General features: G+C 66.1%; 50 protein-coding genes and 1 pseudogene (1 of these 51 cut by a window edge). 28 read left to right on the top strand and 23 right to left on the bottom strand.

Annotated elements, in window-relative coordinates; translation table 11 throughout:
- From QW863_RS23215 to QW863_RS23225, 3 genes and pseudogenes are all read left to right on the top strand, one after another.
- Positions 1–665: pseudogene (locus tag QW863_RS23215) on the top strand (hypothetical protein); the annotation flags it as partial.
- A 150-nt stretch (positions 666–815) separates the two neighbouring features.
- Positions 816–1,973 (top strand): glycosyltransferase family 4 protein, encoded by a 1,158-nt coding sequence (locus tag QW863_RS23220; RefSeq protein WP_315768705.1) that lies wholly within the window; start codon positions 816–818, stop codon positions 1,971–1,973.
- Positions 1,970–2,971, top strand: coding sequence for a glycosyl transferase (locus QW863_RS23225; RefSeq protein WP_315768707.1), 1,002 nt, complete (start codon positions 1,970–1,972; stop codon positions 2,969–2,971). Before QW863_RS23220 ends, QW863_RS23225 begins: the two co-directional genes overlap by 4 nt.
- A 4-nt stretch (positions 2,972–2,975) precedes the next feature.
- Here the strand turns inward: QW863_RS23225 and QW863_RS23230 are convergent, their stop codons facing one another.
- From QW863_RS23230 to rfaD, 4 genes are read right to left on the bottom strand one after another with little or no spacing between them, the layout of a single operon-like run.
- Entirely contained in the window at positions 2,976–4,889 is a 1,914-nt protein-coding gene (locus QW863_RS23230; protein ID WP_315753268.1) for a nucleoside-diphosphate sugar epimerase/dehydratase, read from the bottom strand.
- A complete protein-coding gene (locus QW863_RS23235) occupies positions 4,886–6,169 on the bottom strand; it encodes an O-antigen ligase family protein (RefSeq protein ID WP_315768709.1) in 1,284 nt (427 codons plus the stop codon). The genes QW863_RS23230 and QW863_RS23235 overlap by 4 nt, the downstream gene beginning before the upstream one ends.
- Positions 6,166–7,638: a D-glycero-beta-D-manno-heptose-7-phosphate kinase gene (gene rfaE1, locus QW863_RS23240; protein ID WP_315768711.1), complete on the bottom strand. Its 1,473-nt coding sequence runs from the start codon at positions 7,636–7,638 to the stop codon at positions 6,166–6,168. The genes QW863_RS23235 and rfaE1 overlap by 4 nt, the downstream gene beginning before the upstream one ends.
- Positions 7,639–7,676: 38 nt before the next feature.
- Positions 7,677–8,657, bottom strand: a complete 981-nt coding sequence (gene rfaD / locus QW863_RS23245) for an ADP-glyceromanno-heptose 6-epimerase (RefSeq protein WP_315768713.1) — start codon at positions 8,655–8,657, stop codon at positions 7,677–7,679.
- Positions 8,658–8,805: 148 nt separating this feature from the next.
- On the opposite strand from rfaD, the gene waaF reads away from it, so the two are divergent.
- From waaF to QW863_RS23260, 3 genes are read left to right on the top strand one after another with little or no spacing between them, the layout of a single operon-like run.
- On the top strand, positions 8,806–9,870 hold the full coding sequence (waaF, locus tag QW863_RS23250) for a lipopolysaccharide heptosyltransferase II (protein ID WP_315768715.1): 1,065 nt from the start codon (positions 8,806–8,808) through the stop codon (positions 9,868–9,870).
- A 56-nt stretch (positions 9,871–9,926) separates the two neighbouring features.
- Complete coding sequence (locus QW863_RS23255) at positions 9,927–10,520, top strand: D-sedoheptulose 7-phosphate isomerase (protein WP_315768717.1); 594 nt, start codon at positions 9,927–9,929, stop codon at positions 10,518–10,520.
- Complete coding sequence (locus QW863_RS23260; RefSeq protein ID WP_315768719.1) at positions 10,521–11,048, top strand: HAD family hydrolase; 528 nt, start codon at positions 10,521–10,523, stop codon at positions 11,046–11,048.
- On the opposite strand, the gene QW863_RS23265 is transcribed toward QW863_RS23260, so the two are convergent.
- The gene (locus tag QW863_RS23265; protein ID WP_315768721.1) at positions 11,030–12,076 is read right to left on the bottom strand and encodes a glycosyltransferase family 4 protein; all 1,047 of its coding nucleotides are present in this window, start codon (positions 12,074–12,076) and stop codon (positions 11,030–11,032) included. The two genes, QW863_RS23260 and QW863_RS23265, sit on opposite strands and share 19 nt — an antisense overlap.
- 129 nt (positions 12,077–12,205) lie before the next feature.
- On the opposite strand from QW863_RS23265, the gene galE reads away from it, so the two are divergent.
- The 4 genes from galE (at position 12,206) to QW863_RS23285 (ending at position 17,269) form a co-directional block, all read left to right on the top strand.
- The gene (gene galE, locus QW863_RS23270; RefSeq protein ID WP_315768723.1) at positions 12,206–13,219 is read left to right on the top strand and encodes a UDP-glucose 4-epimerase GalE; all 1,014 of its coding nucleotides are present in this window, start codon (positions 12,206–12,208) and stop codon (positions 13,217–13,219) included.
- A 102-nt stretch (positions 13,220–13,321) separates the two neighbouring features.
- Positions 13,322–15,127, top strand: coding sequence for an ABC transporter ATP-binding protein (locus QW863_RS23275; protein WP_315768724.1), 1,806 nt, complete (start codon positions 13,322–13,324; stop codon positions 15,125–15,127).
- Between the two features lie 33 nt (positions 15,128–15,160).
- Entirely contained in the window at positions 15,161–15,862 is a 702-nt protein-coding gene (locus QW863_RS23280; RefSeq protein WP_315768726.1) for a fumarylacetoacetate hydrolase family protein, read from the top strand.
- A 1,137-nt stretch (positions 15,863–16,999) separates the two neighbouring features.
- Positions 17,000–17,269 carry a hypothetical protein gene (locus QW863_RS23285; RefSeq protein WP_315768728.1) on the top strand — a complete coding sequence of 90 codons (270 nt, stop codon included), beginning with the start codon at positions 17,000–17,002 and terminating at the stop codon, positions 17,267–17,269.
- A 142-nt stretch (positions 17,270–17,411) separates the two neighbouring features.
- On the opposite strand, the gene QW863_RS23290 is transcribed toward QW863_RS23285, so the two are convergent.
- The 3 genes from QW863_RS23290 to QW863_RS23300 form a co-directional block, all read right to left on the bottom strand.
- Positions 17,412–18,341 (bottom strand): aspartyl/asparaginyl beta-hydroxylase domain-containing protein, encoded by a 930-nt coding sequence (locus QW863_RS23290; protein WP_315768730.1) that lies wholly within the window; start codon positions 18,339–18,341, stop codon positions 17,412–17,414.
- A 220-nt stretch (positions 18,342–18,561) separates the two neighbouring features.
- On the bottom strand, positions 18,562–18,717 hold the full coding sequence (locus QW863_RS23295) for a hypothetical protein (protein WP_315712861.1): 156 nt from the start codon (positions 18,715–18,717) through the stop codon (positions 18,562–18,564).
- A gap of 176 nt (positions 18,718–18,893) precedes the next feature.
- A complete protein-coding gene (locus tag QW863_RS23300; RefSeq protein ID WP_315768732.1) occupies positions 18,894–19,586 on the bottom strand; it encodes a PilZ domain-containing protein in 693 nt (230 codons plus the stop codon).
- 672 nt (positions 19,587–20,258) lie between these two features.
- Here QW863_RS23300 and cpaB point away from each other — a divergent pair.
- Genes cpaB through QW863_RS23320 form a run of 4 tightly spaced genes read left to right on the top strand, consistent with a single transcriptional unit; the run spans position 20,259 to position 24,597 of the window.
- Positions 20,259–21,074, top strand: a complete 816-nt coding sequence (cpaB, locus tag QW863_RS23305) for a Flp pilus assembly protein CpaB (protein WP_315712864.1) — start codon at positions 20,259–20,261, stop codon at positions 21,072–21,074.
- Positions 21,075–21,091: 17 nt separating this feature from the next.
- Positions 21,092–22,561: a type II and III secretion system protein family protein gene (locus QW863_RS23310; RefSeq protein WP_315712866.1), complete on the top strand. Its 1,470-nt coding sequence runs from the start codon at positions 21,092–21,094 to the stop codon at positions 22,559–22,561.
- 33 nt (positions 22,562–22,594) lie between these two features.
- Positions 22,595–23,332: a CpaD family pilus assembly protein gene (locus QW863_RS23315; RefSeq protein ID WP_315768734.1), complete on the top strand. Its 738-nt coding sequence runs from the start codon at positions 22,595–22,597 to the stop codon at positions 23,330–23,332.
- Positions 23,329–24,597, top strand: coding sequence for a CpaE family protein (locus QW863_RS23320; protein WP_315712868.1), 1,269 nt, complete (start codon positions 23,329–23,331; stop codon positions 24,595–24,597). The genes QW863_RS23315 and QW863_RS23320 overlap by 4 nt, the downstream gene beginning before the upstream one ends.
- Before the next feature lie 131 nt (positions 24,598–24,728).
- On the opposite strand, the gene QW863_RS23325 is transcribed toward QW863_RS23320, so the two are convergent.
- The 3 genes from QW863_RS23325 to QW863_RS23335 form a co-directional block, all read right to left on the bottom strand.
- The gene (locus tag QW863_RS23325; RefSeq protein WP_315712870.1) at positions 24,729–25,598 is read right to left on the bottom strand and encodes a tetratricopeptide repeat protein; all 870 of its coding nucleotides are present in this window, start codon (positions 25,596–25,598) and stop codon (positions 24,729–24,731) included.
- A gap of 84 nt (positions 25,599–25,682) precedes the next feature.
- A complete protein-coding gene (locus QW863_RS23330) occupies positions 25,683–25,928 on the bottom strand; it encodes a PilZ domain-containing protein (RefSeq protein WP_315712872.1) in 246 nt (81 codons plus the stop codon).
- Positions 25,929–26,064: 136 nt separating this feature from the next.
- Positions 26,065–27,987, bottom strand: a complete 1,923-nt coding sequence (locus QW863_RS23335; protein WP_315768736.1) for an FAD-binding monooxygenase — start codon at positions 27,985–27,987, stop codon at positions 26,065–26,067.
- 100 nt (positions 27,988–28,087) lie between these two features.
- Between QW863_RS23335 and QW863_RS23340 the strand changes: the two genes are divergently transcribed.
- A complete protein-coding gene (locus tag QW863_RS23340; RefSeq protein WP_315768935.1) occupies positions 28,088–28,540 on the top strand; it encodes a MarR family winged helix-turn-helix transcriptional regulator in 453 nt (150 codons plus the stop codon).
- A gap of 174 nt (positions 28,541–28,714) precedes the next feature.
- On the opposite strand, the gene QW863_RS23345 is transcribed toward QW863_RS23340, so the two are convergent.
- A complete protein-coding gene (locus QW863_RS23345; RefSeq protein ID WP_409998350.1) occupies positions 28,715–30,265 on the bottom strand; it encodes a flavin-containing monooxygenase in 1,551 nt (516 codons plus the stop codon).
- A gap of 60 nt (positions 30,266–30,325) precedes the next feature.
- On the opposite strand from QW863_RS23345, the gene QW863_RS23350 reads away from it, so the two are divergent.
- Both QW863_RS23350 and QW863_RS23355 read left to right on the top strand, forming a co-directional pair.
- Positions 30,326–31,051 (top strand): hypothetical protein, encoded by a 726-nt coding sequence (locus QW863_RS23350; protein ID WP_315768738.1) that lies wholly within the window; start codon positions 30,326–30,328, stop codon positions 31,049–31,051.
- A 175-nt stretch (positions 31,052–31,226) separates the two neighbouring features.
- Positions 31,227–31,958: an alanyl-tRNA editing protein gene (locus tag QW863_RS23355; protein WP_315768740.1), complete on the top strand. Its 732-nt coding sequence runs from the start codon at positions 31,227–31,229 to the stop codon at positions 31,956–31,958.
- A gap of 118 nt (positions 31,959–32,076) precedes the next feature.
- Here QW863_RS23355 and QW863_RS23360 read toward each other — a convergent pair whose 3' ends face one another.
- The gene (locus QW863_RS23360; protein WP_315768741.1) at positions 32,077–33,045 is read right to left on the bottom strand and encodes an AraC family transcriptional regulator; all 969 of its coding nucleotides are present in this window, start codon (positions 33,043–33,045) and stop codon (positions 32,077–32,079) included.
- A 494-nt stretch (positions 33,046–33,539) separates the two neighbouring features.
- Here QW863_RS23360 and QW863_RS23365 point away from each other — a divergent pair, with 494 nt between their 5' ends.
- Together QW863_RS23365 and QW863_RS23370 are read left to right on the top strand one after the other, a co-directional pair.
- Positions 33,540–35,225 (top strand): PAS domain-containing methyl-accepting chemotaxis protein, encoded by a 1,686-nt coding sequence (locus QW863_RS23365; protein ID WP_315768744.1) that lies wholly within the window; start codon positions 33,540–33,542, stop codon positions 35,223–35,225.
- 92 nt (positions 35,226–35,317) lie between these two features.
- A complete protein-coding gene (locus QW863_RS23370) occupies positions 35,318–35,572 on the top strand; it encodes a hypothetical protein (RefSeq protein WP_315712878.1) in 255 nt (84 codons plus the stop codon).
- A 112-nt stretch (positions 35,573–35,684) separates the two neighbouring features.
- Here QW863_RS23370 and QW863_RS23375 read toward each other — a convergent pair whose 3' ends face one another.
- Positions 35,685–36,176, bottom strand: a complete 492-nt coding sequence (locus tag QW863_RS23375; RefSeq protein WP_315768746.1) for an ATP-binding protein — start codon at positions 36,174–36,176, stop codon at positions 35,685–35,687.
- Positions 36,177–36,642: 466 nt separating this feature from the next.
- Between QW863_RS23375 and QW863_RS23380 the strand changes: the two genes are divergently transcribed.
- The 5 genes from QW863_RS23380 to QW863_RS23400 all read left to right on the top strand — a co-directional run bounded on the left by QW863_RS23380 (position 36,643) and on the right by QW863_RS23400 (position 42,112).
- Positions 36,643–37,023: a hypothetical protein gene (locus tag QW863_RS23380; protein WP_315768748.1), complete on the top strand. Its 381-nt coding sequence runs from the start codon at positions 36,643–36,645 to the stop codon at positions 37,021–37,023.
- Positions 37,024–37,297: 274 nt separating this feature from the next.
- On the top strand, positions 37,298–39,703 hold the full coding sequence (locus QW863_RS23385) for a TonB-dependent receptor (RefSeq protein WP_315768750.1): 2,406 nt from the start codon (positions 37,298–37,300) through the stop codon (positions 39,701–39,703).
- A gap of 261 nt (positions 39,704–39,964) precedes the next feature.
- Positions 39,965–40,243, top strand: a complete 279-nt coding sequence (locus QW863_RS23390; protein ID WP_315768752.1) for a PepSY domain-containing protein — start codon at positions 39,965–39,967, stop codon at positions 40,241–40,243.
- Between the two features lie 47 nt (positions 40,244–40,290).
- A complete protein-coding gene (locus tag QW863_RS23395) occupies positions 40,291–40,899 on the top strand; it encodes a cytochrome b/b6 domain-containing protein (RefSeq protein WP_315768754.1) in 609 nt (202 codons plus the stop codon).
- 172 nt (positions 40,900–41,071) lie between these two features.
- On the top strand, positions 41,072–42,112 hold the full coding sequence (locus QW863_RS23400; RefSeq protein WP_315768756.1) for a hypothetical protein: 1,041 nt from the start codon (positions 41,072–41,074) through the stop codon (positions 42,110–42,112).
- 281 nt (positions 42,113–42,393) lie between these two features.
- On the opposite strand, the gene ahcY is transcribed toward QW863_RS23400, so the two are convergent.
- The 3 genes from ahcY to QW863_RS23415 form a co-directional block, all read right to left on the bottom strand.
- Positions 42,394–43,815 (bottom strand): adenosylhomocysteinase, encoded by a 1,422-nt coding sequence (gene ahcY, locus QW863_RS23405; RefSeq protein ID WP_315712889.1) that lies wholly within the window; start codon positions 43,813–43,815, stop codon positions 42,394–42,396.
- Between the two features lie 121 nt (positions 43,816–43,936).
- A complete protein-coding gene (gene metK / locus QW863_RS23410) occupies positions 43,937–45,133 on the bottom strand; it encodes a methionine adenosyltransferase (protein WP_315768758.1) in 1,197 nt (398 codons plus the stop codon).
- A 57-nt stretch (positions 45,134–45,190) separates the two neighbouring features.
- Positions 45,191–46,540 (bottom strand): hypothetical protein, encoded by a 1,350-nt coding sequence (locus QW863_RS23415; RefSeq protein ID WP_172112675.1) that lies wholly within the window; start codon positions 46,538–46,540, stop codon positions 45,191–45,193.
- A 155-nt stretch (positions 46,541–46,695) separates the two neighbouring features.
- Here QW863_RS23415 and QW863_RS23420 point away from each other — a divergent pair, with 155 nt between their 5' ends.
- From QW863_RS23420 to QW863_RS23435, 4 genes are all read left to right on the top strand, one after another.
- The gene (locus tag QW863_RS23420) at positions 46,696–48,363 is read left to right on the top strand and encodes a caspase family protein (protein WP_315768760.1); all 1,668 of its coding nucleotides are present in this window, start codon (positions 46,696–46,698) and stop codon (positions 48,361–48,363) included.
- Between the two features lie 183 nt (positions 48,364–48,546).
- Positions 48,547–48,924 carry a DUF2147 domain-containing protein gene (locus QW863_RS23425; protein WP_315753596.1) on the top strand — a complete coding sequence of 126 codons (378 nt, stop codon included), beginning with the start codon at positions 48,547–48,549 and terminating at the stop codon, positions 48,922–48,924.
- Positions 48,925–48,981: 57 nt separating this feature from the next.
- Complete coding sequence (locus tag QW863_RS23430; RefSeq protein WP_315768762.1) at positions 48,982–49,674, top strand: SGNH/GDSL hydrolase family protein; 693 nt, start codon at positions 48,982–48,984, stop codon at positions 49,672–49,674.
- An 85-nt stretch (positions 49,675–49,759) separates the two neighbouring features.
- On the top strand, positions 49,760–50,890 hold the full coding sequence (locus QW863_RS23435; RefSeq protein WP_315768764.1) for an acyltransferase: 1,131 nt from the start codon (positions 49,760–49,762) through the stop codon (positions 50,888–50,890).
- A 42-nt stretch (positions 50,891–50,932) separates the two neighbouring features.
- Here QW863_RS23435 and QW863_RS23440 read toward each other — a convergent pair whose 3' ends face one another.
- The 6 genes from QW863_RS23440 to QW863_RS23465 all read right to left on the bottom strand — a co-directional run.
- On the bottom strand, positions 50,933–52,051 hold the full coding sequence (locus QW863_RS23440) for a cobalamin-independent methionine synthase II family protein (RefSeq protein WP_315712900.1): 1,119 nt from the start codon (positions 52,049–52,051) through the stop codon (positions 50,933–50,935).
- 448 nt (positions 52,052–52,499) lie between these two features.
- Positions 52,500–53,216, bottom strand: a complete 717-nt coding sequence (locus QW863_RS23445) for an ABC transporter ATP-binding protein (RefSeq protein ID WP_315712901.1) — start codon at positions 53,214–53,216, stop codon at positions 52,500–52,502.
- Positions 53,216–53,962 carry an ABC transporter ATP-binding protein gene (locus QW863_RS23450; protein WP_315768765.1) on the bottom strand — a complete coding sequence of 249 codons (747 nt, stop codon included), beginning with the start codon at positions 53,960–53,962 and terminating at the stop codon, positions 53,216–53,218. The genes QW863_RS23445 and QW863_RS23450 overlap by 1 nt, the downstream gene beginning before the upstream one ends.
- Positions 53,959–54,996, bottom strand: a complete 1,038-nt coding sequence (locus tag QW863_RS23455) for a branched-chain amino acid ABC transporter permease (RefSeq protein ID WP_315768766.1) — start codon at positions 54,994–54,996, stop codon at positions 53,959–53,961. The genes QW863_RS23450 and QW863_RS23455 overlap by 4 nt, the downstream gene beginning before the upstream one ends.
- 7 nt (positions 54,997–55,003) lie before the next feature.
- Positions 55,004–55,873, bottom strand: coding sequence for a branched-chain amino acid ABC transporter permease (locus tag QW863_RS23460; protein WP_315712905.1), 870 nt, complete (start codon positions 55,871–55,873; stop codon positions 55,004–55,006).
- A 238-nt stretch (positions 55,874–56,111) separates the two neighbouring features.
- Positions 56,112–57,235, bottom strand: the 3' portion of a protein-coding gene (locus tag QW863_RS23465) for an ABC transporter substrate-binding protein (protein ID WP_315768767.1). 55 nt of this gene lie beyond the right edge of the window; the window shows 1,124 of its 1,179 coding nt (coding positions 56–1,179); the start codon falls outside the window, past its right edge; it ends in the stop codon at positions 56,112–56,114.

The following is a 57,235-nucleotide window of genomic DNA, read 5'->3' on the forward strand; positions in this document are numbered from 1 at the left end:
CCACTGGCAACGACCCCGGACTTGAAGCCCTCGAGAGCAGCTTCCATCAGGACCTGAATGGCGACGGCACGATCGGGATCCCGACCGTCAGCTCGGTGACGGCGAGCGCAGAGACGGCCACGACGTCGGGTGCGACCGACCTGGTCCTCGCCGCGCCTTCCTTCAGCGGCAATCTCATCGGATTCGGTAGCACCGCCGCTCAGATCGATCTCAAGAGCATCGCATTCACATCGCTTCAGATGCATTTCGACGAGACGAGCGGAATGCTGTCGCTGGGCGACGGGTCCAACAGCGCGTCGCTGCACTTCGTCGGCCCATTGTCGCAGGACAGCTTTCACTTCGCAGCGGACGGCCAGGGCGGCACTCTGATCTCCGGGACCTCGATCTCCGGCGCGGCATCCTCATCGGTGTCGCTGCAGGGACACGACACCTTCGTGTTCGCCGAGCATTTCGGTCAGGTGAACATCGCCGACTTTGCGGTCGGCACCGACAAGATCGTGTTCAGCCAGAGCATCTTCGCGGACCCGTCCACGCTGCAGGCCGCCATCCATGACGACGCCGCGGGCAACGCCGTCATCACCGATCCGGCACTCGACACCATCACGATTCAGCACGTGTCGACGGCCGAGCTGCTGTCTCATCTGTCGAGCTTCCATCTGGTCTGAGACCGGCGGCATTCGAGGCGTCGTCTCCGCCATTCGGCGGGCGAAGGGTGCCCGGCGGGCGGTTTCCGCCCGCCGCAGGACAGATAACGGCTCGCGCGAGGGCCGCTCTTGCCCTATACGGCGCTTCGACCATCCTACACCGTGAGTTTGATGCCCCCGCCCCGCTCCGCTTCGCCGCGCCGCCTGCTCTACGTGGCCAACGAGGATTATGCCTTCCTGATGCATCGCCTGCCGATGGCGCGCGCGGCGCGCGAGGCCGGCTACGAGGTGCATGTCGCCACCAACGTCAATGCCGGCGCCGCCGCGATCGCCGCCGAGCGGTTCGTGCTGCATCCGATCCCATTCCAACGCGGCGGGCTGTCGCCGTCATCAGCCCTGCCCACGATCCGCGCGATCCGCGCCGTCGAGGCTGCGATCAGCCCCGACGTGGTGCATCATTCCGGATTGCAGTCGAGCGTGCTCGGCTCGCTCGCCGCGCTTGGACGCACCACTCCGGTCGTCAACGCCATGACCGGCCTCGGCTATGTGTTCACATCGGCGAGCTGGCGCTCGCGTCTGCTCAAGCAGGGCCTGCTGTGGCTGCTGCCGCAGCTCATGAACCGGACACCGAGCTGCGTGCTGGTCCAGAATCCCGACGATCGCGAGGCGCTTCAAGCCATGGGCGTCCGGGGCGACAAGATCACGCTGATCCCGGGCTCGGGCGTCGACACCGACCGCTTCCAGCCGCTGCCAGAACCGGACGGGCCGATCACCTTCGGCTTCGCAGGACGGCTGCTGACCGACAAGGGCGTCCGCGCCCTGGTCGCTGCGCACCGCATGCTGCGCCAGCAGGGCCGCGACGACCAGTTGCTGATCGCCGGCTCGCCTGATCCGGCCAATCCCGCCTCGGTCTCGGCCGAGGAGGTCGAGGCCTGGCGGAAGGAACCCGGCATCACCCTGCTCGGCCAGATCAAGGACATCACCGAGCTCTGGCGCCGCTGCCACGTGGCCGTGCTGCCGTCGCATCGCGAAGGACTTCCGGTCAGCCTGCTGGAGGCCGCCGCCTGCGCCCGGCCGCTGATCTCCACCAATGCACCCGGCTGCCGCGAGATTGCGATCCACGACCAGACCGGACTCGCCGTGCCGGTCGAGGATGCGGCGGCGCTCGCGCAGGCGATGGCGCAGCTGGCGGCGTCGCCCGAGATGCGCGCACGTTATGGCGCGGCGGCCCGTCAACTGGTCGAGGACAAGCTCTCGGCCAGGATCATTGGCCGTTCGGTGGTGGCGCTCTATGATCGCCTCATCTCGGCCGCAGAGGTCCGCGGATGATCGCCGATCCCACCGCGGTCCTTGCCGCCATCGCCGTGCTCGCGGCCGCGATGTGCGCCATCCTGATCGTGCTGTTGCGTCCAGTGCTCCAACGCTACGCGCTGGCGCGGCCGAATGCGCGCTCGTCGCACAAGATCCCGACGCCGCAGGGGGCCGGCATTGCCGTGATCGGCGCCACGATCGTTGTCGGCGGCGCGTTCGCCTCCGTGGCCGGTTTCGCGCCGCTGCTGATGCTGTTCATCGCCGTGCCGATGCTGGCGCTGGTCGGCCTGATCGACGACATCAGGCCGATCCCGGTGCTGCCGCGCCTGGTCCTGCAGGGATTGGCCGTCGGCCTCGTCGTTTTCACCGCGCCTGACGATCTCAGGCTGTTTCCGATCCCGCTGGCGGCCGAGCGCACGCTGCTGCTGATCGCCGGCCTGTGGTTCGTCAACCTCGTCAACTTCATGGACGGGCTCGATTTGATGACCGTGGCCGAGGCGGTGCCGATCACGGCGGCGCTCGTCCTGTTTGGCCTCTCCGGTGAACTGCCCTGGCCGGCGACTGCCATCACTGCGGCGCTGGGTGGCGCCATGCTCGGCTTTGCGCCCTTCAACCGTCCCGTCGCAAAGGTCTTTCTCGGTGATGTCGGCAGCCTGCCGATCGGGCTGCTGCTCGGCTGGGGCCTGCTCCATCTTGCCTGGCAGGGCGACGTCGCAGCGGCGCTGCTGCTGCCGCTGTATTATCTGATCGACGCCACTTTCACCCTGTTGCGGCGGATGGCGCAGCGCGAGCCATTCTGGGCGGCGCACCGCACGCATTTCTATCAACAGGCCACCGACAACGGCTTCACCGTCTCGCGCGTCGTCAGCGAGGTGTTCATTCTCAATATCGTGCTTGCGACGCTCGCAGCCATCTCGGTCGCGCAGCGTTCCATGACGGCCGACGCCATCCTGCTCGTCTTCGGTCTCGGCGCCGTCACCTGGGTGCTGAGCCGCTTCTCGCGGCGGCGCCATTGAAGACTCAGGCCGCGCTCGAGCCGAATTCCGGCACCGCATCCTTCAGCACCGACTTGATCGTCACTGGATCATTGCGCGCGATCGCCTGATCGAGCGCCGCGATCCAGGCCTTCAGCGTCGGCATCGGCGGCTCGTTCGGGTTGGCGGCCATGATGCCGGCGACACCGATCTCGACCGGCGGCTCCTCGCTCGCAAACAGGATTTCGTTGAGGCGCTCGCCGGGCCGGATGCCCGTGAACACGATCTCGACGTCGTAGCCCGGCTGCAGGCCGGACAGGCGAATCATGCGCTCGGCCAGTTCGACGATGCGGACCGGCTGGCCCATGTTCAGCACATAGACCGAGACATCCGGGCGCTGCGGCGCCAGCGCATGCGAGGCCGCGGTGATCACGAGATCGCAGGCCTCGCGGATGGTCATGAAATAGCGCACCATGTCCGGGTGCGTCACCGTGACAGGACCGCCCGCCTCGATCTGGGCCTTGAACTTCGGCACCACCGAGCCGTTCGACGCCAAAACGTTGCCGAAGCGCACCGAGATCAGCCGCATCGGCGGCCGTCCCGTCGGCCGGTCGGCGAGCTGGCGATCGAGCGCCTGGCAGTACATCTCGGCGAAGCGCTTGGTGAGGCCGAGCATCGACACCGGCTCGATCGCCTTGTCGGTCGAGATCATCACCATGGCCTCGGCCCCTGAGGCCACCGCGGCATCGGCCACGTTGATCGAGCCGAAGATGTTGGTCTTGACGCCCTCGCTCCAGTCGCGCTCGAGGATCGGCACATGCTTCAAGGCGGCGGCATGGAAGACCAGATCCGGCTTGAACTCGCCGATCAGCGCGAACACCCGGTCGCGATCGCGGATGTCGGCGATGCGCCCCTCGACGGCGACGGCAGCCTCGGGATCGGCCGCGAGCACCTCGGTGATCGCGTAGAGCGCCGGCTCGGAATTCTCCAGAATGAGCAGCCGCGCCGCGCCGAATGCCACGACGCGCTGGCAGATCTCGGCCCCGATCGAGCCGCCGCCGCCGGTGACGACCACCGCCTTGCCACGCACCAGCGCTTCGAGACGTCCGTAATCGATCTTCTCGCTCGGCCGCAGCAGGAGGTCCTCGACCGCGACCGGCGCGAGCCTCGGCGCATCGCCGCTCTCCAGCGACGGCAGGCGGCTCACGATCAGGCGCAACCGGCGCGCCCGCATCAGGAAGGTCTCCGGATGACAGTCCGGATCGAACGCCGTCGGCATCATCAGGGCGCGCGCGATCGGCCGGTCGCGGCGGGCGAAGTCGGCCGCGACATCCTCGACATCGTCGATGCCGCCCAGCACCGGCACGCCGCGGATCAACTGCCCCCGGTCGGCGGCCGATGGCGAGAGAATGCCGATCGGCCAGATCCGCTTGACCGCGCCGCTCTCGATGCCGCGCAGCACGACCTCGGCGTCGGCAGCACGGCCGATCAGGAGCGCGGGGGCAGCGTCCTCGGACCGAGCGTGCCGTCGCACCCGCGTGTAGCGGAAGTAGCGATAGGCGAAACGCAGCGCGCTCAACGCAAAGATCTCCAGGAACCAGTAGAGAATGATCGTGAGCTTGCCGAAGAAGAAGGTGCCGCGGACGTTCGGCGCGACGATGATGTAGTCGAGAACCAGCAGCGCCAGCGTCAGCACGGTCGCGACGCGGACGATGTTCAGCGCGTCCGGCAGCGAGATGAACCGCCACTTCGTCGTCAGAAGGCTCGAGAAGTAGAAGACGACGAAGCTGAAGGCGATGAAGTACGGCAGGATCTGTAAGAGCAGCGGCACCCGCTCCCAGAAGGTGCTGGCGCCTTCGAAGCGGATATAGAACGCCGCGAACAGCGCGACGACGCTGACCAGGAGGTCATGCGCGGCAATCAGCATATTCCGGTAGGTCAGTTGAGACGGACGCGTCATGGTTCGAGCGTCCCCTGCCTAGCATCAGGCGGCGTCCGCGATCGCCACACCATTCCGCCGGCCACGCCGACGCCGATCACGTACATCCACCCCTCGTGGAAATCGAAGATGTGGGAATTGAACAGCGATGTGAAGATGTTCTGCACGACGACGAGCAGCCCGATCCAGGGCACCAGCCCGTCGCCGCGGAACAACAGAAGGTGCGCGGCCCACATCGCGTAGAGAATCACGATCCCGAGCGCCCCCCATTGGACCGCCACGTAGAGCGTCTGATTGTGCGGATTGCTGACGACCTGGCTCGAGGAGAGGTCGCGCGACCCGCTCGCGGCCAGCTCGAACAGATGACGCGTCGAGCCCGAGCCGTGTCCGATCAGCGGCGCGTCGGCCAGGAACCGCAACGACTTGCGCCAGAACTCGAGCCGCTCGCCGATCGACGTCACCGCGCGATCGTTCCTGTAGTCCTGATATTGGCTCGTGAACGTCGCCACCTTGCCCTGCAATTGCGGGGACACAGTCCATGCCGCGAGGCCCAGCGCAAGGGCAACGGCCGCGATCAGCAGGTTGGCACGCCATTTCAAGTGGATCAGCCCGAACACCGCAAGCAGGATCGGGATCGTCACCAGCGCGGTACGCGAGACAACGATGAAGATCATGTTGGCGAGGAACGCGATCATGATCGCAGTGAGCAGGCCGGCCGGAAGGAAGCGGCGGGCGCGCAGCAACTGGGCGATCGGATAGGCCAGCGCCACGGCGCAGAGCGAGAACTCCTGGCCCTGGTCGATGTAGTTCTTCACGAAGATGCCGCGATCGGCATTGGCCTTGAGCGCGAGCGCAGGATTGAACGCGACCGCGGTCGACACCACGACCATCAGCACGCAGGAGGCGAGAAACGCGGTGAAAACCCACAGGCCGCGCTCCGACCGTTGGAAATGGTAGAGCAGCGCGGGCAGCACCAGAAGCTTGGCCGCAGGTCCCACCGCGTAGAACCGCGCGCCCCATGCCACGTCCGACCACAGCGTTCCCACCAGCGCCAGCAGGAACAGCGCGATCGGCGCCAGCGCGATCGGCCGCTTCAGGACCTGCAGCAGACGCTCGACATCGAGAAACGGCACCATCGTGATCAGCATGACGACGCCGAGGATCGACACCAGCGAGGTCGACCACGGCAGCGAGGCCGCCAGCAGAATCGCCACAACATCGACCGTCGTCCGCCACGCCGCCGGATCGCGCCAGCGGCGCGCCAGCAGCGCCGGGCCGGGATGACCTGCCAGCGCGCTCATCGCGCCTCGCTCCGGGCGCGATCGACCAGCGCGGTCGTGCTGTGCCCTTTCAGGATGTCGATCAGGATCACCTCGCCGCCGCCGGCCTCGACGACCTCATGTCCCACCACCTGCTCGCGCGTATAGTCGCCGCCCTTGACCAGGACGCTCGGCCGGACCAGCTCGATCAAGCGGAGCGGCGTGTCCTCGGCGAAGATGGCGACGAGGTCCACCGCCTCGAGCGCGGCCAGGACCTCGGCGCGCGCGCGCTCGTCCTGCACGGGCCGGCTTTCGCCCTTCAGCCGCTTGACGGAGGCATCGCTGTTCAGCCCGACCACGAGCCGGTCGCAGGCGGCGCGCGCCGCGGTCAGTACCTTGACGTGGCCGGGATGCAGAATGTCGAAGCAGCCATTGGTAAAGCCCACGCGCAGGCCCTCTCCCCGCCAGACCTCGACGCGGGCGGCGAGCTCGTCATCGCTCTCGATGATCTTCTCCTCAGCGGCACGATAGGCATGCGGCAGGATCTTTCGGCGCAGCTCGGCCGATGTCACGCTGGCGGTGCCGTGCTTGCTGACGGCCACCGCCGCCGCGGCGCTCGCCATCCGCAACGCATCCGCCCAGGCGGCGCCGGCCGCGAGCGTCGCGGCAAGCACGGCAACAACCGTGTCGCCGGCGCCGGAGACGTCGCGCACCTTAACGGGATAGGCCGGCACGTGAATCGGATCGCCCTCGCGCGGGACCAACGTCATGCCGCGCTCGCTCTGCGTCACCAGGATCGCCTCGCAGTCCGCGAGATAGATCGCGTCCTGCGCGGCCGCGGCGATCTCCTGTTCGGTCTCGGCGCGGCTGCGGGTCGCTTCCGAAAACTCCTTGCGGTTCGGCGTCAGCACGCTCGCGCCGCGATAGATCGCGAGATTCGCGCTCTTGGGATCGACGATGACGCGCTTGCCGGCCTTGCGCGTCGCGTCGATCACGTTGCGCAACACGCGCGCCGTGAGCACGCCCTTGGCGTAGTCCGACAGCAGCACGATATCGGCCCGCGCGATCAGTGGCAGGATGGCCTCGATCAGCTTCTGCTCGATCTCGCCGGCGGCCGGTGCGGCGCGCTCCCAGTCGGCGCGGAGCATGTGGGTGGAGAAATGCTCGGAGACGAAGCGCACCTTGCGCGTCGTCGGCCGCGAAGGATCACGGACAAGCACGCTCTCGATGCCGCCCTCCTTGGCGAGCTCGGCCGCCAGCTGGTCGCCGGCCGCATCCTGCCCGACGAGACCGACGAAGATGCAGCGGGCGCCGAGCGCGGCGATGTTGCGCGCGACGTTGCCGGCACCGCCGATATTGGTCTCGCTTCGCTGGACCGCGATGACCGGCGCCGGCGCCTCGGGGGAAATCCGCGACACCTCGCCATAGACGAACTCGTCCAGCATGAGGTCGCCGATGCACAGCACCGTCTGGCGGGCGATCGCTTGCGAGAGATCGTCAAAGTCGAACATCAGCGGCAGTCTCGGTGCAATGGTCGGAACCAGATCGTCTAGCGGAAGCGGTCGGCGGAATCGAGATAGTTCCGGATATAGCCAGCGACCGCATCCTCGAGCGACGTGAAGCCGCCGTTGTAGCCGGCCGCCAACAGCCGGTCGACCTTGCTCTGGGTGAAATACTGGTAGCTGCCGCGAATCGCTTCGGGCATGTCGATGTACTCGATCCGCGGCGTCGCACCGAGCGTAGCATAGGCCGCCAGCATCATGTCCTTGAAGCTGCGCGCCTGGCCCGTGCCGACGTTGAACAGGCCCGAGACGGAGGGAGAGGCCAACAGCCACAGCATCACGCGGACGACGTCGTCGACATGGATGAAGTCGCGGCGCTGGTCGCCATCGGCGATGCCTTCGCGGTGCGACTTGAACAGTTGCAGGGTGTGTCCGGCCTTGATGTCGTCGAAGCGGCGGGTCAGCACGCTCATCATCGATCCCTTGTGGTACTCGTTGGGACCGAACACGTTGAAGAACTTCAACCCGGCATATTGCGGCGGCAGCCTCTCGCCGCGCTCGGCGCGCGCAGCCACCGCCATGTCGAACAGATGCTTGCTCCAGCCATAGAGATTCATCGGCCGCAACGTCTTCAGCGCCGCCAGCGACGGCTCATCGACGAAGCCCTGCGCGCCATCGCCATAGGTCGCCGCCGACGAGGCGTAGATGAACGGCGTGGTGTTGGCCGTACACCAGTCGAGCAGGCGCAAGGAACTGCGGAAGTTGCGCTCCATCACGAGATCGCCGTCGACCACCGTGGTCGCGGAGATCGCGCCCATGTGCAGGACGGCCTCGAGCCGGCGACCCTTCAGCCAGACGTCCAGATCGGAAGGCGGCACGACGTCGGCCAGCTGCCGCTTGGCCAGGTTGCGCCACTTGCCCTCGCTGCCGAGCGTGTCACAGACCACGACATCGGTCCGGCCGGCGTCGTTCAGCGCCGCGACCAGATTCGATCCGATAAACCCGGCGCCGCCGGTCACCAGCAACATTCCGCAACCCGTCCTGATCCCGAAAACCCCGGCCCTCGCGTAGCGCATGCGGCGGCAAAGTGTAAGCGCTTTGGTGACGGCCCGCTCGGCCCACTTTACCTGCGGCGGCCGAGCGGCTACCAGCGCGCCTGAGCTAGGCAGACAAAGAATGAATTCGAATTCGGCCAAGGTCGAGGTGGACGCGGCGGACACCAGCCCGATCCTGATCATCCCCTATATGTGGATCGGCGATTTCGTGCGCGGCCACACCGTGGTGCGGGTGCTCAAGGAGCGCTGGCCGAATCGGCCGGTCGACCTGCTGGTGACGTCGCTGTGCGCGCCGCTGGTCGATTACATGCCCGGGGTCCGCTCCGGCATCGTCTGGGACCTGCCGCGCAGCCGGCTGGCGCTCGGCCGGCAATGGCAGCTCGCCGCGATGTTGCGCGAACGTCGCTATCGGACCGCCCTGGTGATGCCGCGGACCTGGAAATCGGCGCTGGCACCGGCGCTGGCCGGCATCCCCGAGCGGGTGGGCTTCGTCGGCGAGATCCGCTTCGGCCTGCTCAACCGCTGGCGCTGGGGCGAGAAGGCGCTGCCCCGCTTCATCGACAAGAATGCCGCGCTGGCGCTGCCCGACGGGGCGCCGCTGCCGCCGGAATGGCCGGTCCCGCAGCTGCGGGTGCCGCCGGAGGACGTCGCGCGCTGGCGCGAGGCCAATGGCCTGGGGAACCGCCCGGCCGTGGCGCTGGCACCGGGATCGGTGGGTGCCGCCAAGCGCTGGCCCTATTACGGCGAGGCGGCCCGGCTGCTGCGCGGGGCCGGCCTCGACGTCTGGGTGGTCGGCGGCCCCGGCGAGAAAGCGCTCGCCGCCGAGATCGTCGCCGCTGGCGGCCCGGACGTCCGCGACCTCACCGGAACCGACCTTCGCAACGGCATCCTGGCCATGGCGGCGGCCAGCGTCGCGATCTCCAATGATTCGGGGCTCATGCACATCGCCGCGGCGTTGGGGACGCCGACCATGGGCATCTTCGGTCCGACCAGCCCATACCATTGGGCGCCGCTGAACGGCCTCGCGGCGACGGTCCAGACCAGGACACAGGTCCCCTGCCAGCCCTGCCACCGGCCGGTCTGCCGGATGAACGACCACCGCTGCATGCGCGACATTCCGGCGACCGATGTCGCCGCCATCGCCCAGCAGGTCCTTGCCGACGCGGCAATACCGGTCGTGCACTAGCTTGCGAAGCGACACCGCGCCCCATACACCGGCCCTGACGTAACCTGAGCCGCCACGTGACCCGCGCCCTCGACCCGATCGCCAACCATCTCGCCCGCTCCCGCGCCGCCATGGAGCGCGCGGCCGACGATGCCGCGATGCTCACCAGTGCCGGGCGGATCGCAACGAAAATCATCTCTGCGCTGCGTGGCGGCCACAAGCTGCTGATCGTCGGCAATGGCGGCAGCGCGGCGGACGCGCAGCACATCGCCGCCGAGATCGTCGGCCGCTACAGGCAGGAGCGGCCCGCCTATGCCGCGATCGCGCTGACGACCGATACCTCGGCGCTGACCGCGATCGGCAACGACTACGGCTTCGATCACGTCTTCGCCCGCCAGGTCGAAGGGCTCGGTACACCGGGCGACGTGCTGCTGGCGATCTCGACCTCCGGCCGCTCGCCGAGCATCCTCAACGCGCTGCGCAAGGCGCGCGAGCGCGGACTGGTCACGGTCGGCTTCACCGGCGCCAAGGGCCTCCCGATGGGCGAATTGTGTGACGAACTGCTGGTGGCGCCGAGCGACGACACGCCGCTGATCCAGCAGATCCATCTCGCGACGGCGCATGGCATCTGCGAGATGATCGAGGCGGCGCTGATGCAGGACGAGGGCTAGATGACGACCGCTCAGCTCAAGCCGGCGGCGTTTCTCGACCGCGACGGCGTCATCAATCACGACGACAACTACATCGGCTCGCCGGAGCGCATCCGCTGGATGCCGAACGTGGCGCAGGCGATCCGGCGGCTCAACGACTCCGGCTATCACGTGTTCCTGTTCACCAACCAGTCCGGCGTGGCGCGCGGGCTGTTCTCGGAGGATGACGTCACGGGCCTGCACGACTGGATGCGGGCCGAGCTCGCGGCGCAGGGGGCTGTCATCGACGACGTCCGCTACTGCCCCTACCACACCGAAGGCTCGGTCGAGCGCTATCTGCGCGAGCATCCCTGGCGCAAGCCGGCGCCCGGCATGATCCTCGACCTGATGCAGCACTGGCCCATCAGGCGCGAGGGCAGCTTCGTGATCGGCGACCGCGCCTCCGACATCGCGGCGGCCGAAGCCGCCGGCCTGCCCGGCTTCCTGTTCGCCGGCGGCGATCTCGATGCGTTCGTCGCCGAAATCATCGCTCAGACCAGTTCGCGATAGACGGCTGCGATCTTGTCGGCCTCGGCCTCGAGGCTGAATTTCTCCACCACGCGCGTCCGAGCCCGCGCACCCATCGCTAGTGCGGCATCCGGATCCCGCATCAATGGCTCGAGCGCTGCGACCAGCGCATCGACGTCGCCGGGCGGGACCAGCACGCCTGTGACGCCATCCTCGACCACGATCTCCGCCGCCCCGGCACGCGCCGCGACCAGGGCGGCTCCTGCCGCCATTGCCTCGATCAGCGTGAGACCAAAGCCTTCGTTGCGCGAGGTGAAGGCGTAGATCGTGAGACGCTGGTACCAGCGCTGCACGTCGGCGATGTCGAGCTCGCCGGTGATGATGATGCGCTGCTCCAGGCCCGCGGCGGCGATCTGCTTCTTCAACTCGCTCGCGAACGGCATCTGCTCGGGCGTCACGGCGCCGACCAGCACCGCGGAAAAATCCGGAAAACGCGGCAGCAGCCGGCACATCGCCGCGACGAACACGTCGCTGCCCTTCTGCGCGCGGACGCGGCCGAAGCAGCCGATGGCATATTTGCCCGGCAGTCCGCTCTCGGCGAAGGCCGCGGCGCGATCCGCCGGCGGGGAATACACGTCGGTGTCGACGCCATGCGTCACCACCGTCGCTTCGCGCTTCAGATAGGACGCCGAGATGTCGCTGGTCGCGATGATCGCGTCCATGCGGCGGATCAGCCAGCGCGTGATCCAGCTGTGATGGCGCTGCGCGGCCGAGGTGAACACCAGCTTCAACGGCCAGCCGAGCGCCCGCATGATCACGCCGACGATCATCTCGTCGTTGCGGCGGGCATGCCAGATCAGCGGCCGCCGCCGGCCCCACAATTTGAACAGATCGCTCGCGCGCATCCGCGCGATCCCTTCGGGCGCGTAGGAGCCGAGCCACGCCGAGCGCACCAGCCTCGCCAGCTTCGGCGCCACCATCCGGTTGGTCGCGGTCACGCCGGAATAGCGCCGGTGCAGGTTGGGCACGATCACGTCGAGATCTGCGGCGGAAAACGGCTCGGCTTGCACACTCAACTCCAATTGCAGCGGTTCCCTATACGCAACATTAAGCATCGCCGCCAGTTCGCTATGCACGCAACAGGTCGTTCATTTCGCGGGCGTTAGTCTGCCGGAAACAAACAGGGATCGCGTCAAACAATGACCGTGCTCGTGACCGGCGGCGCCGGCTATATCGGCAGCCACATGGTGCTCGCGCTGGCGGAAGCCGGCGAAAGCGTCGTGGTGATCGACAACCTTTCGAGCGGCTTTTCCGCCTTCGTGCCCGACGGCGTGCCGCTGTTCATCGGCGATGCCGGCGATGAAAATCTCGTCGACGGCGTCATCGGCCAGCACGGCGTCGACAGCATCATCCATCTGGCGGGCTCGGTCGTGGTGCCGGAATCGGTGCGCGATCCGCTGCTCTACTATCGCAACAACACCATGACCACGCGCAGCCTGTTGAATGCGGCGGTCAAGCGCGGCGTCAGCCGCTTCGTGTTCTCCTCGACCGCCGCCGTCTACGGCAATCCGGACGAGGTGCCGGTGCCCGAGAGCGCGCCGACCCGTCCGACCTCGCCCTACGGCACCTCGAAGCTGATGGCCGAGATCATCCTGCACGACGTGGCCTCGGCACATGACCTCAACTACGTGGTGCTGCGCTACTTCAACGTCGCCGGCGCCGATCCGTTCGGACGAGCCGGGCTTGCGACCGTCGGCGCGACGCATCTGATGAAGATCGCCATGGAGGTCGCGACCGGCCAGCGCGCCAAGATCGACGTCTTCGGCACCGATTATCCGACCCCCGACGGCACCTGCATCCGCGATTTCATCCATGTCTGCGATCTCGCCCAGGTGCACCGCTCCGCGCTGGCCTATCTGCGCACCGGCGGCAGTTCGGTCACGCTGAATTGTGGATACGGCCGCGGCTATTCCGTGCTCGAGACCATCGAGGCCGTCCGGCGCGTCTCCGGCCGCGCCATTCCCGTCCAATACGCGCCGCGGCGCCCCGGCGACATCATGAGCATGGTCGCCGACACCAGCCGTCTGAAGGCGCTGCTCGACTGGACGCCGATCTATGACGATCTGGAAACGATCGCCGCCCATGCGCTGGCCTGGGAGGAGAAACTGTTCCTGGAACGCCACAGCGGCACGCTGCAGCGGGCCTCGGCCTAGAATCAACGACTTAGCCGGACGCCGGGGGGCTTGAAAAAGCCGCCCCGAGCGGGCAAGCACTGCTGTCCGCCCGGCGATTTGTCCCGGCGGCCAGGGACCAGAATGGCCGAATTTCCGAAGAAGATCACCGACGATCCCTATGGCGCCGCGATCCTGATCCGCCGCCTCGTGATGGAACAGGGTCTCGTCTACTGGCGCCGCTATCTCACCGCCTTTGCGCTGATGGCGGTCGCCGCCGGAGCGAGCGCCACGGCGACCTACGTGCTCGGCCAGGTCATCAACAAGGCCTATGTCGAGAAGAGCATCCCGGGCATCGTGCTGCTCTCCGGCGTCACCGTGCTGCTGCTGTTCGTCAAGGGCATCACCACCTACAGCTACGCCGTCATCCTGTCGAAGATCTCCAACGCCATCCTTGCCAACAATCAGCGGCAGCTATTCGCCAAGCTGATGAACGAGAGCGTCGGATTCTACTCCGAGCGCCATTCCTCCGAGTTCCTGGCGCGGCTGACCTCCGGCGCCAAGTCGATCACCGACATCCTGACCATGCTGATCAATGCCGTCGGGCGCGATCTCGTCACCTTGATCAGCATGATCGCCGTCATGGTGCTCCAGGATCCCTGGATGTCGCTGCTCGGCCTGCTCGTGGTGCCACCGGCGATGCTGGTGCTGCGCAAGCTGGTCAAGCGCATCAAGGGCCTCGCCTACAACCAGTTCACCGGCACCGCCGACATCCTCGAGACGATGCAGGAATCGCTGCAGGGCATCCGCACCGTCAAGGCGTTCACGCTGGAAGACACGATGCGCGCGCGCATCGACGAGAACATCGCCGTGGTCGAGCGCAACGCCAACAAGATGGCCCGCGTCTCCAACCGCTCCAACCCGCTGATGGAGATGCTCGGCGGCTTCGCCGTCGCCGGCTGCCTGATGTATGCCGGCTATTCCGTGGTCGCGCTGGATGCCACGCCCGGCCAGTTCTTCTCCTTCATGATCGCCTTCCTGATGGCGACCGAGCCGGCCAAGCGCCTCGCCCGGCTCAATATCGATCTCAACAGCCAGCTCGTCGGCGCCCGCATGCTGCTCGAAGTCGTCGACAGCCCCGCCAGCGAACAGCCCGACGACGACAAGCCGGCGCTGAAGCTGACGCAAGCCAAGATCGAGCTGCGCGACGTCTCCTTTGCCTATCGCGACAACGAGCCGGTGCTCAACCGCATGAGTTTTGTCGCCGAGCCCGGCAAGGTCACCGCTTTGGTCGGCCCATCCGGCGGCGGCAAGTCGACGGTGCTGGCGCTGCTGCTGCGGTTCTACGAGGCGACAGCGGGCGACATCCTGATCGACGGCCAGTCGATCGCGCAGGTGTCGCGGCGCTCCTTGCGCGAGCAGACCGCCTATGTCGGCCAGGACGTCTACCTGTTCCGCGATAGCATCCGCGCCAACATCGCCTTCGGCAAGCCCGGCGCGACCGAGGCCGAGATCATCGAGGCGGCGAAGGCGGCCTGCGCGCATGACTTCATCATGAGCTTCCCGCTCGGTTACGACACCCCGGTCGGCGAGCACGGCACCCAGCTCTCCGGCGGCCAGCGCCAGCGCATCGCGGTCGCCCGCGCGCTGATCCGCAACGCGCCGATCATCCTGCTCGACGAGGCCACCGCGGCGCTGGATTCCGAATCCGAGCGCCAGGTGCAGGAGGCGATCGAGCATCTCTGCCAGAACCGCACCACCATCGTCATCGCGCATCGCCTGCACACCATCATGAACGCCGACGCCATCCTGGTGGTCGAGGCCGGCGAGATCGTCGAGCGCGGCCGGCATGACGATCTGTTGCGCCGTGGCGGCCGCTATGCTTCGTTCTTCCGCCTGCAACAGCGCGACATGGGGCCGAACGTCATCCCCATGACCGCGACCTCCTGAACCGCTTATTTCACCGCACCCGAGATCCATTTCATGAGCGCCTCCACCGTCATCCCGGCCTTCCCGCAGCCTTCGCTTCCCGTCGTCGGCGAAGCCGGTGTCTTCCCGGTCCGCCGCATCTGGTGCGTCGGCCGCAACTATCTCGAGCACATCCGCGAGATGGGCAATGACGAGCGCGATCCGCCGTTCTTCTTCGCCAAGCATGCCGACATGCTGGCGCCCGAGGGCGCCGTGATCCCCTACCCGCCGCTGACCACGGACATGCATCACGAGGTCGAGTTGGTGGTCGCGCTGAAGAGCGGCGGCCTCAACATCCCCACCGACAAGGCGCTCGACCACGTCTACGGCTACGCCGTCGGCATCGACCTCACCCGCCGCGACCTGCAGCTCGCCTCCCGCAAGATGCAGCGCCCTTGGGAGGTCGGCAAGTCGTTCGACCATTCCGCGCCCTGCTCGGCGATCCAGCCCGCGGCCAAGATCGGCCACCCGTCGACGGGCAAGATCTGGCTGTCGGTCAACGGCACCGAGCGCCAGACGGGCGACCTCTCCGAGCTGATCTGGAACGTGCCGGAGATCATCTGGAAGCTGTCCCAGCAGGTCGAGCTCGCCGCCGGCGACATCATCATGACCGGCACCCCCGCCGGCGTCGCGGCGGTCGTTCCGGGCGACAAGATCGAATGCGGCGTCGACGGCGTGGGCACGCTGAAGGTCTCGATCGGGCCGGCGGCGGCGTAAGCGGCGCCCACGGTCCCTCGCAACACTTCCAAAAAGGCCGCGCTCTGCGCGGCTTTTTTCGGTCTGGCGCCCGATCGCAGCCAGGCACCGGGGTCACCCTCCCCTGGAGGGGGAGGGTCAGACCTGCTTTGCGACATCATCTGATCCACAATCTCAACAGCGTTCAGGCTGAGACGAACATCCACGCTCTCGCGACGCAGTCCGCGCCCTGAACGGCTTTCCTTCATTGAAGCCCAATCGCAGCCGAGGACTGGTTCACCCTCCCCTGGAGGGGGAGGGTCGCCTCACGAGGAGCGAAGCGACACGTGAGGCGGGGTGGGGTGATCTCTCCTCTGGCACCGGTGCGCGTGGAGAGATCACCCCACCCCGCTCGCCCGCTTCGCGCGCGAGCGACCCTCCCCCTCCCAGGGGAGGGTGGGCACCGGCCGAGCGGCAACACTGATCCACAATCTCAAACAGCATCAAGGAAGAGACGAGCACCCACCTTCTCGCGACGCATTCCGCGCCCGAGTGATGCTCCAATTCCCGCCCTCTCCAGATGGAGGGCGCAGGGAAGGCCGGGCGCTGGCCGCGCCCGTGGCCCGCCTGCAGAAAAAAAGCAGGCGGCAGTCACCACAGGTCTGGCCGAACACACCCGGCCTTCCCCGCGCGATGGTTCTAACGGGCTATAGCGCGCTCTTCCTGGTGCACCGGGCTTTCTGGCCACCATCCCCAGCACGACGCCGCTAGGCGTCGTCGCCAAGTTGATACTAGCGTCGGAGTATCAGAACCACGCGCCTTCACCGTCCGCGAGCCAAGCGCTCGTCCGTGCTCATCACACGCCGCCGCCCGCGTCCACCGCATCCCCTTGCCAACGTCCGTGACGACCGCGAACCGTCCCCTACCGTGCAACGGGATGGACGGGACTGTAATGCTGATTTGGGTAAGCGGGGAAGCGATTTATGTTTTTCGGAATATGTTGACAGGATTCCAGATGAGGGATGTGATTTGCCCGACGGGTTGGATTGCGCAGAGCTTGATAACGGAGCAGATTGAACCGGCGACAAATCACCGAAATCGCTTGAGACGAATGGCGCACCATGTTCGATGGCGTCATCATGAGTTCTCTATTCCACAACGATCACCGCGAGATTTAACTTGAAGAGCTATTTCCTCGAAGGTCTCCTGGACGAGGAAGAAGCTCGATCCGCACTATTGGAAGTGCTACCCGGCCAAACATATCCCTGGCTGCTCACTTCGGACACAGGCGATCCGATTGCATATTTCAACATTGACAAGAACGAAGATGGCGTGATTTGCGTCCAAGCGGACATTAGCGGCCGCCACTTCTCTGAGGGTGATCGAGTATTGAATGTGTTGCACACACTGCAACGTCGGCTCGGCGGCAGTGTTTTGGATGACAGCTAAAAGCGAATGACGAAGGAACCTTACAATCACGAATTCTGGATAGAGCAGGCGTAGGGCGGATTAGCCGAAGGCGTAATCCGCCGTCCCTCCGCGGAGAAGAAGCGGCGGATTACGCTCCGCTAATCCGCCCTACTCCCCAATCTCACCGAAACGCCGACACCACGATGGCGCCGACGATCGCCACCGTCAACGTGTACTTCGCCGCATAATACACCGTCCTGTTCCACGCCTTCACCTTCCGCGTGGCCAGATGAAGCTCATACAGCTTGCCGAACACCTTGTTCAGCACGCCGACGTGCTCGCCGTCGACGTTCTGCGTCGCCGAGGCCTTGACGATGTGGTGGCTGACCCAGCGGTTGATGGCGGCGATGAAGCCGAGCTTCATCGGGCGCTCGACGTCGCAGAACAGGATGATGCGGTTGACGTCGGTGGCGTTCTCGGCGCTGTGGATGAAGGTCTCGTCGAACATGAAGGCTTCGCCGTCGCGCCAGACGCAGGGCACGCCGTCGACCAGGATGCGGCACTTGTCGGAGTTCGGCGTGACGAGCCCCAGATGATAGCGCAGCGAGCCGGCGAAGGGATCGCGGTGGGCGCCGAGCTTGCCGCCGGGCGGCAGCATCGCGAACATCGCGCCATGCACGTTCGGGATGGAGTTCAAAAGCTCGACCGTCTTCGGACACAGCGTACGCGCCGACGGTAGGAAGTCGTCGTACCATTTCAGATAGAAGCGCTTCCAGCCGCTCTTGAAGAACGAGTAGAAGCCCCAGTCGTTGTTGGCGGCGGCGGCGCGGATGAAGCCCTCGTCGAACAGGCGTACCGCCTCCTCGCGGATGGTCTGCCAGTTATCGGTGAGCTTCTTCAACTCGGGAAACTGCTCCACCGGGATCACCGGCGTGTTGGGCACAGCCGAGCCGGCATACATCAGCACATTGTAGGGGGCGAGATAGGTGGAGTGGTCGCCGAGCTGGCGGGCGAAGCGCAGCCGCTGCTTGCCGCGGAAGTGGACGTAGATGGTGGCCCCGATCAGGATGTAGAGGCCGATGAGCTGTGGCGCGAAGAGCTGTCTGAGCATGTCCGGGACCCATGATCCGGCCGCTCAGAGCGTGTTGCGCAGATGTGTCGCCTTCTGGGCGAGATCGAAGGGGTGCTCTGATGCCGGCCAAGGGCCTCAATTTAGCCGCAAGCGCGACCGGCCGCATCCCTTCGCACGAGGGTTGTGAACGGGAATCGGGGTTGAAAGTTCTGCGGCGTGACCCGGCTGCAACAGCCGCCGGCCCCGGCTCGCGATCGCGCTAAGCCCGCGTCAGCTCCTGCAGGCCCTTGAAGGTCAGCCGCTTGGGGTCCCGGACGCCGGCCAGATACATGCGGCGGATGAAGGCGGCCACCGCGTCGCGGTCGCAGCCGGTGAGGACGACGATGGCATCCACCGCGGTCTTCTGGGCCTCCATGGGACTGGTCCTCCTGGCAATGCACCCGGCACGCGCAAGCTGTCACGATGCCGATTAACATCGCGTTAACCGTGCGGACGGCCGCCGGTTCCCATGCCGCGATTCCTGCCGCCGCTCCATACGCGAAACCGCGCAGGCCGGAGCGGCCGCCGTCGAGCGCCGCAGGAGCGCCGCCGTCACACCAGGAAGAAGTCCTCCGGCGCCCCGATCAGGCGGTCATCGCCGTGGACCACGAGCTTCCGCCGCATCGGGCGCACCGGCGGCGTGATGACCCGCCGTTCGAGCTCGTTGGCGCCTGGCAACTGGTCGACGAAGCGGACGGCGAAGCCGTCGGGGAAATGCCTGATGACACGGCCGATGCAACTGCCCACCGCCAGCGGCGTGCCGATCTCCGGCTGGATCTCCGCCGAGACCGCGGCGCCGGACATCGAGGCATCAATCACGAAGCACGGGATGCATCTGCCGTCGGCGAGCGTCAGCGCCGAATGCGGCGAGTTCGGCACGAAGCGCGCATCGCGGCGGGAATCGCGGATCGACGGATCCTTCTGCTTCTTCTCCAGCCAGACCAGCTTCTCGGCGAGCTTGGCGCGCTCGGCGCGCGTCATCTCCAGCTCGAGCAGAAAGCCGCCATGCACGGTGTCGCTGATCTCGCCTTCGAACTTGCCGAAGTCGCGGAAATACGAGGTCAGACGATCGCCGACCTTGCCGACCACGGGCACCTCGAGCAGCGCGCGAAACGGCGACACCCGCGTGGTGCGGCAGGCGAAGGATCGCAGCCGTCCTTCCGGGGAATACCAGTTCGGAAGCGTGTAGGACCCGACCGTCTGAATCCTGACCGCGCGCTGCTTCAGGAATCGAGCAACCGACATTGCACGTCTCCCCCCGACCCCATGCTGTCCCCGACGATGGCCCGGCCCACGCCGCGGCACGATATGCCTGTTACAATTTCTACGTGCATTTTCGGTCGAACTAAATCGAATTGGGCAAAGCCGCCATGCCCGGACCGTGCGCGCAAATTGTTGAGGAAATCTGAATCCGAGACGGAAATCCCGCTCAACGGAATCGTATGTCCAACCCGTTTCTGCTTTCTAAAAATGTCGGCCCGTCGGATTACGGTGCGGCGCGGCACTTGTTCGTCCGGGCACGAGCGGCTGATCGCATCAGCCGCGGCGCCATCGCGCCACGACGCACACCGTCTCACGATGAGCGTGCGTTCGCGTCCAACGCGATTAGTCAATGATTCACTCTGACGCGCGGCCACTGAGGCGCAGCTGCAACTCACAATTTCATTCAATCAGATGAGCAACTATCAGCGCGCGCAACCGCGCTGCCAGCAAACAGCTAACACGTTCGTGTCGTTTCGCTATTTGCTCGCTAACAACCTGTTCACCACTTGCGCAATCGGTCCACACGGCAGCGGCTGCCGCCTATGCTGTTCAATTTCGCATATACTATTGCCGCTTAGTCGTAAGTGAGGGGGACGGCTGTCAGTCGGCTCGCGCGTCGCCCCAGGCGTATGAGTAAGCAAAGTAGTCACGCGTATGATGACCGCACGCATCGTGGTGTTAACCATCGCTCTCGGCGCGGGCGGCGTTGCGGCCTATCTGGTCAGCAATTCCGACGGCCAGCGGCAGGCGCCCGTGGCGCCGGTCGTGCAGTTGCCGACGGTCGAGGTGCTGGTCGCCAAGACCGACATCGGGCTCGGACAGGCGATCAAGCCCGGCGACCTGATCTGGCAGACCTGGCCCGAGGCCGCGAGCAACATCTTCATCCGGCGCGGCGACCGTCCCGAGGCGGCCAATCAGCTGGTCGGCACCATCGCCCGCTCGCCGTTCGTGATCGGCGAGCCGATCCGCGAGCAGAAGCTGGTGAAGGCGGACGGCTCCGGCTTCATGGCGGCGATCCTGCCCGCGGGCATGCGCGCGATCTCCACCGAGATCTCGCCCGAGACCGGCGCCGGCGGCTTCATCCTGCCGAACGACCGCGTCGACGTCATCCTGTCGAAGCGCGACAAGAACCCTGACAAGCCCGGCGCCGCCGACTTCGTCAGCTCCGAGATCATTCTCTCCAACGTCCGCGTGCTCGCGATCGATCAGGCGCCGAAGGAGAAGGAAGGCCAGAACACCGTCGTCGGCAAGACGGTGACGCTCGAGCTCAGGCCCGAGCAGGCCGAGACCCTGGCGCGCGCGCGACAGGCCGGCTCGCTGGCGCTGGCGCTGCGCAGCATCGCCGACGTGAACGCCGCCGACGGCAACAAGACCGAGGCGCAGCAACAGCAGCAGCAGATGGCGCGACGGGGCAGCGCCATCGAGATCATTCGCTATGGGATCACGAGCTCGCTCACGGCGCAGAAGTGACCGAAAGGACGAGGAAGATGATGGGTGGGCATCAACGCGCAAAATTCGGGACGTGGGTCGTCCGCGCGCTATCGACATCGGCCGTGATCGGGCTTGCGCTCAATCCGGCGCTGACGCCGGTGAAGGCGGCTGACGACAGGCTGGAGACGCCGGTGGTGTCGGTCGGCTCGTCGAAGGTGCGTTTCCTCTCGCTCGGCATCGGCAAGTCGGTGGTCGTCGACTTCCCGCAGGACGTCAAGGACGTGCTGGTCGCCGATCCCAAGGTCGCCAACGCGGTCGTCCGTTCGGCCCGGCGCGCCTACATCATCGGCGCCGCAGTCGGCCAGACCAACGTCGTGTTCTTCGACGGCGAGGGACAGCAGGTCGCGGCCTATGACATCGCGATCAAACGCGATCTCAACGGCGTGCGCCAGGCGCTGAGCCAGAGCATTCCCGGCGTCAAGATCGACGGCGTCGGCGAAGGCGTGATCCTGACCGGATCGGTGTCGAGCCCGGTCGAGGCGCAGCAGGCCGGCGAGATCGCCGCACGCCTGGTCGGCGGTGCCGACAAGGTGGTCAACTCGATCGTCGTGCGCGGCCGCGATCAGGTGATGCTGAAGGTCAACGTGTCGGAGGTCCGGCGCGAGATCGTCAAGCAGCTTGGCATCGATCTCAGCGCCAGCCTGAACTACGGCACCGCGGTGGTGAACTTCAACAACACCAACCCGTTCACCGCCTATGGCAAGTCGCTGGTCGGCCCCAACGGCCTTTCCGCCACCGGCGGCGGCTTGTCGTCGGTCTCGGCGACGCTGCGCGCCATGGAGACGGCCGGTGTCGTCAAGACGCTCGCCGAGCCGAACCTGACCGCGATCTCCGGCGAATCCGCGACCTTCATCGCGGGCGGCGAGTTCCCGATTCCCGGCGGCTATTCCTGCGATCCCACCACGCGGGTCTGCAGCACGTCGATCACCTACAAGAAGTTCGGCATCTCGCTCAACTTCACGCCCGTCGTGCTCGGCGAAGGCCGCATCAGCCTCCGGGTGATGACGGAGGTGTCGGAGCTGTCGAACGACAACGCGATCACGGTCTCCTATGCGCTGACCTCGGCCTCGACCTCGTCGGTGACGATCCCCGCGATCCGCACCCGCCGCGCCGAGACCACGGTCGAGATCCCCTCCGGTGGCTCGATGGCGATGGCCGGCCTGATCCAGAACCAGACCAAGCAGGCGATCAACGGCCTGCCCGGGCTCAACCAGCTGCCGGTGCTCGGCCAGCTGTTCCGCAGCCAGGACTACGTCAACAACGAGACCGAGCTGATGGTGCTGGTGACGCCCTATGTCGTGCGCGCCGTCGCCCAGAAGGAGCTGTCGCGTCCGGACGACGGCTTCGCGCCGGCCACCGACTCGGAGTCGGCGCTCCTCGGCCGCATGAACCGGCTGTACGGCATCGCCGCCAGGGTCGACGCGGCCACGGGGCAGCCGGCCGGCTTCGGCTTCATCATCGACTGAGATTGCGGGACGACGGGGCACGGGGGAACGATCATGTCGGCAACATCCATACCAGACGGCAGGCGCGCGCTGCGCCGGATCGTCGCCATCGCGGGGCTGGCGCTCACGCTCGGCGCCTGCAACACCACCACCGGTGAGGTCGTCGCGACGATCCCGGACGACTACAAGATCCGCCATCCGATCGCGATCGAGGAAGGCCGGCAGTCGACCGTCGTCTTCATCGGCAGCGGCCGCGGCGGCCTGACCTACCAGCAGCGCGTGGATGTCGCGGGGCTCGCGCGCTCATGGCTGCGCGAAGGCACCGGCGGGATCATGGCGGAGGTGCCGACGGGCACGTCGAATGCGCGCGCCGCGGCCGACGCCTACCGCGAGATCCGCGCCGTGCTGACCGCCGGCGGCGTTCCCTCGCACGCGATCACCCTGCGCAACACCATGCCCGACGATCCGCGGCAGTTCGCCGTCATCCGGCTGAGCTATCCGAAGATCGCCGCCGTCGCCGGTCCCTGCGGGCTGTGGCCCGACGACCTCGGGCCGAACTTCAGCAATCCCGGCTACAGCAGCAACCAGCACTATCAGAATTTCGGCTGCGCCACGCAGCGCAACCTCGCTGCGATGATCGACAACCCGGCCGATCTCGAGCAGCCGCGCTCGGAGATGGCCGCCTACACGCCGCGCCGCTCCGCGCTGTTCGAGAAGTACCGCAAGGGCGAGTCGACGGCGGTGGCGTATCCGGAGTCCGACAAGGCCAAGCTCAGCGATACAGGCAAATGATCAACGCGTCCCGTCAGAGCCAGGATGAGCAGCCCGGCCCCACCGGCCCGGCCCTCGACGATCACATCGCGCCGGTGCCGCGCGTCTCGGTGCAGGCATTCTGCGAAACCGACCAGACCTCGGCCGCGATCCTCGCCGCGAGCCAGGACCGCCGGCTCGGCAAGGCGCACATCACGATCAAGGCGGGCGGCATGCCGCGCGCCATCGAGACCTATCATTCGCAGCCGACGCCGAACGTCATCGTGATCGAGACCAGGCCCGGCGGCGACATTCTCGGCGGCCTCGACGATCTCGCCAGCGTCTGCGATCCCGGCACCCGCGTGGTGCTGATCGGCAGCCCGTCCGACGGCGTCGCCTATCGCGAGCTGGTCCGGCGCGGCGTCAACGACTACGTGCTCGGCCCGGTCGAGACCATCGACGTGATCCGCTCGGTCTGCAGCCTGTTCTCGGCCTCGGAGGCCGTCATCACCGGCCGCATCATCGCCGTGGTCGGCGCCAAGGGCGGCGTCGGCGCCTCCACCGTCGCCCACAACGTCGCCTGGAGCATGGCGCGCGACCTGACGCTGGATTCGGTCGTGATCGATCTCGACATGGCGTTCGGCACCGCAGGGCTGGACTACAACCAGGATCCGCTGCAGGGCATCGCCAACGCCGTGTTCCAGCCGGACCGGCCGGATACGGCGCTGATGGAGCGCCTGCTCGCCAAATGCACCGAAAATCTCAACCTGCTCGCCGCGCCCGCGACGCTCGACCGCGTCTATGATTTCGGCGCCGACGCGTTCGACGCGATCTTCGACACCCTGCGCATGACCCAGCAATGCATCGTGCTCGACGTGCCGCACCAATGGTCGGCCTGGACGCGGCATGCGCTGATCAATGCCGACGACATCCTCGTGGTCGCCGAGCCCGATCTGGCGAACCTGCGCAACGCCAAGAACCTGCTCGGCGTGCTCAAGGCCTCGCGTCCCAACGACCGGCCGCCGCTGTACTGCCTGAACCAGGTCGGCATGCCCAAGCGGCCGGAGATCGACCTGAAGCGCTTCGCCAAGACCGTCGAGGCCGAGCCGGTCGCGGTCATCCCGTTCGACTGCAAACTGTTCGGCACCGCCGCCAACAACGGCCAGATGATCGCGGAGATATCGGGGCTGAGCCGCACGCCAAAACTGTTCCAGGACATCGCGAACCGGCTCACCGGCCGGATCGACCACAAGCCGCAGCGCGGCTCGCTGCTGGCGCCGATCGCGAAACTGCTCGGCGCGAAATAGCGCCTGAGATCATGATGCGATTCCAGGGACTCGCATCATGATCTCATCTCTTTGTTTGGGCATGATCTCCGCGTAAATGCCGTTGGCGTTTGTCGCGAGGGAAAACCGGTTTCCACTTTCCGGATCATGCTCTAGTCGTCGGACCGGCTGAGTGCCCGCGCCAGCGCCTTGTCGGGCTCGCCGGCCACCGGACGGTCGCGGCGCGGCGACAGCTCGCGCTGCGCGATCTTGCGGCGCTCCAGGATGCGCTTGACATAGGCGACGCTGGCGCTGGCCTGCTCCGGCGGCAGCCCCGAACGCGCGATGCTCTCGGCCTCGCTCATCCGGCCCTGCAGGCCGACGATGACGGCGAGATTGGTCCGGACCCGCGGGCTGGCATCGGGGTGCGCGCTGGCCTTGCGCAACTGCTCCTCGGCCTTCGGCAGTTCGTTCGAGAGCGCATAGGAGAGACCGAGATTGGACAGCACGGAAGGATCGTCAGGGGCGATCTTCAGCGCCGTCATGTAGTATTGCCGGGCCTCCTCGTTGCGCCCCATCTGGTCGAGCGTGGCGCCCTGCGCCGACAGGATGCGCCAGTCGGGATCCTCGGGCGAATGCGCGCGGCTGAGCACGTCGAACGCCTGCTGGAAATTGCCATTGTCGGCAAGCGCGCGGCCAAAGGCCGCCAGCAGCGCCTTGTTGCCGGGATTGGCGATCGTCGCCTGCTCGAGCACGGCGACGGCCTGCGAGCGCTGGCCGGTGCCGCGCAGGGCGCTGCCATAGCGCAGCGCCACCTCGGGATCGTTGGGATTGGCGCGGAAGCGCTCGCGGAGCTGGTCGATCTCGGCGCGCGGGTCGGCGGCGGCAGCGCGGCTCTTTTCGGGATTGCCGCCCAGTGCCCCCGTGACCTCGCTGAGATCGGTGGTCTGGCAGGCGCCGAGACCGAGCAGCACGGCCGTGAACGACAGCGCGAACGCGGCCGGCCGGAGCAGAGGGAGAGAGCGAAGGGGCCGCGTACGCATGCAACTGAACTACTTCGGGACCAGATGATCTGCACGCTGGCAGATTAACCCTAAGGTCCCGTTAAGCGGGCGCGGCCGGCCCGCTCAATCGATGAATTCGGCGCCGAACTCGCAGCCGATGCGCCAAGCCAGCCGGCACTTGCGCTGGTGGTCGGGCGCGAAGACGATGGTGAACTGCGGGGGAATCTCGACGAATTCGGCGATCACCTTGACGCCGCCGTCGGAAATATCCGTGACCGTGCAGTCCCGCGGCAGGCTGCCGTTGCCATAGTGAATCTTCGCGATCCTCCTGCACAGCCGACGTTCACTCTTGCGACGGTTCGCCAACATCAACATTTCGACGTCTCACCCACTCAATCGTCCAATCCGGAGACCTCGTTTGTAGCGAGGAAACCTTGGGATCTGGCTAGCGCCAAGCCCGGAAATCCGGCGACCGGATTTGGGTTTCGTTTACCCTCTGCATCCCTCAGCGGACCGGCAGCAGCACGCCGTCGAAATATGCCGACAGCCTCCCGACGTCGTCGAGCGGCAGGACGTCGGCGACATACTGATCGGGCCGCACGATCACGATGCAGCCCGCGGCGCGATCGATGCCGCGCATCGCAAAGATGTCCTGGCCGCTCTTCAGATCGGCACAGAACATCTTCTCGTAGTCGATGAGACCGTAACGGCCCTTCCGCGGCAGCAGCAGCTCCGGCATTCGTTCGAGCGCGAGCTCGCGATGCCCCTGCTGGAACACCGCGCGCAGATCGATCACGGAGTCGATGTCGGCGCCCACCTGGGTGTGGCGGCGCACGGGCGAGGCTGCATCCTCGCTGAGGAATGTGCACAGGCGGCGGATCGCGGACCCCGGCGCGGTCGGATCCTCCGCCGCCGCGAAAGCGAAGATGCGGAAGCGGCCGTCGGCTTGCACGACATGTCCGAGCTGCGCCGGCTTGGCGTCGCCGAGCCGGATGACCGGCGCCGAGTGAAAGCGCTTGCCGATGACGAAGCCGGTGGCGAGCGGCTGGAAGGTGTCGTCGCCGGTGAGGACGGAGGGTCGATAGTGCGTGGCGGTGCCCGCCGTGTAGCGGCCGTGACGGACGAAATAGTCCTGCGTCTTGGCCGCGTCGGCGCCGCCCTGCTTGGCGGCGGAGGCAAGAATTCCCGACCATTCGCGATCGAAATCGATCAGCTCCTGGGCGATGGCCCGCCGTTCGGCCGAATAGCTGTGCAGGAGCTGCGGCGCGCAACGCCTGCCCAGCACGGCGGCGAGCTTCCAGCCGAGATTGAACGTGTCCTGCATCGACACGTTCATGCCCTGCCCCGCCTTCGGGCTGTGGGTGTGGCAGGCGTCACCGGCGATGAAGACGCGCGGCAGCCGCGTTGCGACCTCGGCCTCCGGCACGTCGTCGAACTTGTCGGTGATGCGCTGGCCGATCTCGTAGACCGACCACCACGCGACCTCCTTCACCTCAAGCGTATAGGGCGCGAGAATGCGCTGCGCCTTGGCGATCACCTCGTCGACGGTGATGTTGCGCCCCGCCACGCGCTCGCCGACCTCGAGCTTGGCAAGCTCGACATACAGCCGGACCAGATAGCCGCCCTCGCGCGGGATCACCAGCAGGCTGCCGTCCTTGGCGGACTGGATCAGCGATTTGAAGCGGATGTCGGGAAAATCGGTCACGGCGAGCACGTCCATGACGCCCCAGGCGTGGTTGGCGGAATCCCCGTGCAGTTCACGGCCGATCGCCTTGCGCACGACGCTGCGCGCGCCATCGCAGCCGACGACGTAGCGCGCGCGCACCGTCTCCACCTGGCCTTCATGCTCCGGGTCTATGCGATCGAAGCTGACGGTCACGCCGTGCGCGTCGACGCCCGCGGCCGGATCAATCCGCAGATCACGCAGTCGCCGCGCGTAGTGCGGCTCGAGCTTCGCGGCCGAACGGCGCATCACGTCCAGGAAGAAATCGTGGACCCGAGCCTGGTTGAGCACGACATGCGGCATCTCCGACAGGCCGTCCTCGACGTCCTGCACGCGACCGCTGCGCGCGATATGCTTGCTGTCTTGGTCGCTCGGCTTCCAGAACGTGGTCTCGTTGATCCAGCACGCTTCCCTCAGCACTTTCTCGGCAAAACCATAGGCCTGGAACATCTCCATGGTGCGGCAGGCGATGCCGTCGGCCTGGCCGAGCAGCAGCCGGCCCGGCTTCTGCTCGACGATGCAGGTCCTGATGTCCGGAAAAGCGGAAAGCTGGGCAGCGAGGTTCAACCCGGCGGGGCCACAGCCGACGATGAGGACATCGGCCTCGGGCGGCAGCGGGCCGGTCGCGCCGGCGCTCGCGACACGTTCGGCCGCGTCGAAGATCTCGGGATCGCCCGGCTGGAAGCCGTTGAGATGAAACTGCACGTGACCACCCTCCCTCGCCATTCTTATTGATCAGTATGCTGATCATCAGTATGCTTGTCAAGCTGGTGACAGGAGATTCGAATTGACCGAGATGCGGGACATGCCGGGGCACCTGGCGCGCCGGTTTCAGCAGATCGCCGTGGCGGTGTTCCTGGCGGAGGTGGAAGCGGCCGGCTTCGACCTGACGCCGGTGCAATATGCGGCGCTGGCGGCGATCGCGGCCAACCCGGCCATCGACCAGATCACGCTCGCTGGCCTGATCGCCTATGACCGCACCACGATCACCGGAGTGATCGACCGGCTCGCACAGAAGGGCCTCGTCGTCCGCCGTGCGAGCGCGCGCGACCGCCGGTCACGGGAGCTGTTGATCACCGATGAGGGGAGAAGGACGCTGGAGGCGATCACGCCGGCGGTCGAGGCAGCGCAGCGGCTGATGGTGCGCGGCCTCAGCGAGACCGAGGCGAAGGAGTTGGTCCGCCTCATGCAGAAGGCGATCGCCGCCGGCAACGATCTCAGCCGCGCGCCGCTGCGGGAGGGGGCGGCGGAGCGGTAAGCCCAAGCAAAACTGCTGGTTGCTTACCCGTCATGCCCCGGACCGGTTCCGGGCATCCGCGTTCTTCCAAGCCCAACGACATCGATGGCCGGATCCAGCCCGGCCATGACGATGTGGAGAGAGCCGCCCCAAGCTGACGTCATAGAGGCGAGCGCCGCTCGTGCCCCCCTGCCCTCACGAATACCGCATCACGCCGTCGTCGACCTTGCCGAAGCGCAGCGAGACGATATCCAGCGCGTAGTTCTGGTACAGCCGCCACGGCCGCTTGGAGCCCTGTTTCGGCAGGTCGGCGACCGCGCGCTGCACATAGCCGGAGCTGAAGCTCAGCGACGGCAGCGGCGTAACGGTGGAATCGTCATTGTGCGGCACGCATTGGCGATAGCCGTGCCGGTCCATGTAGTTCAGGAGCCGGCAGACATATTCGCAGGTGAGGTCGCATTTCAGCGTCCACGACGCGTTGGTGTAGCCGAGCGTCGCCGCCAGATTCGGCACGTCGGAATACATCATGCCCTTGTAGTTGAGCGTCTTGGCGAAATCGACGGTGCGGCCATCCACGACGACCTCGATGCCGCCGAGCACCTGCAGCACCAGCCCGGTCGCGGTGACCACGATATCGGCCTCGATTTCGCGGCCGTCGGCGAGGCGCAGGCCGCGCTCGGTGAAGGTCTCGATCCCGGCCGTCACCACCGAGGCGCGCTGCTCGCGAATGGTCTTGAACAGGTCGCCATCCGGCACCAGGCACAACCGCTGGTCCCACGGGTTGTAGCGCGGCGTGAAATGGGTGGCGACGTCGTAATCGGGACCCAGCGCGGCGCGCACCCCGCCCAGGATCAGCTGCTTGACCCGCTGCGGCTTGCGCCGGCTGAGCTGGAAGAAATACATCCCGAACAGCACGTTGCGCCAGCGGATCAGGTGATAGGCGAGGCTGGCGGGCAGATGCCGGCGCAGCTTGTTGGCGAGCGCGTCCTGCGCCGGGCGCGACACCACATAGGTCGGTGAGCGCTGCAGCATCGTCACATGCGCGGCGGACTTGGCCATCGCCGGCACCAATGTGACCGCGGTCGCGCCGGAGCCGATCACCACGACGCGCTTGCCGGCATAGTCGAGATCCTCAGGCCAGGCCTGCGGATGCACGATGCGGCCCTTGAAATCGGCCATGCCCTTGAAGTCCGGCAGATAGCCCGACTCGTAGCGGTAGTAGCCGGAGCACATGAACAGGAAGCCGCAGGTCATCCGCACGGTCTCGACCGTGCCCTGCTCCGTCCGGCGCTCGGCCTCGACGGTCCAGCGTGCGTCCGCGCTCGACCACGACGCGCGCCGGACCCGATGGTTGAACCGGATGTGGCGGTCGATGCCGTTCTCGGTCGCGGTGTCCTGGACGTATTTCAGGATCTGCGGCCCGTCGGCGATCGCCTTCGGATCGGTCCACGGCTTGAACGAATAGCCGAGCGTGTACATGTCGCTGTCGGAGCGGATGCCGGGATAGCGGAACAGGTCCCATGTGCCGCCGATCGCGCCTCGCCCCTCCAGGATCGCGAAGCGCTTGCCCGGGCACTTGTGCTGCAGATGATAGGCGGCGGCGATGCCGGACAGCCCGGCGCCGACGATCAGCACGTCGACATGCTCTGTTGACATGAGGTGTTCCTGGCGTTTCCTGGTGCGGCTTTCTTGCTCTGGCTGCGGACAGTCGCAACCCGGCTCGTCGCTGTCAAATCGCCGGCGCATTCGTCGTCGGTCAACCCTCCTCCGCTATCAGCGGGAAACACCCTCGATACGGATCCGGTGATGAACGCTCCCCACCCGCGCGACGACAGGCCCGGCGACAGCGACAGCCGGGACGGCAGTGGCGCGCCGTCGCAGCACATCGCCCTGGGCTTTTCGCTGTTCGCAATCGGGCTCGCAGCCTGGTCGCTCTTCCCGAGCTTTCCGGCCGGCCAGCTGATCGCGGTCGTCACCGTCATCCCGCTGCTGGCGCTCATCCTCACCTTGCGCTTTCCCGGGCGGTTCCGCATCGGCCTCGGCTCCGGCTACGGCGCCAATCTCGGCACCGGTTGCATCGTGGCGGCCGGCACGCTCGCCGCGCGCACGCTGTCGGACATCAATCTCGTCGACTGGCTGCCGCTGACAGCCTTCGCGACCGCGGTCGCGATCATTTTCCTCATCGTCGCCGCGCGGTTCGAAACCCAGCTCCGCCGCCGCGGCTGGCGGCTACTGCTCGCCGCTATCTTCGTCGCCGCCTATGCGTTCGGGACGCTTGGCCAGTTCAACACCGCACTCGACCGCTCGGCGCCGGCGCTGCTGCGCAGCCGTGTGCTCGCCAAGCATCTCGGCCACAGCCGGCTCGCCACGCATCAGGTGACGCTCGAGCCGTGGGGCCCGTTCGCGAGAGCCACCGATGCACATGTTGCGCAGGCGCTGTACGAAAGGTTGCAGCCGGGCGACACCGTGTGCCTGCGCCTGGGCGATGGCGCGTTTCGCATGGCGTGGTTCACGGTGGCCGCATGCCGTTGAGACCCGGCGCTGCGGCCGAGACAGGAACGGCCATTTGCGCAGCGCGGCGATGCTGCGTATCGTCGTAGCTTCGTGGCCCGCATGAGCGCAGCCATATCCGGGGCCTCACGCGCCGTCTCGATGAACCCGGATGTTGCTCCGCTCATCCGGGCGATGCGATTGCGAGCCGTTCTGCATGACCGACTTCCTGCCCCGCCCTTTCGCTGTCGATCGTCCCGACGTGCTGGATCTCGACATCACCGCGCTCGACGCGCGCCCCGGCGCGGTGCTGGTGGCGCGCTCGCCGTTCTATCCCGGCGGCGGCGGCCAGTTGCCGGATCGCGGCACGATCGCGTGGAACGGGATCGTCCGCGTCGTCACCGGGTTCGAGCCGACCGCCGACGGCATCTGGCACCTGATCGGTGATGACGCCATCCCGGACGGGGCGATCGAGCTGCGCGTCGATCCGGCGTTCCGGCAGCGCATGAGCGAGCAGCACACGGTGGCGCATCTCGTCAACAGCGCCGTCTACACGCTGTTCGACGGCGCGCTGCTGACCGGCGTCCGCATGACCGAGACCGACGAGTTCAGCGTCGATTTCGATCTGCCCAAGGTCACACCGGAGCAACTGCGCGCGGTGGAGGATGCGGTGAATGCCGCGATTTCGGACGATCGTCCGGTGCGTGCCTTCGACATGCCCTATGACGACGCGCAGGCGACCGCGGGACTGTTTCGCGCCAAGTCGGTCGCCCCGCCGCGCCAGGCCGACGGCCTGATCCGCATCGTCGACATCGACGGCCTCGACCGCCAGGCCTGCGGCGGCACGCACCTGGTCTCGACGGCGCAGGCGCGGCGCATCCGCATTCTCAAGGTCGACAACAAGGGCCGGCAGAATCGGCGGTTGAGGATCGGATTCGTCACGGCTTGAGAATCGCGCGGCTCGCGATGAAACGGCCGGCGTCGCAATGCACATTGTCAAACGCGTATATCATCGCTCGACGTCCGATACGATTGTAGCGCAGGCGCGTCCGTGATCCCATGGAAGCTCACGTCTTCCTTGCGTTCCGCAACGTCTCCGAGGGCAACTCACCCATCATCTGGCGGTACTCGCTGGCAAAGCGGCCCAGATTGCCAAAGCCGCATTTGAAGGCGACCGACACGACGCTTGTGTTGGCATCGGGCCGTCGCAGAAGTTCAGATGCCCGCTGAAGTCGGACGCGCTTGGCAAACTGGCCGGGTGATCCGCGTCCCGACTCCGAGAACTCGCGGAAAATCGACCGGACGCTGACCCCCGCGATGGCGGCGATCTTCTCGAGGTCCAGAGGCTCGTCCCAATGTGCCTCGATATAGGACTCGACGGTATCGACAACCATACGGTTGACTCGCTGGGGCGCATTCAGCAGGCGGCTGCTAAAGCTGTGCCGATTTGCAAGCAGGAGCCGGATCATCAAGCTCCGCTCGAGCTCTGCGATGGCTATCGGCGAGTAGTCCGCTCCGAACATCTGCAACTCACCGGCAAGCCTGAAAACGTCCTGGCGGACGAGAGCCATGACAGCAGGATCGGTTGGGCCTTCGTCAAAGGTCAGATTCGTGTCTCTGTCATCGCCGAGCATGGCTCTCAACAGCTGGTGCAAAGGTGCGCTTTCGACCCTGACCACCAGTTGGCAGTAGCCGGCAGGAAATTCGAGATCCAGTCTTGAATCCCCGGATATCAGGGGACTCCAGGCGACGATCGCCCGGTGGCCCCGCGTGGTCCTGTATCCTGCAGTGCCCTGGATCGAGAAGAACTGTCTGTAGATCGTCGATTCCGGAAACGAAAGCGACGCTGCGCCCGCATATGAGCAGAACGCCAGCCCCGCGGTGCTGAGCCGCGCAAGATTGGCCTCGATGCCGAAGCTGGAGTCGGAGCTGTCGAAACGATCGACGGCGTAGATGCTGAACAAGCGATCGCGCGCGAACTCGCGATCACGCGAGCGAAACAGCGGATATCGATCGAGATATGAGATTTGACCCAAACAGCTCCTCCGCCCGATCGGCATCACCACCTGGTCAACCCTTGTGCAATCGTCAGGCGCGTGAGCACAAGGCCGTGCGTTAGGACACGTGGCAAGCACGAATTTCATTCAGTTCCACGGTTCGGACAACGTCCCGGCGCGAGGGGGCGTACGATTTTCGCGGTGATAACCGAACACCCCGTATTGTTACGGACAGAATGCTGCCTCGCGGGGCTGGCCGTGGTCTGCGCCGGGTCGTCCAATGGCTCGCTCGGAACAACGGCGGACCAAGCGGCCAAATGCGATGGGTATCGGGGTCATCGGAGCGGCAGCATACGGCCGATCTGTCCGGGATCGGACAAATACTTGGATAATTCGATTCGACTACGATCCGCTCACTCTGGACCAGAGTCGGGCCTCGCGGCGGCGTTTGGCCCCAGCGAACCAAGGTCCTGGAAATCGACAGACGTGCATGTGCCGAAACCCCGGCAGAGCAGACCTAGAGAGGAAAGAGAATGTTCGGCCGCAGACACGCCAAGGGTGACGCACAGGCCATGCTCGACGCGATCAGCCGCTCGCAGGCCGTGATCGAGTTCAACATGGACGGCACGATCATCACGGCAAACAAGAACTTCCTCGATACGCTCGGATACCGGCTGGATGAGATCCAGGGCAAGCATCACAGCATGTTCGTGGCGCCGGCCGAGCGGGACAGCGCGGCCTATCGCGAATTCTGGGCGGCTCTCAACCGCGGCGAATTCCAAGCCGCAGAATTCAAGCGGATCACCAAAGGCGGCGGCGAGGTCTGGATCGAGGCGTCCTACAATCCGGTTCTCGACGGCAACCGCCGACCGGTGAAGGTGGTGAAGTTCGCGACCGACATTACCGTGAAAAAGCTGCGCAGCATGGCGGACGGCTCCAAGATCGCTGCCATCGATCGCGCCCAGGCCGTGATCGAGTTCAAGCTGGACGGAACGGTCGTGACGGCGAACCAGAACTTTTGCGACGTTCTGGGTTATCGGCTCGACGAGATCCAGGGCCGGCATCACAGCATGTTCGTCGAGCCGTCACAGCGCGACAGCGCGGCGTATCGCGAGTTCTGGACGGCCCTCAACCGCGGCGAATATCAAGGCGGCGAATACAAGCGCATCGGCAAGGGAGGCAAGGAGGTCTGGATTCTCGCAACCTACAATCCCATGCTCGATACCGCCGGCAAGCCGTTCGGCGTGGTCAAGTTCGCGACCGACGTCACCGCGCAGAAGCTCAGGAACGCGGATCTGGCCGGCCAGATCGATGCGATCGGCAAGTCGCAGGCTGTGATCGAGTTCAACATGGACGGCACGATCATCACCGCGAATGACAATTTCCTGCATGTGCTCGGCTACACCCTGGCCGAGGTCAAAGGCAAACATCATAGCATGTTCGTGGAGCCTTCGGAGCGCGATGGTGCCGCCTATCGCGAGTTTTGGGCCGACCTGAACCGGGGACAGTATCAGGCGGCGGAATACAAACGCATCGGCAAGGGCGGCAAGGAGGTCTACATCCAGGCCTCGTACAATCCGATCCTCGATCTCAACGGCAAGCCGTTCAAGGTCGTGAAGTACGCGACCGACGTCACCAGGCAGGTGCTGGTGCGCATAGGCAACGAGCGCGTCCGTGCGATGATGGAATCCGTCGCAGCGGGCTCCGAGGAGTTGAACGCGTCTGTGCGGGAGATTTCCGAAGCCATGACCAAGTCCCGCGAGACGGCGATGGGCGCCGTCGGTCAGGTGGCATCCGCCGACGGCCAGGCGCAGCGGCTGTCCGAAGCCACGCAGGCGATGAGCGGCATCGTCGAGATGATCAACAACATCACCGGGCAGATCAACCTGCTCGCGCTCAACGCCACCATCGAATCCGCCCGCGCCGGCGAAGCCGGGCGTGGCTTTGCGGTCGTCGCCGCCGAGGTCAAGAACCTCGCCAACCAGGCCAAGCAGGCCACCGACAAGATCGCCCAGGAGATCGAGAACCTCAACGGCATCTCGGGCGACGTCGTGACGGCGCTCAACTCGATCAAGCAGGCGATCAACAGCGTCAGCGAATACGTCACCTCGACGGCAGCGGCGGTGGAAGAGCAGAGCACGGTGACGAACGAGATGTCGTCCAGCATGGCCCGCGCCGCAGCCGAAGCTCAGGCCTTGGCCGCCCGGACCGCGGCTTAGCTGCGCACGACCAGGGCGGCGGAGCCCGGCGGGCCGCCGCCCCATAAGCGATCGAATGCGGGCGTTCACAAGAAGGCGCTGACGAGAAGACCGTGGCCGACATCATTCATTTTCCTGCTCCCGATTCCTCGCGATTCGTCGAACAGCACGCCGTGGCGGCTTGTCGGGCACTCCTGCGTCCCCAGACCGAACGCCTCCAGCAAGAGTTGCAGCAGTGGCGCAACGCCTTGGATGAGTTGGATCAGCACATCGGCGCGGACCCGTCATTCGCCGCGCTACTGTCTGAGAGCGCAAAGGTGCGCGAGCTCATCTCCGCTGCCGAAAGCGCGCTGGACGCAATCTTCTGAGACCAGGCGGTGCTCGCCGCGGCACGGCTGACGGTTGCGCGGCGACGCGCACCGCCAGGATTGCCGCCATCAAGCCAGCGGGACGACAGCAGTCCCGGTCGCCGCCGCAAGGTCACGGCCGATGCAAGATCACGTCGAATCCTTCATCCGGGCTCGGCGCCACGAAGTAGGAGGTGAACAGGTCGAACTCCTCATCCGTCACCGTGAAGGCGTGGCGGCCTTCCGCGTTGCGGGCGCGCAGCCGCGCCTTGCAGACCTCGTCGGGCACGTCGAGATGGTGCAACTGGTGCGGCACGCCCGCGGCTTCGAACAGACCGCGCATCCAGGCGCGGCTCGCCGGCGTGTTGGCGGGGAAGTCGAGCACGACCGAAACGCCGGCTCGCAACAACGCGACGACGTGCGGCCCCATCACGCTGCGCAGCCGTGACGAATTGCGCACGTAGTCCGCCAGGCTGCTCTGCTCGCCAGGATAGAGCCGCGACAGCCAGTCGTCCTCGGCGACCACGACGGTGGCCGGGCGATGGCCGAGCTCCGCGGTGAGCGTCGATTTGCCGGCAGCGATCTTGCCGCACACGAGGTGCAGCGTCGGTTGGTTGGGAGACACGGATACAGACCTCGCATACAGCGCCTTTTCGGGCGCCAACAACATTCACAGGCAATTCTCGCAGGCAGAAGCGCCCGGCCCGACGGATCAGGCCGGGTCGGTAATTCGGCTGCTGACGGCAGCGCCTGCGATGCGAATGCGAAAGGTCATGAAGATACATTTGACAGATGTCGCTGACGGCGTCCAGGCCCGGCCGTCATCCGTCGCGAGACCGCGCCGCGATTGAGTTCGACTCGCAAGAATGGCCCGCGCGCATTTCAGTCGCACCGGCCGCTCGCGAATGAGTTGAAGTCACTTCACTGTGGCTGAATTGATCCACTGCGACGGGAGTCGAGCCGGCCGCGTGTCGTCCATTGCCAACCGGATGTCCGCTCCTGTAGGTAGTTGCGAGGGACGGGGGCGTTAGTCGGTGGCTCGTCAAGGGCGTCAACTACAAGGCATCGCATCAGGACGACGTGAGGCGCGCATGCGCTCGGCGCGGCGGCGCGCAGCGCTGTCGCGGCTCGGCGGCGCTCTCGTCTGGTTTGCGGCATGGGCCCTGATCTTCCAGTCCGCGCTGGCGCTCTCCGCGATGAGCGCTGCGGTTGCGGCCCCCGATGCCGTCGCCATCATCTGTCAGAGCTCCGTCGACGGTCCGACGTCGGACGACATCGGCACTGCGGCCAAGCAATGCGCGAGTTGTCCGTTCTGTGCGCTCGGGCGCGGCGTCACTGTCCCGCACGTCCCCGCCGTGGCGCGGCCGATGCCGGTGGTCGTGGCGATCCTGATCGAGCGGACAGACCTCGTTGCGGCGCCTCGGCCTACGCTCGAACTGCCGGTCGCTCGCGGACCACCGGCGGCCCTCTAGGCCGATACTCCAGACATCTCATCCCGTCACGATGCGGCCGGTCTCGTCCGCGCGCGCTGTGGGCTGCCGTCCGGCGGTCGCCGCAGCCGTGCCCGCAGCCGCCTCGTCGCGACATGTTCACGAGGCCACGGCGCGCTCGCAGCCGGGCGCCTCTCCCATTCCTATTCCGAGATCCATCATGGACCATTGTTCGACACCCGTCCGGCGGCGGTTGCTCCGCTCAACCACTGTGCTCACATCGCCGGCGCTGCTGGCATTCGCCCTTTCGAGTCCCGTGCTCGCGCAGGACCCATCGCAGGCTCGCTCCGCCGCCACGCTGCCGCAGGTGACGGTCGCTGTCCCGAAGCCCCGCCCGGCCGCGCGAACGGCAGTCCGCCGCAGGGGCGCGCATGCGGCGACGACCAATCCGGCAGTTGCGCCACCGCCGCAGGCGGCCTCATCCGACGCCGTCGACGCGCCTCCCGGCGCCACTTCGGTTGCGCCGGGTGACATCCTGGCGAAGCGCGCCATCACGAACGACACCGCTGCGCTGTTTGCCGATGTGCCCGGCGTCAGCCTCTATTCGGCCGGCGGGGCCTCGAGCCTGCCGGCGATCCATGGCCTCGCCGACGACCGCCTGCGCGTCAAGGTCGACGGCATGGACACCATCGCCTCATGTCCCAATCACATGAATCCGGCGCTGTCCTACATCGATCCGGCCCAGGTCGCCGCGGCCAAGGTCTGGGCGGGCATCACGCCCGTGAGCGTCGGCGGCGATTCGATCGGCGGCACCGTCGCAGTCAGCTCGCCGGCGGCCCTGTTCGCGGCGCCGGGGCAGAGCCTGCTGACCAAAGGCAGCATCGGCACCTTCTACCGCAGCAACGGCAACGTGCGCGGCGTCAACCTGTCGGCCACCATGGCCACCGAGAACTACAGCGTCAGCTACAGCGGCGCTGCGGTCAAGGCCGACAACTATACGGCCGGCGGCAACTTCAAGAACTTCACCCTGAGGAGCTCCATCACGCCGGTGCTTCCCCTCGATCAGGTCGGCTCATCCGCCTACGAGACCAGGAATCATCTGATGGGCATCGCCTGGAGCAAGGACGGCCAGCTCATCGAGCTGAAGGCGGGAGTGCAGGAGGTGCCCTATCAGCTCTACCCGAACCAGCGCATGGACATGCTGGGCAACGATGCCTACAGCTTCAACCTGCACCATCTCGGCCGGTTCGACTGGGGCGATCTGGACACCCGCCTCTATCACCAGTCCGTCGATCACTACATGAACTTCGGCGGTGATCGGCTGTTCTCGTATGGCACGCTGAGCCCGCCGAACACGACGGGTGCGCGCTATCCGGTCAACGGCATGCCGATGTATACGCGCACCAAGACCAACGGCCTGACCTCCAAGGCCGACATCACGCTGTCGCCCCGCGACGTGGTCCGCGTCGGCGTCGACCTGCAGACCTACCGTCTCGACGACTGGTGGCCGCCGGCCCCCGATTGCGGCGTCGGCAACTGCATCGGCGGCATGGCGCCGCTGACGTTCTGGAACATCAACGGCGGCAAGCGCGACCGGGCCGGCGTGTTCAGCGAGTGGGAGGCGAAGTGGAGCCCGTCCTGGCTGTCGCTGCTGGGCGTGCGGTTCGAACGCGTCGAGACCGACACCGGACCGGTCGTCGGCTACAACACCAGCACCACGCCGCTGACATCGGGATTCATGTCCGGCATGTACGAGACGAGCTCGGTCGGCTCCCGCGCGGCGTTCAACGCCATGGATCGCTCGCGAAAGGACAACAATGTCGATCTGACGGCGCTGTTCCGGAACACGCCGAGCGCCCATCTCACCTTCGAGTTCGGCGCGATGCAGAAGACCCGGTCGCCGAATCTCTACGAGCGTTATTCCTGGTCGCGCAACACCATGGCGCTGGAGATGAACAACTTCGTCGGCGACGGCAACGGCTATCTCGGAACCCCCAATCTGAGACCCGAGGTCGCCCATACCGTGAGCTTCACCGGCGCCTGGCACAGCGCCGACCATGAGGCCGAGATCCGGCTCACCCCCTACTACACCCATGTGCGCGACTACATCGATGCGGTGCAGTGGAAGGCCGCCACCAACACCGCCGCCGTGCCTGCCGTCGCCAACCAGTTCGTAATCATGAAATACATGAACCAGCAGGCGCGGCTGTACGGGTTCGATCTGTCCGGCAAAGTGCCGCTGGGCACGACGTCGATCGGCGATTTCGGCCTGAAGGGAGTCCTGAGCTACACCAACGGCAGGAACCTCGACACCGGGAGCGGCCTCTACAACATCATGCCGATCAATGGCAAGCTGACGCTCACGCACCGGCTCGACGGCTGGGACAGCGGCCTCGAGCTGGTGATGGTAGGCCGCAAGTCCGACGTCTCCGTCGCGCGCAACGAGCTCAAGACCCCGGGCTACAGCCTGGTGAACCTGCGCAGCAACTACACCTGGCAGAGGCTGCGCATCAGCTTCGGCGTCGAGAACCTGTTCAACAAGCTCTACTACCTGCCGCTCGGCGGCGCCTATATCGGCGAGGGCGCATCGATGTCGTTCAACAAGGAGGCCGGCACCGTCGCTGCCACCGGCGGCGGCGTATCGGGCACCGCGACGATGTGGGGCACCGCCGTTCCCGGCCCCGGACGTTCGTTCTATCTGGGTGCGAACCTGGAATTCTGACGCCGGCATCTCGCCCTGTCCCGCCAGCGGGACAGGGCGAGAGCGGGCGCCAGACGACACGGCGTCGCGACGAGCGGCACGAGCGAGACGTAACGTCGCGCATCACGCCGTCTGCGATTCTCGGCCGAAATCGCCGCTCTCACGAACTTGGAAAAGCTCTAAGAGCGATTCCAGCCGCCGCTCCGTTGACACATCGGGGCGGTTGCCGTCTCCACTGATCCCACGATGCATCGTATTTGAATTTGCTCATTGGAGGGATTGATGAGACTGACCATCGCGGCCGTGCTCGGTGCCGCACTCGCCGGCTTCGCCATCTCGCCGGCTCTGGCCGACGGCTACAAGGACTGCACCAAGCTCGACAAGGCCCAGTGGAAGCCGGCCGCCGAGGCGGAAGCCAAGGCCAAGGAAGCGGGCTACGAGGTGCGCCGCTCGAAGGTCGAAGGCTCCTGCTACGAGGTCTACGGCGTCAAGGGCGGCAAGCTCTATGAGCTGTTCTACAGCCCGGAGGATCTCAGCCTGAAGCACACGATCGCCAAGTAGTTGGCGCAGGCGTCGGCCAGCGTGCTGGACGACGTGACGTGAGAGCCATGCACGGCACAGCCCCCCGAGCCAGCCTGAAACGCCAGGACACCGCCGACACCGTGCAGGTCTGGGACCTGCCGCTGCGGCTGTGGCACTGGATGCTGGCCGTGCTGGTGCTCATCGCCTGGGTGACGCCGAACGTCTATGACGGCCTGCACCGGATCGCGGGCTACGCGATCCTCGGCTTGCTCGCCTTTCGCCTGATCTGGGGCATCATCGGTACGCGCCATTCGCGCTTCCGCAGCCTCCGTGCCCGGCTGCGCGCGACGCCGGCCTACCTGTGGAATCTGCGGCGCGGCAAGACCGGGCGCTATCTCGGGCTGAATCCCGCGGGCACGGCGATGCAGCTCGCACTGCTGCTTCTGCTCATCGTCTCCGCGATGACCGGCGCGATGCAGGTGACCGTGCGCTTCTTCGGCATCTGGTGGGTCGAGGACACCCACGAGGTGACGTCATATCTCCTGATCCCGCTGGTGGTGCTGCATGTCGCCGGCGTCGTGCTGGTGAGCCGCCTGCAGCGCGAGAATCTCGCCCGCGCCATGCTGACGGGGCGCAAGCTGCTGCGGCGAACAATGCAGCGCGAGCCGCAATCCAGCGCGAGAGTCGACTCATAAGCGACACACGGAACTCACAGTCGTCGACCGTTGCGCACAAGTCACAGTTCCCGCAAAAGCTGCCGACCACCCGCGCCGTGTCCTTGCACCTTGCAGCCAAGCACCGAACAATCTCAGGTATCGGATGCCTGACCGCCCCTCTCGGCAGGGGCTTGGATCTTGGGGAGGCCGGATGATGAGCTCACAGCAGTTCACCACACGTGCGTTGTGCCGATCGGTTGTCCTCGCAGGCTGCGTCATGGCTTGGCCTGCCAACGCCGCCGAGCCGGAGGCTGCAACCTCTCCCGTCATCGTGGAGGTCACAGCCTCCACGACGACGGAGCAAACAGCAGCACAGTTGCCGCCGTCAGAGCCCGCGCTGACGACCGCGTCGATCACTCCATCGGCGGTCCTGCCGGCGGACGAACAGGCCGCGCCCGGCGCGGCGGCCGAACCGCCCCGGCCCACCGTCGCGAGCGCCGACCGCATCGAGATCCTCGACGAGTGCCCCGACATCGATGCCTGCATCGATCGCTATCTGTGGGCGCTGTACGAGCGCGCACCGAAGCTCGACAAGATCCGCGAGACCGAGCGCCGCGTCGTCACGGTCAAGCGCAAGGGGCGCATGGTGAAGGTGACGCGCAGCTTCACCAAGCTCGTCGACAACGACTTCACCTGGAAGGATCCGAAGGCGGCCGAGCGCATCGGCCGCAGCATGATGGAGTATGTGATCGGCGGCATGGACCGCGGCTTCAAGCTGAAGCTGTTTCACACTTTGCATGCCGCCGAGGCCGCAGGGCTCGCGCCCGGCATCACCAGCGGCTTCCGCGACGACTACCGGCAGGAGATCGCGAGCGGCCTGAAGGCCGCCAGCAACCGCTCCTATCACGGCGGCAGCCTGCGCGGCGGCTACGGCCACGGACTCGCGGCCGACATCGTCAGCGTCAACGGCGCGACGCGCGCACAGCGCTGGGTGGCGACCGAGGCGCTGTGGAAATGGGTCGATGCCAACGGCAAGACGTTCGGCATCGGCCGGCCCTATCTCGATCACGACCCGCCGCATGTCGGCCCGGTCGACGGCGAGGAATATGCCAAGCATCGCGCGCCGGCCGTGAAGGTGGCAGCGGCGGAGACGAAGAAGCACAAGCGGATCGCGGCACGGCCTGAGCATCATGCGGCGAAGCGTGCGAAGGCGATCCGCGCGTCGGCGCTGGCCTCGCGGCGAACGAGCTGATTGTCACGTTCACCGCAGGTCGCGGCGTTCCGCTGATTTCATAGAGTGCGCCACGATCTCCGTCATTGCGAGGAGCAAAGCGACGAAGCAATCCAGAGTCCCGTCCACGACTCTGGATTGCTTCGCGGAGCTTGTCATCGGGCCGCGCACCCGCGGGGACAAGGTGGCTCGCAATGACGATCGGAGGCAGGCGCAGATTCAACTCACAACTACGCCGAAGCAAGCAAAAGGCCGGGGCAATGCCCCGGCCTTCGTCGTTTCGCCGCGCGGTGCGCCGGATATCAGTAGCGGTAGTGGTCCGACTTGAACGGGCCTTCCGGCTTGACGCCGATGTAGGAGGCCTGGTCGGGGCGCAGCTTGGTGAGATTCACGCCGATCTTGGCGAGATGCAGCATCGCCACCTTCTCGTCCAGCGACTTCGGCAGCACGTAGACTTCCTTCTTGTACTTGCCGTCCTTGTTGTTGGCGTAGAGCTCGATCTGCGCCAAGGTCTGGTTGGTGAAGGACGCCGACATCACGAAGGACGGGTGGCCCATCGCATTGCCGAGGTTCACGAGGCGGCCTTCCGACAGCAAAATCATGCGCTTGCCGTCGGGGAAGGTGATCTCGTCGACCTGCGGCTTGATGTTGGTCCACTTCAGGTTCTTCAGCGAGGCGACCTGGATCTCGTTGTCGAAGTGGCCGATGTTGCAGACGATGGCGCGATCCTTCATCGCGCGCATGTGCTCGATCGTGATGATGTCCTTGTTGCCGGTGGCGGTCACGAAGATGTCGGCGCGCGGCGCGGCGTCCTCCATCGTGACGACCTCATAGCCCTCCATCGCCGCCTGCAGCGCGCAGATCGGGTCGATCTCGGAGACCATGACGCGGCAGCCGGCCTGGCGCAGCGAGGCGGCCGAGCCCTTGCCGACGTCGCCGAAGCCGGCGACCATCGCGACCTTGCCCGACATCATCACGTCAGTACCGCGGCGGATGCCGTCGACCAGCGACTCGCGGCAGCCATAGAGGTTGTCGAACTTCGACTTGGTGACGCTGTCGTTGACGTTGATCGCGGGCCACAGCAGCGTGCCGGCCTTCTGCATGTCGTACAGGCGGTGCACGCCCGTGGTGGTCTCTTCCGAGACGCCCTTGATCGACTTGGCGATCTCGGCGAAGTAGCCCTTCGGCTTCTCCTTGAGCTGCTTCTTCAGCAGCGCGAAGAACACCTCCTCTTCCTCGGACGCCGGCTTGTCGAGGAACGCCGTGTCGCCGTTCTCCGCGCGCAGGCCGAGATGGACATACATGGTGGCGTCGCCACCGTCATCGAGGATCATGTTGGGATGGCCGCCGCCGTGCCAGTCGAACAGCTTGGCGGTGTAGTCCCAATAGTCGACCAGCGTCTCGCCCTTGACGGCGAACACCGGAATGCCGGCGGCGGCGATCGCGGCGGCGGCGTGGTCCTGGGTCGAATAGATGTTGCAGGAGACCCAGCGGATGTCGGCGCCGAGCGCCTTCAGCGTCTCGATCAGCACCGCGGTCTGGATGGTCATGTGCAGCGAGCCTGCGATGCGCGCGCCCTTCAGCGGCTGCTTCGGGCCATACTCCTCACGCGTCGCCATCAGGCCGGGCATCTCGGTCTCAGCGAGCGAGATCTCCTTGCGTCCGAACTCGGCGAGCGAAATGTCCTTGACGATGTAGTCGTTGAAACCTGGCTTGGCGGTCATGTAGGGTTCCTGTCTGTAAAAGGCGTCATTCCGGGCGCGCGTCAGCGCGAACCCGGAATCCATCACTTCGAGATTCCGGGTTCAGCGCTGTCGCGCGACCCCGGAATGACGGCACTAAGAGCTACACCGCACGCTTGAGCGCCTCGACGAGGTCGGTCTTCTCCCAGGAGAAGCCACCCTCGTTGTCCGGCGTGCGGCCGAAATGGCCGTAGGACGAGGTGCGCGCATAGATCGGACGGTTGAGGTCGAGATGGCTGCGGATGCCGCGCGGGGTCAGATCCATCGCCTGAGCGGCCGCCTTCTCGAGTACCTCCTCCGGCACCTTGCCGGTGCCGTGGGTGTCGATATAGATCGACAGCGGCCGCGCCACGCCGATCGCATAGGCGAGCTGCAGGGTGCAGCGGTCGGCGAGACCGGCGGCGACGATGTTCTTGGCGACGTAGCGCGCGGCATAGGCGGCGGAGCGGTCGACCTTGGTCGGATCCTTGCCGGAGAACGCGCCGCCGCCATGCGGGGCCGCACCGCCATAGGTATCGACGATGATCTTGCGGCCGGTCAGACCAGCGTCGCCATCGGGACCGCCGATGTAGAACTTGCCGGTCGGGTTGATGTGCCAGATCGTCTTCGGCGTGATCCAGCCTTCCGGCAGCGCCTTGCGCACATAGGGCTCGACGCGCTCGCGGACCTGCGCCGAGGTCATGTCCTCGACCAGATGCTGGTGCGACACCACGATCTCGCGCACGCCGACCGGCTTGCCGTTCTCATACTGCACGGTGACCTGGCTCTTGGAATCCGGACCGAGCACCTTCTCGACACCGGCGTGGCGGGCTTCCGAGATCAGCCGCAGGATCTTGTGGGCATAGAAGATCGGCGCCGGCATCAAATCCGGCGTTTCGTTGGTCGCGTAACCGAACATGATGCCCTGGTCGCCGGCACCCTCTTCCTTGACTTCGCCCGGCTGTAGGGCGTCGACGCCCTGGGCGATGTCGGCCGACTGCGGATGCAAGAGGATCTCGATGTCGCAGGTCTTCCAGTGGAAGCCTTGCTGCTCGTAGCCGATATCCTTGATGGCCTCGCGGACGACGTGCTCGATGTGCTCGTTGGTGACCGAAGCCGGGCCGCGGGTCTCGCCGGCGATCACGACCTTGTTGGTGGTGGCGAGCGTCTCGCAGGCGGCGCGGATCTGCCAGGGGTCGATGCCGGCCTTCGGCCCTTCACGGTAGAACAGGTCGACGATCTCGTCGGAAATACGGTCGCAGACCTTGTCCGGGTGGCCTTCGGACACCGACTCCGAGGTGAACAGATATGACGCGCGCATCAAGCAACCCCTTCTTCGCCGCCCACGGCGGTCGTTTGTATTGATCCCTAAGGAATGTCAGTCGCGACGCCGCGAGATGACGTAGGATTCATCGTAGAACCACAGCCCGTTGTGCTTTCGCAGAACCTCTCTGGCGGCGTCGAGCGCGCGGGACGAGTGGGCCACCTCGGTCAGGCGGTCTTCCTCGATCTGCGCGACATACACCGCCGCGTTCCAGGCTGCAAAGGCCGTCGAGGTTCCGATCGCACCGGTGACCTCGTTGGGCAGAGCCTCCATCTCATACCTGAAAATCGAGCGATTGTCCGCATAGGCGTTAAAATTTAAGTCCCGCCCACTGGAGCCGAGCTCGTATTTCACGGCGCGCAATAGCTCATGGCGGCTCACCGAGAAAGGATTTTCTCCCGGCCAGACCGCCTGGATGATGTCCAGGCCCGGATCCTGGCCGTGGGAGTGGATTCCGATCAGCCGGCCGCCCGGCTTCAGCGCCCGCGCCAGCGGTGCGATGATGCGCTTGGCGCGGAAATTGACCGAGGACCGGGCCCGGTAGGGCTGCGAGGCGATGATCAGGTCGAAATTGGCCTCGACCCGACCGGCCCGCGGGATGATGCCGTCGAGCAGGAAGCGGTGATCCTCGCGATACAGCACCAGGGCGATCGGCCGCTCATAGACCGGCATGCCGGTGCGCTGGGAGACATTGGCGCGCCAGTTCTGCTCCAGAAACGGCTTCAGCGCCGTGATCTGGGCCTCGAAATCCCCGGACGAATCGCCCTGCAGCACGACCTCGTGCCAGATCATCGAGGCGGCTACCGAAGGCGACGCCGGCGTCAGCCAGGGCGCCTCGGCATAGTTCATGTTGGTGAACACGAACACGCTGGCCGGATGCTCGAACAGCCGGTCCGGGACCTTCTCCAGTGTCAGCCTGACATCCTCGAGGCTCAGCTCCTTGCCGGCCACATAGAACGGAATGTGTGGAAAACGGCCGTGCATGGTGCGCAGGACCTTCGACAGCACGGTGCCGTCGCCGACGCCGGCGTCGAACAGCCGCAGCGCCGGCGGCCGCGGATGGATGCTGGCGAGTTCGAGACCGACGCGCTCGGCCACCACCCGCTTCTCGCTGCAGGTGTGCACGAACAGCAGGTATTTCTGACGGTTCTCGAAGAAGCGGAAATTGCTCTTGGGATCGCGCTTTTCGGGCACGACGTCGAGCCGCGGCGGCGGCAGCGTGCCAGTCGAGGCCGCGATATAGGCCTGGATGCGATCCAGCGTGTCGATGGTGATGCGCTTGCCCTCGCGCAGCCGCTGCACGAGCTTGCCGTCGTTCACGGCGCGCCGGCCGAACGTCGATTCCGCCATGTCCGACTGGCGGCAGAACTCCGTGATCTGGGCGAGCAGCTGGTCGTTCTTCATTCGGCCCGACGGGTGGGAAATAGGAGTGGGCAACGCGCCCTTGGCCCAACCTCCTAGCACCATCTGCCCACCATTGGAAAGAGCCTGAACCCGGAACCTTCCGGACGCAACAAACCGGATAGGTTCCCGCCTCTCGTCCCCCACGGTCCGTGCCGATGCGCCGCTCCCTCCTGCTGCTGATACCGCTGCTGGCTGCCCTCTGGGCGTCTCCCGGCCTCGCCCAGTCGAAGTCCCAGCTTGGCCCCCTCTGTACCACCGAGACGACGCCGGCCGACCAGATGATCGCCGCCTGCACCAAGATCATCGCGCTGAAGGTGTTCTCCGGCAGCCAGCTCGCCACGATCTATTTCTGGCGCGCGGTCGGCTGGAACAAGAAGGGCGACTACGTCCACGTCATCGCCGATGCCACCGAGGCGCTACGGCTGCAGCCGGCGCAGGCGATCTACAATCTGCGCGGCTCGGCCTATTACGACAAGGGCGAGTACGAGATCGCGATCGCCGACTTCAACGACGCCATCAAGAGCGGCGCGCCGAGCGGCACGCTCTTCCACAACCGCGGCAACGCCTATCGCGGCACCGGCGACTACGCCAGGGCGATTGCCGACTATGACCAGGCGATCAGGCTGACGCCGAAATCAGCGCTGTCCTGGCAGAACCGCGGCATCTCCAGGGAGGCGACAGGCGACCTCGACGGCGCGCTCACCGACATCAACGAGGCGATCCGGCTCGATCCGGCGCTGGCCTCGCCGCTGATCAACCGCAGCGTGATCTGGCGCGCCAAGGGCCATCTCGACCGCGCCGTTGCCGACGCCTCCGAGGCGGTCCGGCTGGCGCAGAATCCGCCGGCCAACGTGATGACACCGCCGGGCAGCGTCGTCATCTCAGCCCACGTGCATCGCGCGCTGGCCTATGAGGCCAAGGGCGAGTTCGATGCGGCCAAGGCGGATTACGCCGCGGCGCTGAAGCCCACCGCATCCGATGCCGGCAGCAAGGCCAGCCAGGCCACCGCCAGGGTGCGGCTGTCGCTGCTGTCGGAGCCGGCGGCGCGCCCCCAGCAGCGGCCGGAATCCCCGGCCCCCTCCTCGGCCGCAGCGGTGCCGACCGGGCAGCGCATGGCGCTGGTCATCGGCAACGGCGCCTACACGCACGTGCAGCCGCTGCCCAATCCGCCGCGCGACGCGCGAGCCATCGCCAGGAGCCTGCGCGACATCGGCTTCACGGTGACGGAGGGCCTCGATCTCGACCGCGCGGCGATGCAGGCGAAGACGCGCGACTTCCTGCGCGAGGCGGCGCGGGCGCAGGTCGCCGTGGTGTTCTATGCCGGCCACGGCGTGCAGATCGACGGCCGCAACTATCTCGTCCCCACCGACATTGCGCCGTCTGCAGGCAGCGACGTGGTCACGGCGATGGTCGACATGGACCAGATCCTGGCCGGGCTCGACGACCAGGTCCGCACCAACATCCTGATCCTCGATGCCTGCCGCAACAATCCGTTCGCCCCGCCGGAGACGGCAGGCGCCGGCCCCGGCCGGGGTCTCAGCGCCAGCGGGCTCGCCGCACCAACGTCGCTCGGTACCGGCGCGACGTCCGGGGCCGGCACGCTGATCGCGTTCGCGACGGCGCCGGGCAAGGTCGCGCTCGACGGCGACGGCGACAACAGCCCGTTCTCGGCGGCGCTGACCCGCCACATCGGCACGCCCGGTCTCGAGGTGCAGCAGATGCTGACGCGCGTTCGCGCCGAGGTCGTGGCCGGCACCAAGAACAAGCAGGTGCCGTGGTCGAACTCCTCGCTGCTCGGTGAGGTCTATCTGGCGGCGAGATAGACCTGCGGCTGGGCAGGCGCTGCTCCAGCCCGACCGTCACGGCCCTCGGGGAGTCAGGTGCAGCATGCCCGAATCCTGATATGCTGCCGCACAATAGAGACGAAGCGTATCGCCGTCGGCCCGCCCAATCGCCGACACGATCCGCCAGCAACAAGCTCGTCTCGAAGGATCAGGGAGGCTCGCATGATCGGTCGTTTCGTTGTTGGACTTGGTCTGTCACTCGTGCTGGCCGCAGGCCCGGCGCTCGCCGACGATGTCACCGGCGTCTGGCTGCGCGAAAGCGGCGCCTCCAAGGTCAAATTCGCGCCCTGCGGCGGCGCCGTCTGCGGCACGCTGGTCTGGATCAAGGAAGGCACCGACACTCCCGCCAAGGTCGGACAGCGGCTGTTCTCCGGGATGAAGCCGACCGGCCCCAATGCCTGGGCCGGCAGCTACAGCAATCCCGATGACGGCAAAACCTATGATGCCAAGATGACGCTCACCGGCGGCACCCTGACGACCGCCGGTTGCGCCTTTGGCGGCGTCATCTGCCGTTCCTCGACCTGGACGCGGGCGAATTAGAGCTCCGTTTGCGAATTCAGACTACGGTCGGGTCGCATCAAGGCATCGATCGTCCATATGGCAGCAAAGACGCAGGCGCGGCTGGGATTCGTGCTGTTTGCGGTGATTGCCGCAGCAGCCGCGACGTTCGTGCTGGCGCGCCGCTCCGCGACGCCGTCGGGCAGCGACCACCGCACGGTTCGCCAGCTCATCGTCCACTACAACTTGATGGCGCGCTCCGATGACCCGATCGTCGTGCTCGGCGACAGCATCGTCGAGGCGGCGACGCTGCCGGCCAGCGCCTGCGGGCATCCGGTCGTCAACGCCGGTCTCGCCGGCGCCGGGACGCGCAGCGACCTGGCCGGCTGGCTCAAGCCCGCACTCGGCCCGAGACGGCCGTTCGCGATCATCGTCTCCCTCGGCGTGAACGATGCGCTGACCGCCAAGTCCGACTCCAGCGAGGCCTTCGCCGGGCGCTACGAGGCCCTGCTGCGCGAGCTGTCAAAGCTCACCACGCGCATCTTCGTCACCGAGTTTCCCTCCGTCGAGGCGCGCGGGCCATTCACGCAGGCCATGGAGAAGGCCGCCATGGCGAGCATCACCGGCTATCGCGCCATGCTGCCGGACCTCGCGAGGCGCACCGGCGCGACCTTCCTGCCCCTGCCGCCGATGGAATCGCCGTTCACGCTCGAAGGCATCCACCTGAATGCCACGGGCTATCGGTCCTGGGACCAGGCGATCCTGCAGGGAACCGAGCTCGCCTGCCGCTGATCCCGCAGGCTGCGAAAACAATCCTTCACTTCGCGTCGGCTAGGATTGGGGCGCACATCCCGTCGAGACGGTTAACGATCACCGCATGGCCCCGCTTCACACATCGACATCGCCTGGGACTCACAAGCTCCTCGGCCTGGAGCTGCTGCGCTTCCTCGCCACGATCTCGGTTCTGCTGTGGCACTACCCGCACTTCGCCTACATCGCCGATGCCCCTGTCGATCTCATCCGCAGCGAGCTGCCGTTCTACAATGTCCTGTTTCCGTTCTATGAGCTCGGCGAATACGGCGTCGTGATCTTCTGGTGCATCTCGGGCTTCATCTTCTTTTGGAAGTACAGCGCGATCATCCCCGATGGCACGGTCGACGGCTGGACCTTCTTCGTCAACCGGCTGTCGCGGCTCTATCCGCTGCATCTCGCAACGCTGCTGCTGGTCGCGGGGCTGCAGGCCCTCTATGTCGCGCAGCACGGCGTCTTCTTCGTCTACCAGAGCAACGACCTCGCTCATTTCGTCGCCCAGCTTTTCATGGCGAGCGACTGGCTGCCGCCGACCGGGATCAGCTTCAACGGCCCGATCTGGTCGGTCTCGATCGAGGTCCTGGTCTATGCGGCGTTCTTCCTGGCGCTGCGTTTCGTCACCACATCGCCGCTGTTGAACCTGGCGATGATCCTGGCCGGCATCGCGAGCGGCACACTGGTCGGCAAGTGTTTCGTGTTCTTCTATGCCGGCGGACTGGCCGCCATGGCGCGGCAGAGCGTCGCCGATGCCCCGTACCGCGCGCGGCTGGAAGCGTTCGCCGCGTGCGCCGTCGTTACAATCCCGCCGGCCCTCTGGCTCTCCGGCGTTGAGCTTGCCGAGCGCTCCGCAGCGCTCCTGCTCGTTTATACACCCATCCTCTTGTTCGTCTGCGCGACGCCCATCACGCTGCCGCGGCGCACCGAAGTCCTGCTGCAGGCCGCCGGCAACATGACTTATTCGTGCTACCTGTTGCACTTCCCGATCCAGCTCACGATCGCGCTGGCTTTCGGCGCGCTTGGACGAGCGATCCCCTACGGCAGCCCCTCGTTCTGGGTCGGCTTCATGGGGCTGACCCTGACCGCGGCGTATCTCACCTATTCCGGGTTCGAGGCCCCGGCACAGCGGCTGATCCGCCGCGCGCTGCTGCGCAAAAAAGAAGCGGAGCGGATTGCTCCGGCCCCGCTTCCGCATCACTGATCAGCACGCCCCATGTCGAGGCGTGCAGTGTTCACGGCGCGCTTACTTCCCCCAGATCTCCTCGGCAAGCTCGACGCAGAGGCGCAGCTTGGCCCACTGCTCTTCCTCGGAGAGGATGTTGCCCTCCTCGGTCGAGGCGAAGCCGCATTGCGGCGACAGCGCGAGCTGGTCGAGCGGGGCGAACTTCGAGGCCTCTTCCAGGCGGCGCTTGATGTCGTCCTTCTTCTCCAGCTCGCCGACCTTCGAGGTCACGAGACCGACGACGACGACCTTGTTGCCCTTGGGCAGGAAGCGCAGCGGCTCGAAGCCGCCGGCGCGCTCGCTGTCATACTCCAGGAAATAGCCGTCGTAATTGGTATTGGCGAGCATGGTCTCGGCGACCGGCTCGTAGCCGCCCGAGGAAATCCAGGTCGAACGGAAATTGCCGCGGCAGACATGCGTGGTGATCGTCATGTCCGCGGGCCGCTCGGCGATCGCGTAGTTGATGATGCGCGAATAGATCTGCTGCAGACCGTCGGGATTGTCGCCGCGCTCGCGCGCCTTCTTGAGCTCGTCCTGCGAGCACAGATAAGCCCAGACCGTATCGTCGAACTGCAGGTAGCGGCAGCCGGCGTCGTAGAAGGCCTTCACGGCCTTGCGATAGGTCTTGCCGAGATCCTCGTAGAAGGCGTCGAGATCGGGATAGACGTCCTTGGAGATCGACTTGCGGCCGCCACGGAAGTGCAGCACCGCCGGTGACGGGATCGTCATCTTCGCCGTGACATGCGCGGTGTCGGCGTGCTTCTTGAGGAAGCGGAAGTGGTCGAGCATCGGATGACTATCCGGGAAGTCGAGCTTGCCGATCACGCGCACCGCGTCATGACGGGTCTGCACGCCGGTGAACTGGATGCCGGTGTCCGGGTGAAACAGCTCGCATCCGGTCAGCTTGGCGAGAAAGTCGAAGTGCCACCAGGAGCGACGGAACTCTCCGTCGGTGGCGAGCTTGAGACCGGTCGAGGCCTGGCGATGCACGACCTTCTCAATCTCCATGTCCTCGATCTTTCGGAGATCGTCGGCCGAGATCTCGCCCTTCTCGAGCTTGGCGCGGGCTTCCTTGATCTTCTGCGGCCGCAAGAGGCTGCCGACTTCGTCGGCGCGGAATGGGGGCTTGGTGCGTTGCATGTGCTCACTCCTTGGAAGGCGTCGATTCGTTGGATAGGGTTGTTGGACCGGCTGCGATCTGTCCTGGCTGGTTACCTGGGCAAAGCGTGATGGACTGGGTCCATCCCCTACCCCGTATCCGGTCGGTATACAATTCTATCGAGGAGAGATCGTGGAGGGGCATGGCGCAATCCATGGCCCGAGCAATGGGCTGACCTACCCTGACCTCGTTCAATGGGGCATCCTGAGGTGAACCCATCAAATCCGCCTCCAGGTGAAGTGCCATCGCGACAACGGCGCTGGCCAGCCTTCCTGCTGTAACGACCGGATCCTGCATACCGGTGTCCACGGCGGCCGCACCATACCGCCGGATCTTCCGGCATGGCCTTCACGCTGACTGCGCGAGCCACACCGTCCCCACAACCAAGGATGACGCTTCGCCCTGTAGCGTTCAAGCCCGACGATCAGGTCAATGCGCGGCCGCGCTCGCGACGCCGAGGTGCCGCTCCAATGGCGCCGGATCGGCCTTCAAGGCGCTCGACGGCGCGTCATGCACGATGGTGCCACGCTCCAGGATGACGACGCGGTCAGCCAGCGCGAGCAGCTTCTGCGCGTGCTGCTCGACGATCACGGAGCACAGGCCGCCGGCGCGGCTGATGGTGCCGATCGCGGCCAGCAGCTCCTCGACGATGATCGGCGCGAGGCCCTCGGTCGGCTCGTCGAGCAGCAGCACCTTGGGATTCAGGGTGAGCGCGCGGCCGATCGCCAGCATCTGCTGCTCGCCGCCGGAGAGCTGATTGCCGAAATTGTTGCGTCGCTCCTTGAGCCGCGGAAACATCTGGTAGACGCGCTCGATCGTCCAGGGTCCCGGCTGCGCCACCGCCGTCATGTTCTCCTCCACCGTGAGCGAGCGGAAGATGTTGCGCTCCTGCGGCACCCAGCCGATGCCGGCGCGGGCGCGCTGGTCGGCGCGAAGAGCCGTGATGTCGGTGCCGGCGAGCGCGAGCTTGCCGGAGAAGCGGCGGGTGACGCCGACGATGGAGTTGATCAACGTGGTCTTGCCAGTGCCATTGCGGCCGAGCAGCGCCAGCACCTGGCCCTCGGGCAGCTTGAGCGACATGTTCGGCAGCACGACCGCCTGGCCGTAGCCGGCGCGAAGATTTTCAATCGCGAGCAGATCGGTCATCACGCAGCCTCGCCGAGATAGACCGCCTTGACCTGCGGATCACGCGCGACCTCGTCGGGCGTGCCTTCGACCAGCAGAGCGCCGGAGACCAGGACCGAGATGCGGTCGGCGAAGGAGAAGACGAGGTCCATGTCGTGCTCGATCAGCAGCACCGTGACGTCGCGCGGCAGCGCGGCGACGGCGGCGAGGATGTCCTTGCGCTCGCCCTCGGGCACGCCGGCGGCGGGCTCGTCGAGCAGCAGCACGCGGGGCTTGGCGGCGATCGCGACCGCGATCTCCAGCAGGCGCTGCTTGCCATAGGGCAAGGTCGAGGTGCGGTCGTTCATCACGTCGAGCAGCCGGAAGCGCTCGAGCGTCTCGGCGATCTCGGCATTGATGTCGTCGCGCGTGCCCATGCGCCGCCACCAATTGCCGCCGCCGCCGAGCCGCTCGGAGACCGCAAGCCCGATGGTCTCCAACGGCGTCAGGTCGGGATACAGCTGGTTGATCTGGAAGGTGCGCGACAGGCCGCGCAGCACGCGCTTGTGCACCGGCAGATCGGTGATGTCCTGGCCTTCGAGCAGGATGCGGCCCGCGCTCGGCTCCAGCACGCCGGTGAGCTGATTGATGACCGTGGTCTTGCCGGCGCCGTTCGGACCGATCAGCGCGTGGCGCGCGCCGGGCGCGATCTGCAGCGACAGGTCGCGGGTGACGTGAAGGCCGCCGAAATGCTTGTCGAGGCCGCGGGTTTCCAATGCGTAGGTCATGGCGCCTCGTTATCGGTGAGGGCCACCGCGGCCTTGCGGCCGGCGATCTGGCGCAGGACGAGGTTGGGCAGCCACAGCGCATAGGCGTGGATGCGGTGGCGGCCGACCAGCACGATGACGACCAGCACGAGGCCGATCCAGAACATCCAGTACTGCGGCGTGATCCACTGGAACAGTTCCTGCAACATCCGGAACACGGCGGCGCCGATCAGCCCGCCATAGAGATAGCCGGAGCCGCCGATGACCAGCATCAGCACCAGATCGGCCGAGCGCTCGAACGCGAACACGTCCAGCGAGGCGAGCGCCGTGGTCTGGGTGAACAGCGCCCCCGCAATGCCGGCATAGAACGCCGCGACGGTGTAGATCGCGATCAGGCGTTTGTTGACGGGAATGCCGACAGCGGCCGCGCGCAACGGATTGTTCTTGATCGCGCGCAGCGACAGGCCGAACGGCGAGTGTACGATGGTCCGCGCCAGCAGGAACAGCACGAACAGCACCGCAAGCGAATAGAAGAAGCCGGTCCTGCCGAACATGTCGAAGGCGAACACGCCGAAGATCGGCTGGATGTCGATGCCCTGGAGACCGTCGGTACCGCCGGTGATGTTGGAGAAGCGCTCCGCCAGCGCCTCCATCAAAAGCGCGATGCCGAGCGTCACCATCAGCCGCGTCAGGTCGACGCCGCGGATGACCAGGAAGCTGGTGGCGAAGCCAAGCACGGTGGCGGCGAGGCCGGCCACGATCAGCGCCAGCACCGGCTCGTTGATGATGCCGTGCACCGAGAGCAGGCCCGCGCAATAGGCCCCGACGCCGAAGAAGGCGGCGTGGCCGAGCGAGACGATGCCGGCATAGCCGAGGATCAGGTCGAGCGAGAGCGCGAACAGCGCCAGCCGCAGGATCTCGGTCATGATCAGGTAGCGCGAGGGAAACGCGAGGCCAACCGCCAGCACGACGATCCAGAAGGCGAACTCGCTCCAGTGCCAGCGGCCGTGCTGCCTGGCGTGAAATCCGACCTCGGTTTGTGCATTCGTCGTCATGCGATCCTCACCGCGTCGCCGTGCGACCGAACAGGCCGTTCGGGCGCCAGATCAGGATCACGATCATGATGGTGTAGATGACGAAGGGGCCGAGCTTCGGCACGTAGTATTTGCCGGCGACGTCGCCGATGCCGAGCAGCAGCGAGGCCAGGAACGGCCCGGTGATCGAGGACGAGCCGCCCACGGTGACCACGATCAGGAAGTAGATCATGAACTTCAGCGGGAAGTACGGATCGAGGCCGAGGATCTCGGCGCTGAGCGCGCCGCCCAGGCCAGCGAGCCCGCAGCCGAACGCGAAGGTGAAGGCGAACACCTGCGGCACGTTGATGCCGAGGCCGCTCGCTGCGCGGGGATCATCGACGGCGGCGCGCAGTCGGCTGCCGAACCGAGTCTTGGAGAGCACCAGCTGCAGCCCCACCGTGAGCAGCCCGCAGATCACGATGATCATCAGCCGATAGCGGCCGATGCCAACGCCGAAGACGTCGAACTGGCCCTGCAGCACGTCGGGCAGATTGATGAAGATTCGCGAGGAGCCCATGATGTAGTCGACCGCGGCCACCGTCATGAAGACGAGCCCGATCGAGAACAGCACCTGGTCGAGATGGCTGCGCGCATAGAGATGCTGATAGAGCGTCCGCTCCAGCAGCGCGCCGATCATGGCGCTCGCGACAAAGGCCAGCGGCAGCGCCGCGAAGAACGGCCATCCCATCCGGTTGACGAGCACGGCGCAGACATAGCCGCCGGCCATGGCGAAGGCGCCATGGGCGAGGTTGACGAAGTTCATCAGGCCGAGCGTCACGGCGAGCCCGCAGGCCAGCACGAACAGCAGCATGCCGTAGGCGACGCCGTCGAACAGGTTGGTGAGGATGGCGGTCATGGAGTCTAGTTTCAGTCCCCGGTCATCCCTTCATCGAAGGGCATGCATACAACGCTTGCTCGGTCTGCGCCTCTCCCGCTTGCGGGGGAGGCCGGATCGCATCGGAACGATGTGATCCGGGTGGGGGAAATCTCTCCACATGACGCGTGTGCCGTGGGGTGCCCCCTCCCCAGCCCTCCCCCGCGGGCGGGGGAGGGAGCGCACGGTCCTTGCGCGTCCCTCGATGACGCCTATCGCGTCACTTCTTGGCCTTGCCCGGATCCTTGACGGCGTCGAAGGTCTGGAATTCGACGTTGTAGAGCTCGCCGTCGACCTTCTCGACCTTGCGGATGTAGACGTTCTGAACGATGTCGCGCGTCTCCGGATCGATCGAGATGGGACCGCGCGGGCTCTCCCACGCCATGCCCTTCATCGCAGCAATCAGGGAATCGCCGTCGGTCTTGCCACCGGTCTTCTTCAGCGCCTCGTAGATCAGATGGATGCCGTCGTAGCCGCCGACCGCCATGAAGCCTGGACGGCTGTTGAACGCCTTCTTGTAGGCCGCGACGAACTCCTTGTTCTTCGCCGACGGATGCGCCGCCGAATAGATGTGCGCAGTGACGGCGCCGAGCACGGCGTCACCCATGTCGTTGAGCAGGTCGTCGTCGGTGACGTCACCCGGTCCGATCACCTTGATGCCGCTCTTGTCGAGGCCGCGCTCGGCATATTGTTTCATGAAGTTGCCGCCCTGGCCGGCCGGCACGAACACGAACATGGCGTCCGGCTTGGCGTCCTTCATGCGCTGCAGGAAGGGAGCGAAGTCGGGGTTCGCCAGCGGAACCTTGATTTCCTCGACGATCTCGCCACCGCCAGCGGTGAAATGCTCCTTGAACGAGGCCAGCGCGTCGTTGCCGGGCGCGTAGTCCGAGGTCAGCGTGGCGACCTTCTTGATGCCGTTCTTGACCGCCCAGTCGCCGATGATGGTGGAGGACTGCGGCAGCGTGAAGCTGGTACGGACGATGTAGGGCGACTTCTCGGTGATGATGGAGGTGCCGGCCGCCATGACGACTTCCGGGATCTTGCCCTGGGTGGCGAGCGGCGCGGCGGCGAAGGCCGCCGGCGTCACGCCAAAGCCGGCGATCACGTTGACCTTGTCGTTGACGATCAGTTCCTGCGCCAGACGCTTGGTATTGTCGGGCAGCGCCGCGTCGTCCTTGAGGATGACCTGGATCTTCTTGCCGGCGACGGTGTCGCCGTTCTGCTGCATGTAGAGCTTGATGGCATTGTCGATCTGCTTGCCGGTCGACGCCTGGCCGCCGGTCATCGGCACGATCAGGCCGATCTTGAACACGTCTTCGGCCCGCGCCGCACCCGACGCGAGCG

It is taken from the genome of Bradyrhizobium sp. SZCCHNR1017 (assembly GCF_032381375.1).
In the GTDB taxonomy this organism is placed as follows: Bacteria; Pseudomonadota; Alphaproteobacteria; order Rhizobiales; family Xanthobacteraceae; genus Bradyrhizobium.

Excerpts from the sequence above, each read along its gene's own strand:
- QW863_RS23220 (WP_315768705.1), top strand. The coding sequence starts at position 816 with ATGCCCCCGCCCCGCTCCGCTTCGCCGCGCCGCCTGCTCTACGTGGCC.
- QW863_RS23225 (WP_315768707.1), top strand. The coding sequence starts at position 1,970 with ATGATCGCCGATCCCACCGCGGTCCTTGCCGCCATCGCCGTGCTCGCG.
- QW863_RS23230 (WP_315753268.1), bottom strand. The coding sequence starts at position 4,889 with ATGACGCGTCCGTCTCAACTGACCTACCGGAATATGCTGATTGCCGCG.
- QW863_RS23235 (WP_315768709.1), bottom strand. The coding sequence starts at position 6,169 with ATGAGCGCGCTGGCAGGTCATCCCGGCCCGGCGCTGCTGGCGCGCCGC.
- rfaE1 (WP_315768711.1), bottom strand. The coding sequence starts at position 7,638 with ATGTTCGACTTTGACGATCTCTCGCAAGCGATCGCCCGCCAGACGGTG.
- rfaD (WP_315768713.1), bottom strand. The coding sequence starts at position 8,657 with ATGTTGCTGGTGACCGGCGGCGCCGGGTTTATCGGATCGAATCTGGTC.
- waaF (WP_315768715.1), top strand. The coding sequence starts at position 8,806 with ATGAATTCGAATTCGGCCAAGGTCGAGGTGGACGCGGCGGACACCAGC.
- QW863_RS23260 (WP_315768719.1), top strand. The coding sequence starts at position 10,521 with ATGACGACCGCTCAGCTCAAGCCGGCGGCGTTTCTCGACCGCGACGGC.
- galE (WP_315768723.1), top strand. The coding sequence starts at position 12,206 with ATGACCGTGCTCGTGACCGGCGGCGCCGGCTATATCGGCAGCCACATG.
- QW863_RS23275 (WP_315768724.1), top strand. The coding sequence starts at position 13,322 with ATGGCCGAATTTCCGAAGAAGATCACCGACGATCCCTATGGCGCCGCG.
- QW863_RS23280 (WP_315768726.1), top strand. The coding sequence starts at position 15,161 with ATGAGCGCCTCCACCGTCATCCCGGCCTTCCCGCAGCCTTCGCTTCCC.
- QW863_RS23290 (WP_315768730.1), bottom strand. The coding sequence starts at position 18,341 with ATGCTCAGACAGCTCTTCGCGCCACAGCTCATCGGCCTCTACATCCTG.
- QW863_RS23295 (WP_315712861.1), bottom strand. The coding sequence starts at position 18,717 with ATGGAGGCCCAGAAGACCGCGGTGGATGCCATCGTCGTCCTCACCGGC.
- QW863_RS23300 (WP_315768732.1), bottom strand. The coding sequence starts at position 19,586 with ATGTCGGTTGCTCGATTCCTGAAGCAGCGCGCGGTCAGGATTCAGACG.
- cpaB (WP_315712864.1), top strand. The coding sequence starts at position 20,259 with ATGATGACCGCACGCATCGTGGTGTTAACCATCGCTCTCGGCGCGGGC.
- QW863_RS23310 (WP_315712866.1), top strand. The coding sequence starts at position 21,092 with ATGATGGGTGGGCATCAACGCGCAAAATTCGGGACGTGGGTCGTCCGC.
- QW863_RS23315 (WP_315768734.1), top strand. The coding sequence starts at position 22,595 with ATGTCGGCAACATCCATACCAGACGGCAGGCGCGCGCTGCGCCGGATC.
- QW863_RS23320 (WP_315712868.1), top strand. The coding sequence starts at position 23,329 with ATGATCAACGCGTCCCGTCAGAGCCAGGATGAGCAGCCCGGCCCCACC.
- QW863_RS23325 (WP_315712870.1), bottom strand. The coding sequence starts at position 25,598 with ATGCGTACGCGGCCCCTTCGCTCTCTCCCTCTGCTCCGGCCGGCCGCG.
- QW863_RS23330 (WP_315712872.1), bottom strand. The coding sequence starts at position 25,928 with ATGTTGGCGAACCGTCGCAAGAGTGAACGTCGGCTGTGCAGGAGGATC.
- QW863_RS23340 (WP_315768935.1), top strand. The coding sequence starts at position 28,088 with ATGCCGGGGCACCTGGCGCGCCGGTTTCAGCAGATCGCCGTGGCGGTG.
- QW863_RS23345 (WP_409998350.1), bottom strand. The coding sequence starts at position 30,265 with ATGCGCCGGCGATTTGACAGCGACGAGCCGGGTTGCGACTGTCCGCAG.
- QW863_RS23350 (WP_315768738.1), top strand. The coding sequence starts at position 30,326 with ATGAACGCTCCCCACCCGCGCGACGACAGGCCCGGCGACAGCGACAGC.
- QW863_RS23355 (WP_315768740.1), top strand. The coding sequence starts at position 31,227 with ATGACCGACTTCCTGCCCCGCCCTTTCGCTGTCGATCGTCCCGACGTG.
- QW863_RS23365 (WP_315768744.1), top strand. The coding sequence starts at position 33,540 with ATGTTCGGCCGCAGACACGCCAAGGGTGACGCACAGGCCATGCTCGAC.
- QW863_RS23380 (WP_315768748.1), top strand. The coding sequence starts at position 36,643 with ATGCGCTCGGCGCGGCGGCGCGCAGCGCTGTCGCGGCTCGGCGGCGCT.
- QW863_RS23390 (WP_315768752.1), top strand. The coding sequence starts at position 39,965 with ATGAGACTGACCATCGCGGCCGTGCTCGGTGCCGCACTCGCCGGCTTC.
- QW863_RS23395 (WP_315768754.1), top strand. The coding sequence starts at position 40,291 with ATGCACGGCACAGCCCCCCGAGCCAGCCTGAAACGCCAGGACACCGCC.
- QW863_RS23400 (WP_315768756.1), top strand. The coding sequence starts at position 41,072 with ATGATGAGCTCACAGCAGTTCACCACACGTGCGTTGTGCCGATCGGTT.
- ahcY (WP_315712889.1), bottom strand. The coding sequence starts at position 43,815 with ATGACCGCCAAGCCAGGTTTCAACGACTACATCGTCAAGGACATTTCG.
- metK (WP_315768758.1), bottom strand. The coding sequence starts at position 45,133 with ATGCGCGCGTCATATCTGTTCACCTCGGAGTCGGTGTCCGAAGGCCAC.
- QW863_RS23415 (WP_172112675.1), bottom strand. The coding sequence starts at position 46,540 with ATGAAGAACGACCAGCTGCTCGCCCAGATCACGGAGTTCTGCCGCCAG.
- QW863_RS23420 (WP_315768760.1), top strand. The coding sequence starts at position 46,696 with ATGCGCCGCTCCCTCCTGCTGCTGATACCGCTGCTGGCTGCCCTCTGG.
- QW863_RS23425 (WP_315753596.1), top strand. The coding sequence starts at position 48,547 with ATGATCGGTCGTTTCGTTGTTGGACTTGGTCTGTCACTCGTGCTGGCC.
- QW863_RS23430 (WP_315768762.1), top strand. The coding sequence starts at position 48,982 with ATGGCAGCAAAGACGCAGGCGCGGCTGGGATTCGTGCTGTTTGCGGTG.
- QW863_RS23435 (WP_315768764.1), top strand. The coding sequence starts at position 49,760 with ATGGCCCCGCTTCACACATCGACATCGCCTGGGACTCACAAGCTCCTC.
- QW863_RS23440 (WP_315712900.1), bottom strand. The coding sequence starts at position 52,051 with ATGCAACGCACCAAGCCCCCATTCCGCGCCGACGAAGTCGGCAGCCTC.
- QW863_RS23445 (WP_315712901.1), bottom strand. The coding sequence starts at position 53,216 with ATGACCGATCTGCTCGCGATTGAAAATCTTCGCGCCGGCTACGGCCAG.
- QW863_RS23450 (WP_315768765.1), bottom strand. The coding sequence starts at position 53,962 with ATGACCTACGCATTGGAAACCCGCGGCCTCGACAAGCATTTCGGCGGC.
- QW863_RS23455 (WP_315768766.1), bottom strand. The coding sequence starts at position 54,996 with ATGACGACGAATGCACAAACCGAGGTCGGATTTCACGCCAGGCAGCAC.
- QW863_RS23460 (WP_315712905.1), bottom strand. The coding sequence starts at position 55,873 with ATGACCGCCATCCTCACCAACCTGTTCGACGGCGTCGCCTACGGCATG.